At 60.7% G+C, this 43,736-nt stretch carries 35 protein-coding genes and 7 pseudogenes; 7 read left to right on the plus strand and 35 right to left on the minus strand.

What is annotated here, in order from left to right:
* A partial coding sequence (locus tag D3227_RS33200) for a helix-turn-helix domain-containing protein (RefSeq protein WP_147377747.1) occupies positions 1-314 on the minus strand: 314 nt, incomplete at its 3' end.
* Positions 315-442: 128 nt separating this feature from the next.
* Between D3227_RS33200 and D3227_RS43215 the strand changes: the two genes are divergently transcribed.
* Entirely contained in the window at positions 443-646 is a 204-nt protein-coding gene (locus tag D3227_RS43215; protein ID WP_245451995.1) for a hypothetical protein, read from the plus strand.
* A gap of 141 nt (positions 647-787) precedes the next feature.
* Positions 788-1,060, plus strand: a complete 273-nt coding sequence (locus D3227_RS43220; RefSeq protein WP_281035007.1) for a glycine cleavage T C-terminal barrel domain-containing protein — start codon at positions 788-790, stop codon at positions 1,058-1,060.
* A gap of 663 nt (positions 1,061-1,723) precedes the next feature.
* Here D3227_RS43220 and D3227_RS33210 read toward each other — a convergent pair.
* The 25 genes and pseudogenes from D3227_RS33210 to D3227_RS33345 form a co-directional block, all read right to left on the minus strand.
* Entirely contained in the window at positions 1,724-2,731 is a 1,008-nt protein-coding gene (locus D3227_RS33210) for a HoxN/HupN/NixA family nickel/cobalt transporter (protein ID WP_425374581.1), read from the minus strand.
* Positions 2,732-2,905: 174 nt separating this feature from the next.
* Positions 2,906-4,015: a hydrogenase nickel incorporation protein HypB gene (hypB, locus tag D3227_RS33215; RefSeq protein WP_120018392.1), complete on the minus strand. Its 1,110-nt coding sequence runs from the start codon at positions 4,013-4,015 to the stop codon at positions 2,906-2,908.
* Entirely contained in the window at positions 4,015-4,353 is a 339-nt protein-coding gene (locus tag D3227_RS33220; protein ID WP_120018393.1) for a hydrogenase maturation nickel metallochaperone HypA/HybF, read from the minus strand. Before D3227_RS33220 ends, hypB begins: the two co-directional genes overlap by 1 nt.
* Entirely contained in the window at positions 4,353-5,420 is a 1,068-nt protein-coding gene (gene hypE, locus D3227_RS33225; RefSeq protein ID WP_120018394.1) for a hydrogenase expression/formation protein HypE, read from the minus strand. Before hypE ends, D3227_RS33220 begins: the two co-directional genes overlap by 1 nt.
* A complete protein-coding gene (gene hypD, locus D3227_RS33230; RefSeq protein ID WP_120018395.1) occupies positions 5,417-6,574 on the minus strand; it encodes a hydrogenase formation protein HypD in 1,158 nt (385 codons plus the stop codon). Before hypD ends, hypE begins: the two co-directional genes overlap by 4 nt.
* Positions 6,571-7,263 (minus strand): D-sedoheptulose-7-phosphate isomerase, encoded by a 693-nt coding sequence (locus tag D3227_RS33235; RefSeq protein ID WP_120018425.1) that lies wholly within the window; start codon positions 7,261-7,263, stop codon positions 6,571-6,573. Before D3227_RS33235 ends, hypD begins: the two co-directional genes overlap by 4 nt.
* A 96-nt stretch (positions 7,264-7,359) precedes the next feature.
* A complete protein-coding gene (locus D3227_RS33240; protein ID WP_120018396.1) occupies positions 7,360-7,641 on the minus strand; it encodes a HypC/HybG/HupF family hydrogenase formation chaperone in 282 nt (93 codons plus the stop codon).
* A 2-nt stretch (positions 7,642-7,643) separates the two neighbouring features.
* Positions 7,644-10,070 carry a carbamoyltransferase HypF gene (gene hypF, locus D3227_RS33245; RefSeq protein WP_120018397.1) on the minus strand — a complete coding sequence of 809 codons (2,427 nt, stop codon included), beginning with the start codon at positions 10,068-10,070 and terminating at the stop codon, positions 7,644-7,646.
* Entirely contained in the window at positions 10,067-11,260 is a 1,194-nt protein-coding gene (locus D3227_RS33250) for an NHL repeat-containing protein (protein ID WP_245451996.1), read from the minus strand. The genes hypF and D3227_RS33250 overlap by 4 nt, the downstream gene beginning before the upstream one ends.
* Entirely contained in the window at positions 11,260-12,132 is an 873-nt protein-coding gene (locus D3227_RS33255) for a NifU family protein (protein WP_120018399.1), read from the minus strand. The genes D3227_RS33250 and D3227_RS33255 overlap by 1 nt, the downstream gene beginning before the upstream one ends.
* A gap of 1 nt (position 12,133) precedes the next feature.
* The gene (locus D3227_RS33260) at positions 12,134-12,358 is read right to left on the minus strand and encodes a hypothetical protein (protein WP_120018400.1); all 225 of its coding nucleotides are present in this window, start codon (positions 12,356-12,358) and stop codon (positions 12,134-12,136) included.
* A 9-nt stretch (positions 12,359-12,367) separates the two neighbouring features.
* Positions 12,368-12,580 carry a hypothetical protein gene (locus tag D3227_RS33265; RefSeq protein WP_095090111.1) on the minus strand — a complete coding sequence of 71 codons (213 nt, stop codon included), beginning with the start codon at positions 12,578-12,580 and terminating at the stop codon, positions 12,368-12,370.
* Between the two features lie 37 nt (positions 12,581-12,617).
* Positions 12,618-13,628: a hypothetical protein gene (locus D3227_RS33270; RefSeq protein WP_120018401.1), complete on the minus strand. Its 1,011-nt coding sequence runs from the start codon at positions 13,626-13,628 to the stop codon at positions 12,618-12,620.
* Between the two features lie 121 nt (positions 13,629-13,749).
* A complete protein-coding gene (locus D3227_RS33275) occupies positions 13,750-14,058 on the minus strand; it encodes a hypothetical protein (protein ID WP_120018402.1) in 309 nt (102 codons plus the stop codon).
* Positions 14,043-14,564: a hydrogenase maturation protease gene (locus tag D3227_RS33280; protein ID WP_245451997.1), complete on the minus strand. Its 522-nt coding sequence runs from the start codon at positions 14,562-14,564 to the stop codon at positions 14,043-14,045. The genes D3227_RS33275 and D3227_RS33280 overlap by 16 nt, the downstream gene beginning before the upstream one ends.
* The gene (locus D3227_RS33285) at positions 14,543-14,866 is read right to left on the minus strand and encodes a hypothetical protein (RefSeq protein ID WP_120018403.1); all 324 of its coding nucleotides are present in this window, start codon (positions 14,864-14,866) and stop codon (positions 14,543-14,545) included. The genes D3227_RS33280 and D3227_RS33285 overlap by 22 nt, the downstream gene beginning before the upstream one ends.
* 18 nt (positions 14,867-14,884) lie before the next feature.
* Positions 14,885-15,343, minus strand: a complete 459-nt coding sequence (locus D3227_RS33290) for a hypothetical protein (RefSeq protein WP_245451998.1) — start codon at positions 15,341-15,343, stop codon at positions 14,885-14,887.
* Entirely contained in the window at positions 15,297-16,895 is a 1,599-nt protein-coding gene (locus tag D3227_RS33295; protein ID WP_120018404.1) for a nickel-dependent hydrogenase large subunit, read from the minus strand. Before D3227_RS33295 ends, D3227_RS33290 begins: the two co-directional genes overlap by 47 nt.
* A 58-nt stretch (positions 16,896-16,953) precedes the next feature.
* The gene (locus D3227_RS33300) at positions 16,954-17,916 is read right to left on the minus strand and encodes an NADH-quinone oxidoreductase subunit B family protein (RefSeq protein ID WP_120018405.1); all 963 of its coding nucleotides are present in this window, start codon (positions 17,914-17,916) and stop codon (positions 16,954-16,956) included.
* 463 nt (positions 17,917-18,379) lie between these two features.
* Complete coding sequence (locus tag D3227_RS33310) at positions 18,380-19,693, minus strand: sigma-54 dependent transcriptional regulator (RefSeq protein WP_245451999.1); 1,314 nt, start codon at positions 19,691-19,693, stop codon at positions 18,380-18,382.
* 210 nt (positions 19,694-19,903) lie between these two features.
* Complete coding sequence (locus D3227_RS33315; RefSeq protein WP_120018408.1) at positions 19,904-20,146, minus strand: HAD family hydrolase; 243 nt, start codon at positions 20,144-20,146, stop codon at positions 19,904-19,906.
* Positions 20,147-20,481: 335 nt separating this feature from the next.
* Positions 20,482-21,330: pseudogene (locus tag D3227_RS33320) on the minus strand (IS110 family RNA-guided transposase); the annotation flags it as partial.
* A 1,210-nt stretch (positions 21,331-22,540) separates the two neighbouring features.
* Positions 22,541-23,415 (minus strand): annotated as a pseudogene (locus D3227_RS44505) (AAA family ATPase); the annotation flags it as partial.
* On the minus strand, positions 23,412-24,557 hold the full coding sequence (locus D3227_RS33340) for a metallophosphoesterase family protein (protein ID WP_120018412.1): 1,146 nt from the start codon (positions 24,555-24,557) through the stop codon (positions 23,412-23,414). The pseudogene D3227_RS44505 and the gene D3227_RS33340, both read right to left, overlap by 4 nt.
* A 13-nt stretch (positions 24,558-24,570) precedes the next feature.
* Positions 24,571-30,534, minus strand: a complete 5,964-nt coding sequence (locus D3227_RS33345) for a DUF3320 domain-containing protein (RefSeq protein WP_120018413.1) — start codon at positions 30,532-30,534, stop codon at positions 24,571-24,573.
* Between the two features lie 468 nt (positions 30,535-31,002).
* Here D3227_RS33345 and D3227_RS33350 point away from each other — a divergent pair, with 468 nt between their 5' ends.
* From D3227_RS33350 to D3227_RS33370, 3 genes are all read left to right on the plus strand, one after another.
* Positions 31,003-31,434: a hypothetical protein gene (locus D3227_RS33350; protein ID WP_147377749.1), complete on the plus strand. Its 432-nt coding sequence runs from the start codon at positions 31,003-31,005 to the stop codon at positions 31,432-31,434.
* Between the two features lie 543 nt (positions 31,435-31,977).
* Complete coding sequence (locus tag D3227_RS33355; RefSeq protein ID WP_120018415.1) at positions 31,978-32,436, plus strand: hypothetical protein; 459 nt, start codon at positions 31,978-31,980, stop codon at positions 32,434-32,436.
* A gap of 522 nt (positions 32,437-32,958) precedes the next feature.
* The gene (locus tag D3227_RS33370) at positions 32,959-33,138 is read left to right on the plus strand and encodes a cold-shock protein (RefSeq protein WP_120018418.1); all 180 of its coding nucleotides are present in this window, start codon (positions 32,959-32,961) and stop codon (positions 33,136-33,138) included.
* A 413-nt stretch (positions 33,139-33,551) separates the two neighbouring features.
* Here D3227_RS33370 and D3227_RS33375 read toward each other — a convergent pair whose 3' ends face one another.
* From D3227_RS33375 to hglS, 6 genes and pseudogenes are all read right to left on the minus strand, one after another.
* Positions 33,552-34,139, minus strand: coding sequence for a DUF309 domain-containing protein (locus D3227_RS33375; protein WP_245452001.1), 588 nt, complete (start codon positions 34,137-34,139; stop codon positions 33,552-33,554).
* 231 nt (positions 34,140-34,370) lie between these two features.
* Positions 34,371-35,637, minus strand: a pseudogene (locus tag D3227_RS33380) (NAD(P)/FAD-dependent oxidoreductase); the annotation flags it as partial.
* A 37-nt stretch (positions 35,638-35,674) separates the two neighbouring features.
* Positions 35,675-36,907, minus strand: coding sequence for a pyridoxal phosphate-dependent aminotransferase (locus D3227_RS33385; RefSeq protein ID WP_120018420.1), 1,233 nt, complete (start codon positions 36,905-36,907; stop codon positions 35,675-35,677).
* Between the two features lie 10 nt (positions 36,908-36,917).
* Entirely contained in the window at positions 36,918-38,453 is a 1,536-nt protein-coding gene (gene amaB / locus D3227_RS33390) for an L-piperidine-6-carboxylate dehydrogenase (RefSeq protein ID WP_120018421.1), read from the minus strand.
* Between the two features lie 21 nt (positions 38,454-38,474).
* Positions 38,475-39,891, minus strand: a pseudogene (locus D3227_RS33395) (FAD-binding oxidoreductase).
* A 9-nt stretch (positions 39,892-39,900) separates the two neighbouring features.
* Positions 39,901-41,301: a 2-oxoadipate dioxygenase/decarboxylase HglS gene (hglS, locus tag D3227_RS33400; protein WP_120018422.1), complete on the minus strand. Its 1,401-nt coding sequence runs from the start codon at positions 41,299-41,301 to the stop codon at positions 39,901-39,903.
* A gap of 108 nt (positions 41,302-41,409) precedes the next feature.
* On the opposite strand from hglS, the gene D3227_RS33405 reads away from it, so the two are divergent.
* Positions 41,410-42,312, plus strand: a complete 903-nt coding sequence (locus D3227_RS33405; RefSeq protein ID WP_120018423.1) for a LysR family transcriptional regulator — start codon at positions 41,410-41,412, stop codon at positions 42,310-42,312.
* Here the strand turns inward: D3227_RS33405 and D3227_RS33410 are convergent.
* The 3 genes and pseudogenes from D3227_RS33410 to D3227_RS33420 form a co-directional block, all read right to left on the minus strand.
* Positions 42,241-42,522, minus strand: coding sequence for a DEAD/DEAH box helicase family protein (locus tag D3227_RS33410; RefSeq protein WP_120018424.1), 282 nt, complete (start codon positions 42,520-42,522; stop codon positions 42,241-42,243). The genes D3227_RS33405 and D3227_RS33410 overlap by 72 nt on opposite strands.
* 80 nt (positions 42,523-42,602) lie before the next feature.
* A pseudogene (locus tag D3227_RS33415) lies at positions 42,603-42,758 on the minus strand (ISKra4 family transposase); the annotation flags it as partial.
* A 61-nt stretch (positions 42,759-42,819) separates the two neighbouring features.
* A pseudogene (locus tag D3227_RS33420) lies at positions 42,820-43,238 on the minus strand (DDE-type integrase/transposase/recombinase); the annotation flags it as partial.
* Between D3227_RS33420 and panB the strand changes: the two are divergent.
* Positions 43,219-43,736: pseudogene (gene panB / locus D3227_RS33425) on the plus strand (3-methyl-2-oxobutanoate hydroxymethyltransferase); the annotation flags it as partial. The pseudogenes D3227_RS33420 and panB overlap by 20 nt on opposite strands.

Below are 43,736 nucleotides of genomic sequence, written 5' to 3' on the forward strand. Positions count from 1 at the left end.
TCTGGCGGATCGAGCGTCAGCGCCACCACCTTGTCGACCAGCACAGACTGAAGCGGTGCAATGCCCGGTGGCCGCGTCTTGTCGCGCAGCAGACCGTCGACGCCTTCGTTCATGAAGCGCTCCTGCCAGCGCCACACGCAGGTCTTCGACTTGGCTGTCATCGTCATGATCGCGGCGGTCCCCAGGCCATCACCGCTCAACAGAATGATCCGCGCCCGCCAGACATGCTTCTGAGGCGAACTCCGTGCTGTGACGATCCCTTCAAGCCGAATTCTGTCCGAAGCCGTGATGTCGATGCTGATACCAGTGCGCATCTCGCAATGTCGCATGCCGAAGCGATCCGGGGAATCCCAAAAAGGACTCTTCTGTTCCGATCAATCCACTAGTCGAAGCTTTTAATCTTGTCAGGCACGAGCGCAAGTGGATGATTGCGGATTGCTTAATGGCGCGCACGCAGACAAGGAGAGCATGGGTTATCGCCAACCGGCTGACGTACATCGGAGAACTGGGCTGGGAGCTCCATATTCCCACTGAGATGGCTCAGCACGTTTTTGATGTCTTGTGGGAAGCCGGTGGCGAGCACGGGTTACATCCGGGCAGGCTATCACGCCCTGGAGCACCTCCGCTCCGAGCGAGCATACCGTGAGTACGAGCTTGACCTAACCCCGGTCGACACACTGCTCGAGGCCGGACTTGGGTTTACGATCACTGGTCAAAGGCCTGTGGTTTCCAAGGTAAGGCCGCCACAGAGGCCCAGAAGGCGGCAGGCACGCCGCGCAAGCCGCTTCTGTCGTTTAAGCTGCGGGATCCAAAGCCCCTACTCTTTCGCGAGGAGCTAATCCGCTACAATGGTGGCATTGTCGGCTACATCTCCTCTGCGGTCCGGAACTTTACCCTGGGGTCATCGATAGGACTCGGCTACGTCAACCAACCTGGTGGAGTCAGTCGCGAGTGGATCGACTCGGGAAGCTGGCAGATCGAAATAGACGGCGAGCTGTTCGACGCCGACGCATCCCTGCAGGCTTTCTTCGATCCCAAAGGCCTCAGGACGAAGATCTAGCCCCGCAGGCTGCAAGGTCCGAACGTACTCGGCCCTGTCCAGCCCCGTTCCTCCGCATTTCATCGCCCTCCGCCCGGATTAAAGCGCCAGGTGAACAAAATCCGATTTCAAAGGCGAAGTATTTCGAAATAATGTCCAACTTTTTGTGGCTGCTTATTAATGCGCCCAACGCCGACCGAAACCGCTCACTCCTTGATGCCCGCGATTGTCACGACCGACAGATTATATTAGCTTGACCGCGGCCAGCACGCGCGTTTGCGAAGGATCGAGAAGGTTCTCAGCGCGTGCGCAATGAGAAAGTACTGGAAAATGTCTTCAACAGTTCGTCTCGAGTTAGCCAAATTAGCTTTGAGGCTTTGGGCTCATTGTCCTTCATGATCCTGGATACTTCGATCCTGATGATACGTCGAGGCCTTGCGAGGCGTCGCGTGATGGTTCGGATGTGCGCGACGAGGACGCAGGCAGTCGCGCTCTCGTCAGAAGATCGGCGGGCGCTCTGGCCTCAACGCCGTGCTGACCCCAAATCGGCTTGGCTCGGGCGGCAAGACGCATGGAAGACCATGGAGGTCTTCCTGTGGCTCCAGGGCCTTCCCCGGCCATCCGCCGGCGCAATGCCTGCCTATATGCCGACGAACCTCACATCATGGATCAACTTGTTGCAAGTCATCGATCCAATCGGGCTTGCCGAACCGACAAGCTGTCATAGCCCTTCGCCTTGTATACCGCAGTGGATATCAGCCAACTGGCGAGGAAGATGCCGACAACCGTGAAACCGAAATTGGCGAGGTTGTCGTTCATCGCGCCGACGAAGCCCCAGATCCCACCTTCGAGGCCGACCTTGTCGGCAATCAGGCCAAGCGCCTCGATGCCGCCGATGAAGATCGCGACGACCACGGACGCCGCCGTGATGTTAAGATTGTACCACAGCTTGCGGATCGGATTCACGAAAGCCCAGCCATAGGCGCCGGTCATCAGGACGCTGTCGGTTGTGTCCATCAGCGACATCCCAGCGGTGAAGAGTGCTGGAAAGACAAGGATCGACCAGAACGACATTCCTTGCGCCGCCTGGGTTGCCGAAATGCCGAGCAGGCCGATTTCGGTGGCGGTGTCGAAGCCGAGGCCGAACAGGAAACCGATCGGATACATGTGCCATGAGCGCGAGAGGATGCCGAACAGCGGGCCGAAGATGCGGGCGATGAAGCCGCGACCGGCAAGCAACGCATCGAGGTCTTCGTCGACGACCTTTTCGCCGCGCCGCGCGCGAGAGAACGCCGCCCAGATGCCTCTCAGGATAAACAGGTTGGCAATGCCGATCACCAGCAGGAACAGCGCTGACACGCCGGTGCCGATGACGCCGCCTATGCTATGAAATTCGTCCAGCCTGGACTGCATCATTGTCGCTGCTGCGGCGATGGCGATGGAGGCCAGGATGACAATGCTCGAGTGCCCGAGCGAGAAGAAGAGGCCGACCGAGTAGGGCGCCTTGCCTTCCTGCGTCAGCTTGCGCACGACATTGTCAATCGCCGCGATATGGTCGGCGTCGAAGGCATGGCGCAGGCCAAACATATAGGCGAGCAGTGCGGTGCCGAGCAGCGCTGGCCGATCGGCAAAGGCGATCCACGCCCATACCCATGCCGTGATGTTGGCGGCGATGAGCAGGACGTAGGTCATCGCCGCCTTGGTCCTCACCCGAGTTGGCCGATCGTCGAAGGGATTGGGAAGTCCATGACCCGCCGGCGCATGTTGTGTCGGCGGCAAAGCGGATACGATCGTGTCCTTCATGGCTTCGTCCTCTCGATCCGATGATGTGGTGGCAAGCCTCGTGCCGAGGCATTGTGATATCGCTTAACCTGCAAGCCGCGCTTGAGCCGCCTCACCCTGCAGCCAGTCATACCAGCTGGCGAGCCCGTCGCCGGTTTTCGCCGAGACCTGGATCGCCCTGATCTGCGGATTGACCGTTTGCGCATTGGCGATGGCCGCCTCGACATTAAAATCGACATGCGGCAACAGGTCCGTCTTGTTGATGACCATGATCTCCGCCGCTCGAAACATATGCGGGTATTTCAGCGGCTTGTCGTCGCCTTCGGTCACCGACAGGATAACGACCTTGGCGCGCTCGCCCAGATCGAACATTGCCGGGCAGACGAGGTTGCCGACATTCTCGACCATGACCACAGAGCCGACTGCCGGCTTCAACTCGGCAAGGCCCTTGGCAATCATATCGGCTTCGAGATGGCAGCCGGCGCCGGTGTTGACCTGGACAGCGGCGGCACCGGCAGCGCGGATGCGCTCGCCGTCATTGGCAGTCGCCTGGTCGCCTTCGATGACCGAGATCGGCATCCTATCCTTAAGGTCGCGGATGGTGCGCTCGAGCAGCGTCGTCTTGCCGGAGCCGGGCGAGGAGACCAGATTCAGCGCCAGGATTTCGCGGCCGGCGAACCAACCCCGATTCTTCGCGGCGAGCATATCGTTCTTGGCAAGTATCTGCGCCTCAAGCTCGACCACCAGATTGTGGCCTTGGTTGTGGCCATGACCGTGGTCATGGTCACGGTCATGGCCATGATCATGCGATTGATCGTGATGGCCATCGGCGTGGTCGTGATGACCGTGGGAATGATCGTGACCGGCTTCATGCAATTCCGCATCGCCATGCGCATGATCGTGATGATGGTGATGCTCATGCACGTGGTCCGACCGGTGGTCGTGGCCATGCTCATGGCCGTGGCTATGCGCATGAGAGTGCCTGTGCGGATGTTCGTGATCATGGATGTGACCGTCGTCGTGGTCGTGGGGGTGAGTGTGGCTGTGCTCATGACCGTGGTCGTGCCGATGCTGCATGCCGTCGTCATGCGGACGGGCATGATCATGCGCGTTGCCCAGAGCCGTTTCCTTGCCGGTCTGGAGGTCGAGGATTCGCGTTTCGTCCTTCGAGCCGCAACCACAGGTTCCGCACATCAGGGAGCCTCCTCGATTTCCATTTCCCGGATTTTCAGCTCTTCACCCGCCAGCCGGTCGATGGCGCGGGAGCCGCAGGCGCAGGCCTGGTAGAGCGTGGTGGTGTCGAAGGCCCCGCCGCAACTCCGGCAACGCGCCCGCCCCGCTATCTTCTGGATGTCGAGACGCGCGCCATCGAGCAGCGTGCCCTTGGCGACGATGTCGAAACAGAACAGGATAGCGTCGGGCATCACGCCGGAGAATTGCCCGACGTCGAGCGTCACCCGTTTGACACGGCGGCCCTTCGCCGCTTTCTCGACGATTGAGACGATGTTGCGGGTGATGCCGAGCTCGTGCATCAGCAAATCCGCGGCAATTGTTCGCCGACCAGCATGTCGACGATGCGCCGGCCGCCGAATACCGTCTGCATGGTGACGCGCCCTGCCTCGCCGCGCACGGCATGGCCGATGATCGATGACCCCTGGCCCAGCGCATGGCCGGAGAGGGCGGCAAGTGCCGCCGCACTTTCCTCAGGTGGCACGACGACGACGATCTTGCCTTCGTTGGCGAGATAGAGCGGGTCGAGACCGAGGATCTCGCAGAAGCCGCGCACTTCCTCGCGTAGCGGCGTCAAAGCTTCGTCGATCTCGATCGACACACCGGAGGCGTTGGCGATCTCGTTGAGGACGGTGGCGACACCGCCGCGCGTCGCATCGCGGATGCAACGCGTGCCGGGTGCGGCTGCCAGCAGCACCTCGATCAACCCGTGCAAGGCCGCGCAATCGCTTTCGATCGAGGTTTCCAGCTCCATGTCGCCGCGTGCGCACAGGATCGCCGCGCCGTGGTCGCCGAGCAGCCCATTGACCAGGATGGCATCGCCCGGCGTCACGTGATCGATGCCGAGTTCGAGGCCTGGCCTGATCACACCGATGCCGGTGGTGGTGATGAAGATCTTGTCGCATGCGCCGCGCTGCACGACCTTGGTGTCGCCGGTAACGATGCTGACACCGGCCTCGCGCACGGCCTCGGCCATCGACAGCGCTATGCGGCGCAGCGTCTCGACCTGCATGCCTTCTTCGATGACGACGGCGCAGGACAAATAGAGCGGCTTTGCGCCGCCGACGGCGAGGTCGTTGACGGTGCCGTAGACGGCAAGCTTGCCGATGTCGCCGCCCGGAAAGAACAGCGGATCCACCACGAAAGAGTCTGTCGTGAAGGCGAGGCGGTCGCCATGAGTCGCCAGCATTGTCAGATCGAAACGGGCCTGGTCCTCCAGAACCTCGGGTGCCGCGCCGGCAAAGGCGCTGATGAACACGTCGTCGATCAGATCCTTCATCGCTTTGCCGCCGCCGCCATGGGCAAGCGTCACGGTCGGGATGAAAACGCCCCCCAGCACGCGCTTGGGTGGCGGTGGCCGCATGTTCATGACGCGGCCGCCACGCTGGCATCGGGCCGGGCCGCCGTGTGCTTCTTGACGCCGCCATACTGGTAGTAGGCGGCGCAAGCGCCTTCGGACGAAACCATCAGCGCGCCGAGCGGCATTTCCGGCGTGCAGGCAATGCCGAACACCTTGCACTGCCATGGCTTGATGACGCCCTTCAGCACCTCGCCGCATTGGCAGGATTTCGGGTCCGCGATCTTGACCCCGGGAATGGCGAATTTGCGCTCGGCATCGAAGCGGGCGTAGTCGTCGCGCACCTTGACGCCGGAATGGTCGATGGAGCCAAGCCCTCGCCATTCGAAGAATTCACGCAGTTCATAGACCTTGCCGACCGCGGCAAGTGCCGCGTTGTTGCCGGCCTCAGGCACGATGCGGGCATACTGGTTTTCGATCTCGGCGCGACCATCCTTGATCTGCTTCAGCACCATCCAGATCGACTGCAGCACGTCGAGCGGCTCGAAGCCGGCGACGACCATCGGCCGCTTGTAGAAGCAGGCGATGAATTCGTAGGGCGCGGTGCCGATGACCATCGAGACATGGCCTGGGCCGAGGAAGCCGTCGAGATGCAGGTCGGGGCTGTCGAGGATCGCCTTGATCGTCGGCACGATGGTGATGTGATTGCAGAACACCGAGAAGTTTTCGATGCCATCGGTTTCAGCTTGCAGCACGGTCAGCGCGGTGGACGGCATGGTGGTCTCGAAACCGAGGCCGAAGAACACAACCTCACGATCCGGGTTCTTCCTGGCCAGCGTCAGCGCATCCATCGGCGAATAGACCATGCGCACATCGGCGCCGTCGGCCTTGGCCTGCTGCAGGCTCTTCTTCGAACCCGGCACGCGCATGGCGTCGCCAAAGGTTGTGAAGATCACCTCGGGCCGTTCGGCGATCGATACGCAGTCGTCGACGCGGCCCATCGGCAAGACGCAGACCGGGCAGCCGGGCCCATGCACCAGTTCGATGGCGTCGGGCAGCATGCCTTCAAGCCCATAGCGGAAGATCGAATGTGTGTGACCGCCGCACACTTCCATGATGTTGATTGGACGCGTCCTAGCGATCTCGATCGTGGCGGCGAGCTTGTTGATTTCCTTGATCAGGATTTTTGCTTTTTCGCGGTCGCGGAATTCGTCGGTGTATTTCATTGGACGCTTCCTTTTCCGGCGGCGGAACCACGTTCGTCGGCGAGCAGCGTGTGCACGAGGTCCCACAGGATGTGGTAGGCAGCGACGTGGCATTCCTGGATGCTGTGGATCGAGGTCGACGGCACGACCAGCAGATGATCGAGGGTGCCGGATAATTTCATGCGGCCGCCGTCGCCACCGGCGAGACCGATCGTGTGAACGCCCATCTCCCTGGCCTTGGCGAAGGCCGACACCAGGTTCTGCGAATTGCCGCTGGTCGAAATGCCGATGACGGCGTCGCCCTTGCGGGCGTGCGCCAGCAGCTGGCGCACGAAGACATGGTCGAAACCGAGGTCGTTGCCGACGGCTGAGATCATGGCGAGGTCGGCGACGAGATTGGTGGCGGCGAGCGCCGGCCGGCCGGCGGTGACCGGATGGACGAACTCGACGGCGACATGCGAAGCGTCGCAGCTCGAGCCGCCATTGCCCATCGAAAAGAGTTGGCCATGGTTGCGGTAGACATCCGCCAGCGTGTGCGCGGCCGCGACCAGGATTTCGGCCTGGCCGCCGAAGAAGCGCTCATTGGTTTCGCGGGTGTCGCGCGCTTTCTCGGCAACGGAATGCAGCAAAGCCGCATTCATCTTTTCCGGGTCCTGCGCCTTGCCGTGCAGGAACGGATAGAGCCCCTTGAGTTCGCTTTCGCTGGACATTGTTGTGTTCTCCTCCAGCACGTCGCCCAAAAGTGCCGAGCGGTTTTGGGACAACGACGTGCATAAAAACAAAACTTGAAGCGCGCCGACGGCGGTCTAATGCACCGCCGACAGTCGCATCGATTCCATCTCGGCTTGTGCTTCACCGAGCTCGGTCAGGATCTTCAGGGTTTCGGCGGCCTCGTGCTCATCGATGCGGCTCATGGCGAAGCCGACATGGACCAGCACCCAGTCACCGACGCAGGCGTCGACCAAATGGGTGTCATTGACGATGCAGGCGATGTTGACCTGCCGCCTGACGCCGCTGACATCGACCGTTGCCAGCTTCTTCTGATGGTCGTCGATCTTGACGATCCGTCCTGGAATACCGAGGCACATGGTCAGCTCGCTTTCTGCCGGGCATGGCCGGCGTCGATGAGATGGGCGGCGGCGATGGCCGCCTGGCCGAAGGCGATGCTGCCGTCGTTGGCAGGCACCAGCGAATGCGTCAGCACCTTGAAACCCAACGCCTCGAGCCGGCCGACGACCTGCTCGAACACCACCTTGTTTTGGAAACAGCCGCCCGACAGCGCGACCGTGTCGAAGCGCGGCGGCGCATCGTCCTCGTCGCGTCGGGCGAGCTTCAGCGTCATGGCGGCGATCGATTTGGCCAGGCCCTTGTGGAAACGAGCCGAAATCACCGAGGCTGGCGTCTTCAGGATGAGGTCGCCAAGGACCGCATTCCACATGCCGAGCGGCTCGATATAGGGAAGCCCAGAGCCTTTCAGGTTTGGGATAGGTAAGGGATAGGCGAGATGATCTCCCTCTTCGCCGAGCGTCCGTGCCGAGACAATCGCCTCCAGCCGTGCCGCAGCCTCGCCTTCATAAGCCTGGCGGTCGAAGCACAGTTCGACAACGGCGGCAACCGCGTCGAACAAGCGGCCGCAGGAGGATGCCTTGGGCGAATTTAGCGACGCCTTGATCATGGCGTCGACAGTCGCCAGCGGCTTGACGGAAAGGGCCGCGAACACCGCAAGATCCTCAAAGTTCATCTTCAAGGCGGCAAAGCCCATTTCGGCCATCAGCTGGGCATAGAGGTTGCGCCATGGCTCGCGCACTGCCTGCGCGCCACCCGGCATGGCGACCGGTTTGAAGGTGCCCAGTCGCTCGAAGCGGCGATAGTCGGCCAGCAGGAACTCTCCGCCCCAGATGGCGCCGTCAGAGCCATAACCGAGTCCGTCGAGCACAATAGCGAGCACGGGCGCGGCATGGAGCGTACGGCCATTTTCGGCGAGGCAGGCGGCAGCGTGAGCGTGATGGTGCTGAATTTCCAGCAGTGGCAGGTTTTCAGCGGCAGCTGTCGCTCGCGCCAGTTTTGCCGAGAGATATTCCGGGTGCAGGTCCGCCGCCAGCGCCACCGGCCGATGGTCGAACAGATCACGGTAGAGCCCAAGGTTATTGCGGTAGTCGTCATACGTCAGCGCGTCTTCGAGATCTCCCTGGTGCTGCGACAACACCGCGTGTCCGTCTTTGACCAGACAGAAGGTCGATTTCAGTTCCGCACCATAGGCGAGGATTTCCGGCGCCTGTTCAAAACCATACGGCAGCGCGATCGAGGCCGGTGCATAGCCACGCGCGCGGCGCAGCACCCGCAGTTTTCCACCCATGCGGCGCACAACGGAATCGTCGATGCGATTTGCGATGTCGCGGTTGTGGATCAAAGCGTAGGCAGCGATTTCAGACAGTTTCTTTGCCGCTTCGGCATCGTCAATAACCTGCGGTTCGTCCGACAGGTTGCCGCTGGTCATGACGACCGGGCGGGTCATCCTGCGAAGCAGGAGCAGATGCAGTGGCGTCGACGGCAGCATGAAGCCGAGCGTGCCGAGACCTGGCGCGATTGCCTCCGGCAGTTTCTCCGGCCCGTCGGCGGCAAGCAGCACGATCGGCGCCTCGCGGCTTGTCAGCGCTGCAGCCTCCTCGTCGCTGACCGTGGCATAGCGTCTGATCACATCCACATCGCGCGCCATCAGCGCGAAGGGTTTTGCATCGCGACGCTTGCGCTCGCGCAGCATGGCGACAGCCTCCGGCCGGGTGGCGTCACAAGCCAGCTGGTAGCCGCCAAGTGCCTTGATGGCGACGATCTCGCCCTTCTGGATCAGGCCGAGTGCGGCATCAACGTCGTCGAGCATCGAATATTGTTCAAATGAGAGAGCGCGGCCGTCGAAACGGATCAGCCGGGCTTTCGGCCCGCAGACATGACAGGCCGTCGCCTCGGCGTGAAAGCGGCGGTCGGCGGGGTCGCGGTATTCCGTGCCACAAGCTTCGCAGAGCGGGAAGGGCGCCATGGTCGTCGTGGCGCGGTCATAGGGCACGGCGCGCACGATGCTCAGCCTTGGACCACAGTGGGTGCAGTTGGTGAAGGGGTAGCGGAAGCGGCTCAGGAACGGGTCGGTGATCTCGGCCGCGCATGCATCGCACATGGCGGCGTCGGGTGAGATTTCGGTGCGTGCCGCACCGACCACGCTGTCGACGATGACGAAACCCGGCTCGATTGTGCCACCGTAGCCACGCGTCTCGATTGCGGTGATTTCGGCCAACGGCGGCGGCGATGTTCGTAACTCGTCGATCAGCGCGGAAACGGCGGACACGGCGCCACGCAGGCGAATGAGCACACCCTCGCTGTCGTTGAGTACGTCGCCATCGAGACCGAGCTTGCGGGCGATCCGCCACACGGTCGGCCTGAAGCCGACGCCCTGGACGCGACCGCGCACCCTGATCTCGACCGTTTCGGCCGGATCGGTGCGCGGCACGCAAAGCAGCGTGTTCATGCGGCCACCTCCCACAACAGCACACGGTTGTTGCCGGTGTCGGCAACCGCTAGCGTTGTGCCTGACGCCGACAGCGCGAACGGCCAGCAGACGCTGTCGCGTGCGGCGAAACGCCAGCGATTGTCGCCCTTGTCGCAGAAGCCGGTTTGGGCGGCGAGGCCGGAAGCGGCGCGGTCCATCCCGAGATCATCAAGGGGATAGCCGACCAGACGGGAATTGGCGGTGTCGGCACAGAAAACGAGGCCGTTGTGAACGACCGTGCCGTAAGGCATGTTGAGCGAGCGATAGTCGGGATGGTAACCGGCACGGTTGTGGTCGTTGCCGTCGAAGCTCGATTGGCCCAGCACAAAGCTGCATGGCGCGCCGTCGGCATTGGGCATCGAGGTCCAGACCATGATGCGGTTGTTGCCGGCATCCGCCACCAGGATCCGGCTGTCATCGACAGCCACGCTGTGCGGCCACCGCATGCCGACCGCGGCGCCCGAGCCCGACGCGTTGTCGTCGCGCGTTACCATATCCGTCTGGCCCAGCACCAGATCAGCGGCTTGGCCGTTGCGTTGAGGAAGCGAGTTCCAGACCAGCACACGACGATTTCCGGTGTCTGCGACAAACAGCCGTCCGTCGGCGACAGTGACACCATAGCACCAGTTCAGCGTGTCGGCGGCCGGAACGGCATCGCCACGATTGGCAACGCCGCTCAAAAAATCCGCCTGCCCGAGCACCAGGTCCGCCGGTTGGTTCGAATGCTCGGGCAGAGTGCGCCAGATCAGCACACGGTGGTTCCATGCGTCGGCGACGGCGATGACCGTGCCGTCGGTCGAAATGCCGGTCGGCATGTTCAAGGTCGCCGCACCGACCACGCCGCGCGCGTTGCGGCCTTCGGAAAAGAAGTCGGGCTGGCCGATCAAAAGGTCGGCAGGTGCATTGTCTTGATCCGGCCCCTTGTTCCAGACCATCAAGCGATGATGGCCGGTGTCGGCAACGAAGAACGGTCCTCCGTGCGGCGCGAAGCAGACGCCCCGCGGCCCAAATAGCGTATGCGGTTTCGGCGCGACCGAGTCAGGCAGCCCGTTGGCATCCACTTGGTTGCCAAGTACGACGCGCGCGCCGGCTGGGTCGAGCATCGGTGGCAGTGCCATGCCAACTGGCGGCAGGGCTCGGCGATAGTCAGGCGAGAGCGAGATGCGCATCACGATGATAGCCTCACCTGGACGCGATTGCCGATAACGCGCACGGCGTGTGACTGCAGCGCCACTTCCGGAGCTGTCAGGCATTCGCCGCTGGAAAGGTCGTATTGGAAGCCGTGATGCGGGCAAGTGATGATGCCCTGTTCGACATCGCCGCCATCGAGCGGCATGCCGAGATGAGCACATGCATTCTGAAAGCAGGACACGATTGCATCCTGTCGCGACAGGATCACGTCCTGCCCGCCGACGACGAGGGTGCTTATGCCGCCGAGCGGGATTTCGTCGAGGCGGCAGACCAGGTGCCAGCCGCTGACGGCGCCGAGCGCGAACGGGCTGACGAAGCGGACGCTGTCATTGTCGGCCGCATTGCTCATGCTCTTGATCTGGATGATGTCGGTGATCTCCGGACAGGCCTCCTCGATGGCCTTTTTGACGCCGGCATGAAAGGTCAGGGCCGAAGCCGGGCATCCATCGCAGGCGCCGACAAAGCGCACCTCGATCGCCGGCGGCCTCACGCTGACCAGTTCGACATCGCCGCCATGCGAGGCGAGCATCGGGCGCACGCCATCAAGTGCTGCTTCCACCCGTTCGCTAAGGCTGGGTTTCAAGATGTTGTGACGGCGAAGCACGGCGTAGACGACCTCGTCGGTCACCGCTTGCTTCATGGCCGCGAGCGCGGCAGGCTCTTCTTTCAGCGCCTTCACCAGCCGGCGCAGCGCCTCGCCGTTCAGGTCTTCGATGGCGCGCCGGTAGGCTTCGACGGCGCTACGCTGGGTCTCGTCCCAAGTGGCGAAGATCGCCTCGACCCGCTGGATGTCGCCGGCAAGACCGGCGAGATCGTCGCGTTTAGTCGGGATGAGGTCGACGGCGTTCATCTCACCGATACCGCAGATCTTTGAAGAGATATGGCTGCAACGCACCCCCGATCAAGCCGGCGATCGCAGTCGCTGCGGCTACAGGCAGGCCGAGCTTGGCCTGCACTACGACCAGCACAGCTGTTGTGACGGCGCCTATCGCCGATTGGCGATAGACCTTGGACGGTTCGGAAAACAGTTTCCCGCGCAAAAGCAGGAGGATGGAGCTCTTGGCCATTTCCCACATGGCGCCGCCTCAGCCGACAAGAGCCAGGATGACGATACCAGCAAGCACGCCGGAGAATCCGCCAACCGGGCCATAGAAGGAGCCCAACATAGCGGCCAGCTCGTTGCCGAGAGCCTTGCCACCGGTCGCCACGCCGCCGATGGCTCCGCCGATACCCGAGGCCACGAGCCCTGTTGCAAGCGCCAATGCGACGCTGCCTATTGTGAGTACTACTGCCGTCACTTGCCATTCTCCTTTCGTATGCTTGATGAAATAGCCATCACCCGGTTTGCGCGTGTGCGCCGGTTCCGTTCGTGGGCGCCACGGCAAGCAATTCGCGGCCGATCTGGTCGCAGGCCTCGGCAACGATGCGAGATTTTTCTGCTTCGCCGCTACGGCTGAAAATAGTACGACATTCCTGGTAGTACTGTTGCGCGAGAAGCAGGTTAACTCGATTGCCACGTTCGGGATGCTCTGGATCGTCCGGCAGGTTCCATACACAGTTCGCCTTGTTGGCGATCGTATTGGCAAATTCGAGGGGCATCGTTTCACGCGATCGGACTTTCAGGGCCTCATCGTAAGCGTCAAGCGCGCGCAAATTATTTTCCAGCGTATGACTCGATGAAGCATATTGCAGTGCGTTGCCGAGATTGTTCTGCAGCATGGCGTACTCGGTCGGATGATCGATCAGATTGACAACCTTCAGGCCTTCCTCGAACGCCTGCACGGCCAGCGCCTCCCGCATTTTGGCTCTGGAGTCGGTGAACGGCATCGACAGGAAAGCCGTCGCCACATTGTTCTGCAGGATGGCAAATTCCTTGGGGAACCGCAGCTTGTCGAAGGTGCGCAAAGCACGCTGATAGGCCGAGATCGCGTCGGTGATGCGGGCCTTGTGCTGACCGGCGAGATTCTGGATGGCAAGACCAAGGTTCATCTCTGTCTCGGCCAGTTCCTCCGGACGTCCGAAATCGACGAAATGCGGGATGGCGGCCTCGAAAGCCTCGCGGGCCTGCTGCAGCGCCTGCGTGCCGCCTTCCGGCAGGACGAGAAGCGCCGTGCCCTTGCGCGCCATGATACGCGCGTCAAGCAGGCGCTGGTCCTCGGGGCAGAGCGCCAACGCGCGGTCGTAGAGAAAAACGGCGGCGGCGATCTGCTCGGGATTTTTCGGACGCTGCTGCAGCCCCATGGCGATTTCCATGAGCATTTCGGCTCGCTCCGAGGGACTTGCGCCCGCATCGTCCGCCACACTCAACGCTGCCCGCACTTCGTCGCCAACGCGATCGCCGTTCATTCTTGGGTTCCTCCACTGACCGCGTGAGATGCAGCTTACTTTATTGGCAAAAATGCTAATGCACTTTCCTCTACCTGTCTATATAAATTACTAATAGTAAACTTAGTATGCAGAATGCGTGCTAGCGAAACATTCGCCTGGCAATTAGCGCTACCTGCTCGGCATCCCAGTCGGCCTCAAGTTTGCAGTCGGCATCATCGCTGATCCCATGTTCACGAAAAAAATCGGGGGCGAAGACAACGCGATCCCCAGCTCCGTTGCGCCGCTTCAGCAAATAACCGCCCGCCGCCGGGTGACGCACAGGCAGCACAACCAGGTCGCTCTCTCGCCGCAGAAGGACCACGGTCTCCAGCCCCGCGAAGAAGCGCTCATAGACCTCGCAAGACAGATAGAGCCCGCCGCGCCTAAGCTCGATTAAGACACGGGACATGCTTGTTGCCCCGGTATAAGTGCTGCAACCAGGACTTCGATACGACCTACGACCTTTTCAGCCGAACCCGCCACCACGTCGGAAAGACCAATGCCAAGGTCCAGTTCAGACGCCTCGATCAGCAACACGGTCACATCCTGCGGAAACGCATCGCGAAAAATCTGCCGGCCGGCGTAGAGGGCGGCGTCCCAGCGGAAATCGTGCAGGTTCAGCCCCGGTGAATAGGCCCGCTCCAGTTCCACCCCCGGCACCTCGTGGATGGTTCCTGGTTCGACTCCGGATTTGGAAGCGTCAACAACGATCAAAGTCGTGCATCCCCGCGCAGCGAACATGACCGACATTCCATCTGTTCCGGCATCGAACAATTTGACGCCTAAGTGTTCTATTCCGCGCGCCTTCAGCCGGTCGATGACAACTGGGCCGACGCCATCGTCCCGCCTGTTAGGGTTGCCGCATCCGATGATTGCGATCATCTCGCCACCGTTCAGATCCGCCAGAGCCTGCATGACCATTCCGGTTCGACCGGAACAGCGAACTCAGGCAATTCGCAGAACTTGCGATGCACGAGATAGTACATACAGGTCTCGCAAGGTTGCTCGATGCCGCCATGCTCGATCGTTTCGAGCGTGAAGCCGCCGATCACCAGCTTGGATTCCAGACTTCCATCGGATTCTCGCAGACGGGCGATGATCTGCGCAATCTCTTCGTGGGTGTCACCTCTCGGGAAAACCTCGGTCTTGAGGCCGCCTGCCAGCATCGAGCGGATCTGCTCGAGGACCTCAGCATCCGTTGCTGCCGTTTGCGCCATGGCATCCTCCCCACAATGTCAGATGCGCCAGAGCCGGCACCACCAGTCCGCATCAACGGGCACGGCAAGCTCTGGCAAGTCACACCATTCGCGATGCACCAGATAGTACAGGCACTCCATGCAGCGCTGCCGATCCGGCCCATAGGGACGATTGAAGAAACCGCTGATAACCATCTTGGCTTCCAGGTCGTCGGGATTGAGAGCGCGCAGTTCGTCAAGGATAGCTGCGAACTCCTTTTCCGTTTCCGGAAAAGGTTCGGTCTGCGTCTTCAGCCCATTATCCATGAAATGGGCCATCGTTCGCAGCATAGCTTTTTGCTGCTCATTATTCATTTCACTCGCCTTGTCTGGAGCTTCGCCTGCGGGACGGTCGGCGATCCTGATAAGCGGGACGCCGAGATACCGACTGTTGAAGGAGAACTTTTTCCAATCAAGCCGTTCTGAAACGCGCGAGCTCTTCGCCAGTGCTGGCGTCATGGGCATGCACCGTGCACACCAGACAGGAATCATATGACCGGCAGACGTGACCCACTTCGACCGGATCGGTCGGGTCGGCGATCGTCGCCCCGATCAGAGCCTCCTCCATCGGCCCTCTGTTGCCGTCCTGCGAGCGCGGACCGACGTTCCACGTCGTCGGCGCTATGATCTGGTAGTTCTTGATCTTGCCGCCCTGCACCTCGATCCAGTGACACAGCGCCCCACGTATTGCTTCTGTCGCACCCCAGCCGCGACCATCCTTCTCCGTCGGCTTGATGTACCAGGGATCGTTGAGTTTGAATTCGCGCAATGCGTGCTCGGCCTGGCGATAAAGCGCCAATCCCTCATGCATCCGGGCAAAGTGGCGGAGCATGACGCTGGCGCCACCGAGTTTCTTGTACATATCAAGAACCAGTGGATCGTAATGCTGGAAGCTCTCGCCATGCCTGCCACCAGCAATCAATTGACGCGACAGTGGCCCTGCCTCGAGGCGACCGTCCTCGTTGTGTCTCACGGCGGTCGCCCAAGAGTATTTTCCGGCCATGTCGACGATGTTTTTTCGGGTCGGCTTGGTTGTACGGTCGAAGGGATGCACGCCGCCCGGTTCATCATACCAGGCGTGAAGCGTGTCTTCGCGGGTGAATTTCTGGTCCATCAGCTTGTGAGTGTCGGCGTGGCCGTCATAGACGCCGCTTTTCATGATTAACGCGGCGTTGCGGCCCTCGATTGTCGGCTTCTGATACTTGTCTTCGTGCGGCAGGTATCCCCAGCTGACATACTTCCCGACGCCGTTGCCGTATTTGTCGGCGCCGATGTCGAGGCTCATGCGCCAGAACATGCCGAGATCGGAATTGGCATGTTCTGGACGTTCATCGAGCCAGGCCATGAAATCATCGTAGGACTTTATTTCTTGGTAGCGTTCCAGCGTGCAGCCGAGCCACACGGCTTCGATCCAATTACGCTTGAAGTGCTCAAGAATACCCCAGGCGCGGGTGACATCCGTCAACGTGGGAGCACACATTACGCCACCTGGTACCATATAGCTCGAATGCGGCCATTGCCCGCCGAGCAGCGCATAAATCTCGACTGGTCGTCCCGAAATGGTCACGCCGATCTCAAAATTGGTGCCCGTGAAAGGTGCCCAGCGCTTGACGGCCTCCTCATAAAACTTGGACTTGGCGTAATTCTTGTTGGTGTAGTCGATCATAAACAGACCGTAGTGATGGCGGGGCAAACTCTGCAGACTTTCGACGATCTGACCGAGATTGCGCGCCAGAATAGCGTTCCGCGGAACTTCGGTCTTCCATGCTGTGTCGAGCGCCCAAGCGGCGCAGGTCAGATGCGACGCCCCGCAGATGCCGCAGGCTCGCGGTGTCACCACCAAGCCTGCCTGCGGATCCTTGTCGCGCAAAATAACTTCGAAGCCGCGAAAGAGTTCGGCCTGTGTCCAGGCGTTGACGACAACACCGTCCTTGATGTCGACACGGACGTCGAGATCACCCTCGACGCGGCCAACAGGTGAAATATCAAGTGTCTGTATAGCAGCGGACATGGTCGATGACCTTTCTGAAATGAAATATGATCGCTAGCGAATTTGGGACAAAACTGGCTCAGACGACGAAGATGTCCTCTTCAGCCCAGCGCGGAGATGCCGCCTTGGCCGCGGCGGTCAGCTTGACGTAACCAATCTTGTCGACGCCACTGGGCATGTCCTTGGGAACGCCCATGACCGTCTGGGTCTTGAAAACAGTGCCAGGGGCCAGATCGAAGAACGGGAATTCCGGCTCGGTGCAACCCATGCACGGCATCCCAGCGCGTGTCTTAGACGACTGCCGATTCCACAGAATTCGGTTGCAGGGTGAATGCGTCATCGGCCCGCGGCAGCCCAGATCATAGAACAGGCAGCCCTTGCGTTGGCCGAACTCGGTCGCCGAAACCTTGTAGGCGAAGTGCATGTTGCGCGTGCAACCTGTCTGTGTGAAGGACGTGAAGAAGGTTTTTGGCCGCTGGAACTCGTCGAGCGTCAGATCGCCAGTACGCCCGGTGGCCACCGCCACCACGATCTGGGTTATCCAGTCGGGATGGGCCGGGCAACCAGGAATGTTGATGACCGGAAGGCCAGCCTTGGATTTGTAATCCTTGCCGAGAAAGCCGCCATGGGCGCGCTTGAGGAATTGCAGCCCGTTGCTTTCGGACGGATTGGGGGCCGTCGCAGGGATACCGCCCCAAGTCGCACAGTCGCCAATCGCGACTGTGAAATTCGCCACCTTGGCGAGATCGGCAACCCAGTCCTTCATCGGCCGCCCGGCAAAGCGGTTCCATTCGCCCGTACCGTCTGGAGCGTTCACGACGGTGCCTTCGAAAACGAAAATATCGAGCGCTATCTGGCCGGAGGTTAGCGCCCTCAGCAGTTTCTTAAGGTTGTCGCCCAGCTCCATGCCCAGACATGGGTGCCAAAGCACATTGATGCCGAAATCCGTCACCAGATCGCAGGCGCTTGGCTCCTCGGCATTGAGGAACGACATCGTGTTGCCCGAACAGGCTCCGCCCTGGAGCCATAGAAGATTGGCCATAGTTCTGTCCTCCTGATCGACGCTGCATTTTGGCGCAGCCGTTCAAAAAGGAGAAAAGCAACCTTCGTGCCAATCTGTGAAAACGCAAAAAAGCCAGCAAACTCCGCCAACCAACATATTACGCTGCAGCAATGAGTCTGTGCTTTGCGCATACTTCATTTTCATGTGCAAAGAAGGTTACCTCTCTGCCAGGGCTTGCCGCGCCAGAAAGGCCCTCAGCCATGCCTGTTGCCGCAGACTGGGCAAGCGACCTCAAGCAGATAGCCGTACCAGATGCCTCGGCAGCGGCTGCACCAATGGCCGATGGTCTGCTCCTCGGGAGCGCCAAGAACTGTCGCCATCGGCCCAAGCCCTAGAATTTTGGCTGGCTTTTTTGCTCCGACTGGCGATACCCGCGATTGCGGAAACCGCAGTACGGCACCCACTGTAAGTCGAACCGTCGTCATCGCCAGCCATCGACCACCTAATTGTGGTTAAGATTATATCGCTTAATCTTGTTGGCAAGACCGACGCGTGACAGGCCGAGCTCATCGGCAGCACGGCTTTGGTTCCAGTGGTGACGTGCGAGCGCCCGGCGGACAATTTGCTTTTCGAGGCTTTCGACCTGATCCTTTAGCGTCACACCTTCCGGCTGGAAGATGCCTGCCCCATCACCTTTGGGCCGCGGCGCGGCGTTCAGCAATGAAGGCGACATATTTCGAGTCGTTAGATACTCGCCGTCCTTTGCCAGCGCCACCATACGACGGATTTCATTCTCGAGTTCGCGCACATTGCCGGGAAAGTCTCCATTGGAGAGTTTGTCGATGACGCTGGCGCTGATGCCAAGGATTTTTCGGCTGAGTGCGTCCGCGTGCTTGGCAGCGAAAAATTCCGCGAGCGGCGCGATGTCATCGGGCCGCTCACGCAGCGCCGGCACTTCGAACTCAAAACCTTTCAGTCGAAAATAGAGATCCTGCCGAAATTCGCCTCGCGCGACCAAATCATGAAGCGGACGGTTTGAAGCCGCGATGACGCGAACGTTGCAATGAAGGACCTTATCTGCACCCAGCGGCTTGACTTCTCCTTCCTGAAGGAAGCGCAGCAAGCTGACCTGGAACGAAGGTGACACTTCCGAAATCTCATCAAGGAACACCGTGCCCCCATCAGCAGCGCGAAACAGTCCGAGACGATCAGAGATTGCTCCGGTAAATGCGCCGCGCTTGTGGCCGAACAGCTCAGACTGCAACAATTCGTCCGACATTCCGCCGCAATTTTGCACAAGCAGCGGACTGGTTCGTCGCGTCGAATTGTAATGGACAGCGCGCGCAAGCAATTCCTTTCCAGTGCCGGTTTCGCCTTGAATGAGGATCGGCAGTTCCGTTGTGGCGGCTTGGCGTGCTAGGTCGCACATCTCAGCCATTTTCTCACTGACATAGACAAGCTTCTCGAAGCGTTGGCTTTCCGGCCGAAAGGGCGAGCCTTTGCGCTCGCCGAAGATGAGCGAGGCCCCAGAGATCTTGAACTCGCGCGAGAGAATCCGATGGCGGCGAGCCAGTTCGCGAGTCTCCAGTGCTCGCTCTACGACCAGACCAAGCTGCACGGCGTCGAGTGGAGTGAGAAGGAATTGGTAGATCGCCGCTCGCGCCAGCGCCTGCATGGACACGCGGTGCGAATCTGGGGTTACGTACACGCGCACAATGTCAGGATGAGAGACGCGCAGCTGGGTTAGAAAGTCAAGCCCGCTCGTGTCGTCACCACCGTCTTCCGCAATCGCCAAGTCAACCTGGATACTGCTCATCGCCGTAAGCGCCTCGGCAGGGGAACTTGCAAGGACAACCCGATAGGCATAGCGCTCCGAAAGCACCTCGCATGGCGACCTCCATTCGCTTCCGGGTCGCGCTAGAATGACGATCGTGCCTGGCTGATCCATGAAAGATGGTTTCCACTGTGCGTATCTTGTTAGCAGCGGGACACATAGACATCAATCGCGAGTTTAGGCCATCAGGCGTCAAGTGCTTTTCGAAAAGCGAGGTCGGCCGACTGCCCAGATCGCTTCAATGGCGGCTGCAAGATCGCCGAGATCGGCGATAATCAGATCGGCTTCGGCGGCCTCGTCGGGGCTTCTCATATAGCCGTTGAGAAGGAAGACGACCGGCAGGCTAGCGTTGTGCGCTGCATCGATGTCGATGGCGCTGTCGCCCACCATGACGGCATCGCGGGGCTCCCCGCCAAGCCGGGCGAGTGCGTACAAAAGAGCATGTCAGGCGCGGGCTTGGGTACCAATGCCGCATTTGCGCCGAGAGACCGGTAATTTCTTCTGTGGTTGCCGCCTGTGATGCAAGAAGTTTCTGATCCTATGGGTGGTGATCGAGCGCGGTCTTCTGTAAGGCCTTTGAATGCGGCGCTTTCAGAAGCCGCTGGCCGGTATGGTGATCTGCGGATCGGGTCCATATCTCTGGGACGAGCTTGCAGGCTCGGACAAATTATCTGGTTTTCCCGATCCAGATCTGTTCGATCATTTTGCCCATTCGGGACGTCGCCTTCTTGTCTCCCCGTTGCCGGCGTCAGCCTTGCGCAGCCTGTTGATCAAGCTACTGTGGCTGCTGCCGGAACCCGGTAATCCTCCTGCTTTGTCAGCATGGCCCAAATTGTCCGGGCCATCTTGTTAGCAAGCGCGATCGCAACCAGCATCCGTGGTTTGCGCGCCATCATCTGCGCCAGCCAGGAACCTTCCGGGATCGATTTACGACCCAGCCAGTTCAGACGGGACATTGCGCCGATAATCAACAATCTACGCAGATCAGCTTGCCCTGCCTTGGAAATGCGCCCGAGCCGCTCTTTGCCCCCGGAGGAGAATTGACGCGGAACCAGGCCGAGCCAGGCAGCGAAGTCGCGCCCGCACTTGAAGCTCGTCATTGGCGGGGCAAAGGCTTCGAATGCCAAGGCGGTCAAGGGACCAACGCCGGGCATGGTCTGCAGTCGCCGCGCTGTGTCAGCCTCAGCCGCTAGCGCCTTGATCTTGTCAGTCTTGGCATTGATGCGGACCGTTTTCTCGGCAATCTGCTCCAGCAAGTCGCGGCATTCTTCTCGCAACAGGGCAGGTAAGTCGCTGTTTGGTGCATCCAGGATCTCTTCGATCCGCTTGATCTGACGAATTCCCTGCGGAACAACATGGCCGTATTCATAGAGGCAGGCCCTCAGTGCGTTGATCAGTTCGGTGCGCTGATGGACCAGTCGCTCTCGAGCGCGAAACAAAATTGCCCGGCCTTGCTGATCCGCTGATTTCGGTTCGACAAAACGCATGGTCGGTCGGCTGGCCGCCTCCACGATCGCTTCAGCATCCGTTGCATCGTTTTTCTGCCGCTTCAAGAACGGCTTCACGTAATGTGGTGCAATAAGCTTCACGTCATGGCCGAACCTGATCATCTCGCGAGCCAGTGAGATCGTGAGCGCCGTCGCGCAGGGGCGCAGCGCGCATCTCAGCCGCTTCGCGCAGAGTTTGTCGTGCGGTGGCCTCGGTAAGGAGCAAGCGCTCCTTTTCCTCGCGCGCTGCGTCAGGTCCCAATATGACCTCGAGGCTGGTCAGTTCCGCCTGGATGGTCACGTAAGCAGCCTCTGCGGCCATGACAGCCTCGTCGGCGTGGCTGCGCAGGGGCAGGGCCTCGCGCACGTTGTTGCGTGTTGTCGCCACACGCTGCTGGGCTGCTGCATGATTTTGCCGGATCTGTTGCGAATCGACTTTAAGTTCGAGGTTCCCGGCCGCGAGGGCACTCAGTCGGGCAAGCTCCTCGTGCAATTGCTGTATCCCCTTGGGCGCGAGATCGCCAAGCCGCTGACGCGCCAAGCCCAGTTCGGCAGCCTTGTCGCGCGCTTCAACCAGGCGCTGGCGTGCCGTCCTGAGGCTGTCGACACCAAGGGACGCAAGCAGGCTGTGGTGCTTCGCTTCGGCTTCTTCGATGGTCCGGTTGGCTTGCTGGGGTCGAATTGAGCGCAGGGTCAAAGCTCCGATGCCGGCAATGTCTATGCGCACGGTGCCAGCAAAGCTTTGGTCTACTGCATGGAGCAAAGGCTTGGCATCGATGGTCACCAAATCGGCGGCGCCGTCCCGGTATTCCATGCGTAGCGTCGGCAGGGTTCCCAGTTGAGCTGCACGAAGGCCGGCAATGTCGATTTCGAGCGCTTGGAGCTGCTCGACAGCCTGTTCCGGCACCGCCAGCATCGCCAGCGTTGCCTCTCCATCTTCGATTTGGATTCTGTCGACTTCGGCTTGTTTCAGCCGGTTGTGCAGGCTGGCCAGTTGTTCGGCTGCGTCGCGCGCCAAGAGGGTCGCATCCAGCCGCGCGAGCAGATCGCGAGCTTCGCGCTCTTCCTGTTCGGCTACTTGAACTTCGGCCATCACTTGTTCGTTTTCGACTATGGCAGAAGCGCGCCGCTCGAGAACCTCACTGCGGCGAAGCTGCGCAATCGTCGACTGCTCGCGCAAATCCGCGGCTCGTTTGAGCGCGGTCCGAAAACTATCGAGGGCCTGCTTCGCCGCGTCGTGGTGAATTGCGGCCAGGGCAGCTTCCGCTTCAGCAGCCTTCAGGGCTTCGCTATGCGATTTGGCAGCCTCGACCGCGGCTTCGGCGGCCGAGATACCCTCCCGCCGGGTAGCGCCTTCTTCAGGGTTTTCAAGCTCAGACAGACGCGCCAACGCCATGCGCCGCTTGTCGAGCGCATCGCGCAGACCCGCAACTTCGGCGGCCGAGATACCCTCCCGCCGGGTAGCGCCTTCTTCAGGGTTTTCAAGCTCAGACAGACGCGCCAACGCCATGCGCCGCTTGTCGAGCGCATCGCGCAGACCCGCAACTTCGGCGCTGAGGCGCAGTTCTTCTTTCAGCAGTTTGTCACGCTCATCGAGCGCCGCCGCGTAGAGACCGCCGCTCTTGGGACGCAGCGTTGACGTAACCAGGCTATAGAGTTCTTCTTCGCATGCGGCGGCGATTTCCGCCATGCGTCGCCCGCCGGTCAGGGCTTCAACTTCCCCCTGAACCGAGGATAGTAGGCTTTCGCGCACGCGTTTGTCGCCATCCTCCTCGCTTTTGCTGCGCCTTTCGATGCCGGTGACTCCTTGGCGAACCCAGAGCAATCCTGCCGGTCCTGCGGTTCCGCCATGGATTAGTTTGCCGATAAACGCTTCGGCCTCATCCGCTTGAGCCAACAGTCGGCCCCGCTCGAGGTCGGTAACGATGGCCAGCTTGCCTCCAAAAACTGCTTGGTAAGCCGATAGCGTCCTTCTGAAGTGGTGATGTCGGCCTCCACCACCGGATTGCCACCACTATAAGGCCGTAGCAGTCTTACGCCTTCGGCCGTCCCCGTATGAGGCTGGAAAAAGAGTGCATGGAGTGCTTCGAAGAAAGTTGATTTGCCGTATTCATTGACTGCGCAAAGCACGTTGACGCCGTCGCCTATGTTCTCGATGGCGACGCCTTGCCCAGCGAACCGTTTGACGTTGTGCAGCCGAAGGGCTGTAAGTTTCATGATCCCATCGCCTCGCAATAGCTAAACAGCCGAACCAGTGCTTGTCGCGAAATGTCGCGTTCGACAGTCGACCGCCTTTCGTCGGTGCTTTCATCCAACAGTACCTGCGCTGCCTCGCGAAGGGCGCCGGAGCGACCGATCCGATCCAAATCGCCGCTTTCGCAGTCGGTCGCGAGCCCGTCCCCTTGCAGCTCCAGATAGGCGTAGTCGGGCGCGACTGCCGCGACCGCCGCTTCGAGGGCGGTTCGTCCGCTTACCCGTTTTCGGCCAGACGCGACAATTCGCAGCAAGGTCTGACGCCGCAAGTGTGCCGGTGGTAGCATTGCTTCAAACGGTGGTAGCATTGCTTCAAATGCCGCCGCGCTGTCGTCGCCCGACAGCAAATTCAGCGGAGCGGTTTTCCAGGAAAAGCTGGCTGTCTCGACAGCCACGATCTCGGGCATGGCACTTGGCCCGGCAATGGAAACGACAAGGGCCTGGCCGGGTGTATCATGCTTGAAACGGTCAGGTTCGGGCGCACCGCTATAGCGGCTGCGCTCATTGATGGTGACAGGCCCGTGCCAGTCGCCAAGTGCCAGATAATCGAGGCCAGCCTTGTTCGCCCGATCTGGGGCAATGACGTCGGACGTTGCTGAATCTTCGGAAAAGTTCTGAATGGGGCCATGAGCAAGTCCGACCCGGATGACGCCCTGCGGTGTCGCGGCGTTGTTCATCCACTCGGTAAGGTCGCGACCGGGTCTGCGGGTCGTGCACGGTGCGGGCAGCAGCGCCACGTCCGCAGCAATGGTCAGGATTTCGGGCCGGGTGGCCAGTATGACATTGTCCGGCACAACGCTGCCCGCAGCGCTCCACAATTGATCAGCTAACAGTGAATCGTGGTTGCCAGGGAGCAATATCCAGCGCAAGGGCGCGCTCCGGCTCATCTCGGCAAGGGCCTGCCGCAACATCGCTGGTGTAGGCGTTTCGGTGTCGAACGTATCGCCGGCCAGCAATATGGTGGATGCACCATGGACCCGTGCCTGTTCTGCGAGCCGGCTGATCGCGCTATGGCGCGCTTCACGGAGCCGCCCGCGCAGATCCTCCGGCATGTTGCCGAACCGCTTGCCGATATGAAGATCGGAGCTGTGGATGAAACGAAACATGGAGTCTCCGAGACTATGTCGGTGCCAGGTAGCGCCGGGCGCGATCGATGGCCTCATCCAGCCGGGAGCGTGATATCGCCGCAAGTCGCTCGACGCCGAGCATACGTGCAAGGTCGAGAGCGGGATCCGACTGTTCCAGAATGTCTTTGTTCGCGACGACGACAGCGGCTAGCTCGGCCATTGGAATGTCGGCAATGGATCGGCGGGCATGGGCGTCAAACGGCATGCGATAATCAAACAGATCGACCACCGTCCCCTTCTTCCATAGGAAGCTGCCGCTGGATTCTTCAGTTCTATCAAAATCGCGCAGATGCAGGTCGATCCGCTCCCGAATCTTGTTGCCCGTTCTGAGCCAGCCATGCGCCCGTGCGATGCGCTGCGCAAGGACGTCTTCTCCCAGCGGGCCTTCCTGTTCGATCACTGCGTCGACCATGGTCCGCAAAGTGCCTCGGTAGGCGAAGTCGTAAAAATGATCCGGGCTGGTAGCGAATGCTGATAGGTCTGTGAGGCGATAACGGTTGTCCGTCGGTATGGAATCATGCGTCGAATTCGCGGCAGCAGGCAAAATTGCTCCAGATGCTGATGGGTGCTCTACCGTCGCGACGGGAGCGGCGACAAGTTCTGGCTCTGATATTAGCGACAAGTTTTCAGTTTCGCCGATCGATGCAAACTCTTCGGCTGGCAATGGGTCTATGGGGTCGACCTTATGTCCCATGTCCCATTGGATCACCGCTTCACTTTCCTGTTGTTCAGCTTGCTTGCGACGGCTTTCCTCGAGCAGCGCGGCCAGGCTGGCATGAAGCCTCTCGGTGCAACCTTCGAGATCAAACCACCAATCGGTTGACCATACCCGGACAATGTTCCACCCGAGGCCTCGCAGGACCTGCTCTCGGACCTTGTCTCGATCTCGCGCCGTGGCAGAACTGTGATAGGCAGCGCCGTCACACTCGACCCCAGCCAGATAGGCTCCGGCAAGATCGGGATGCCGGATCCCTATATCCACTCGAAAGCCAGAAATGCCAACTTGTGGAACGATCGTCCATCCGCGCTTCTCAAGCTCGGCGGCTACAGCCTCCTCGAAAGGGGATTCCAAAGCCCCGACCGATCCGCGTTCCTGCGCTGGCAATGCCACGGCGCCGCGCTCGGCAAAATCGAGGAAGGTTTTGAGATGCTGTACACCGATTGCCTTGGTCCGGTTGGGGTCGATCTGGTCGGCGGTAAAACCTGAAAATACTATCAGTTCCTGCCGCGCACGCGTCACCGCGACGTTCAGCCGGCGTTCGCCGCCGTCCCGATTTAGCGCGCCGAAATCCATGGAGCGCTTGCCGGCGTTATCTTGCGAGAAAGTGATCGAAAACAGGATTATGTCACGCTCGTCGCCCTGGACATTTTCCAGATTCTTGACGATGGCGGGTTCAATACGATCGTCGGCAAAGAACCATTCAAGCTCCGGCTCCATCTGTCGCGCCTTGTCGAAAAAGTCGAGGATGAGCGACTGCTGTTGCGCGTTGAAGGTGATGACTCCGAGCGTGGGTCGGTCCTTTTCCGGAAGGGCCAGCCAACGCCGCATCCTGCTGACCGCCTCGTCGGTGACCGCCTGGGCTTCGATGCGGTTGGTGCGACTTTTTCCTCGGTCGTAGATGCCGGTCGTGATTTTTCGCAGCTGCACTGCCCGATCTTCCACCGTTGGGGAAGGGAAGGTGATGAGCCTATTCTGATAGTAGTGATGGTTGGCGAAGGCGATCAGCGACTCATTGCGGCTGCGGTAATGCCAGCGCAGATCACGCACCGGGATGCCGGCCGCTTTGGCTTCGTCGAGAATGCTCTCAAGATCCTTTTCGTGCTCGACGACTTCCTCGTTCTCCTCGTTGCGGCCAAAGAAATTGGTGGGCGGCAACTGCTTGGGATCGCCTACGATTATGGTTTGATGGGCCCGCGCGATGGCACCGACGGCGTCCCAGGTGGTGATCTGCGATGCTTCGTCGAAAATGACTACGTCGAACAACGCCTGGTCGGGAGGTAGGTATTGAGCGATTGAAAGAGGCGACATCAGCATGCAGGGCGCGAGCTTGGCAAAGCTCGACGGCATAGCACCGATCATCTCGCGGATTGACCTGCTGGGCCGCTGCAATTCCATCTGATGGCGCAACAGGCCCAACTCGGAATTGCGAGGGACGCTTTGCACAGCCGGCAAACCATGAGCGATGGCGCTGATGACGCGAAGGCTTGCTTGAGCACGGACAAGATCGTCGATTTCCCGGAAATCGTCGATGGCGTGCTCGTGCTGGAAGCGCCGGAACTCTCGCAGCACCGGTTCGGCATCCAGCGTGGCCGGCAGCCACCAGCGCACGTAGCCTAGGCGGAACGCGGATTGAGCTTCGGTTGGTCGCACTAGACCCGCCTCGATATCGTCGACCAACGCTCCCAGATTCTGACTGACAGCTCTGCGACGTATGCCGCACCACGAAGTCCAGTCTCGGAGAAGATGACGGGCATTGAGCAAATCTCCCATCGCGGTCGTCATTTCGGTCAGCGGGTTATCATGTCCTGCCCACGAAGGCGTCTTTCCAGCAGGGATCGCAAATTGGGTCCTCGCAGCCTCGAATGCTGTAGCAGCCGCAAGGAAGCGAGCTGCCCCATGGCGCATCGTACTATCTGCTGCACCGCTTCGCAGGCTCGGGGCGGTTGCTTGGAGGAGCGCTCTGAGATCCTCCGTGCCGAGGCCGGGCAGGCGTAGCGTCTGTCGAAGCCTTTCGGCGATCGAGAGTATCTGATCGATACTACGGGTGTCGGTATCAAGTGCAGCAAATCCGACCGGCTTGCCAGATAGGATGTTGGCTTCGACAGTGGCGCGGCTGTCCTGCATCACGCGCAGCAGTGGCAAGTCCCGCTGAGGATCGGCCACGCCCTCTGTGACATAGCCTTGAAGCAGCTTCTGGACTTTGCGTTTGCCCAACTGACTGTTTGGCCAAAAGGCAGAAGCAGCCTGTTGCCATTGCTGCTCTATGTTCTCTATTCGTATGCGCGCAACAGCAGCCTCGTCATAGTGTGCCGACAGGTCCTTGCGAGACTTGCGATAGTCCCTGATTGCATCATCGAGAGTCGCGAGGGCTCCCCGCAACTGGGCGAAATCTCGATCAAAGACAATGCTGAGGTCATAGCCGGCACTGTCCTGGAGTGCCCCTGCTAGTTTTCGCAGCGCTTCGAGCTCTGCTGTTGACGCATCGCCTTTGGCGCGCAGGCCGATGCTCACCAGGAAGGCGTCGAGTGCGGTGGCTAGAACCTCGGACGCACTCTTGAGGGTCTTTGCCCCTTCGAGCACGTTATCCTGCCAGCCCGACGTCCACTCGGTTCCATCTATGAGACGCAAGACCGGTCGCATCTCCACTGACTGAAATGCGAGACCTGTTTCGGCGGCAATACGCTCCAGCGCCAGCCGGCTTGCCTCGTCATGGCCATCGCGCGAAGGCCACGATAATCCCGGAGCATGCCGTTGCTTGTTCTTGAGAGCGATGCCAAGCGCCAGATAGGGCGTGAGACCATTGATATGGCGCCGATGCAGCGCTTCGACATAGGTATTCAGTTCGTCGCGACGGACGCGAAGCCGCTCATTGATCGCAATCCACTCCGCTGCGTCCACGCGCACGCCGCTTTCCCAGTTGATCCTGAGCTGGTTGAGAAAGTTGCGTCGGTCTGCCTTACTGGAATGGAGTTCGAGACAATGCGCGCCCAGGCCATGTTCGCGCAGGCGGCGATACACCACATCGAGCGCCGCCGTCTTCTCGGCCACAAACAGCACGGTTTTGCCAACTGAAAGACAGTTGGCAATCATGTTGGCGATGGTCTGGCTCTTGCCAGTGCCGGGAGGACCGATGATGACAAAGTCGCGGCCCTCAGCGGCGGCAAGGCTTGCCGCGGTCTGTGAAGAGTCGGCCGGCAGCAGCGAAACGATATCGGACGGGGCATAGTGCCGGTCGAGTTCGCGCTCGTCCCGGAATGATGCGCCACTGCCCTCGAACGCTATCTCCGGCGTATCGATCAGGTGGCGTACTACGCGGTTTTCGCGCAGAGCATCGGTACGCTCGACCAGATCTTTCCACATCAGGAATTTGGCGAAGGAGAAGGTTGAGAGCGCCGTCTCGTCCACTACCTCCATGCCGGGGACGTCGCGCACTGCCTGACGCATAAGACTTAGCAGACGGGGCACATCAACGCCGCTTTCGTCTTCGGGCAGCTCCCCGGAGAACTGAGGCAGTTTGAGCTCGAAGTCGCGCTCAAGAAACTGCAACAAGGTTGCGTTGAACCGCGGCTCATCTTCATGAAAGCGCAAGGTAAAACGCGATGTTGCGCTGCGGCGCTCGATTTTGACCGGCACGAGCAACAATGGCGCGCGATAGCTGCGCTCGTCCTCCGGCTTTTTCTTCCAGCGCAGGAAGCCGACCGCCAGGAAAAGCGTATTCGCACCGCCCTCGGCAAAGTCGTTGCGAACTTGGCGGTAAAGATCGATCAGTCGGGATTCCAATTGGTGTCCATCGAGCGTCGATGGGAGCTCGTCGCGCAGGAGCGCTTCTGCTGCAAAACCGCGCTGCAGGTCACGTCCATGGACTTCGCGATAGAGGGCAGCATCACGCTCGCCCAATGGATTCTGTTCGGGCAGCGATATGAGCCTGATCGAAGCGCCTGCCATCAGGCGATCCTCTAGATAGCCGACGTCAGTACAAAGAAACGGAATTGTCTTCTTGGAGTCCGGAAAATTGAGCAGGCGGTTCCGCAGTGTCAAATCAAGGAGCTTTTTCTGCCAGCGGTCGATCCGCCCGGCAGCTGTCGTCGGCTTCACCTCGACGATGTCGGCAGGCAGGGCTGTCACGGCCGGTGCCGCTGGCAGCGGCAGCGCGATTTCGGTTGCCACTTCGGTATCCACGCTGCGACGCATCGGTTCGTGCGAGGCAAGTGGTGTAATGCCGCCGCTACGCGAGCGGCGGATATCGATGGCGGCGACAAAGGTGCCTACCTGCGTTTCGTCGAGCCGTTGTTCGATTGCTCGTTGCGCAGCCTCCAGCGTCATCGCCGGCCGATGCGTTACACCGGTCGTCTCAAACACGATCAGTTCGCGCGATGCCAGCGCCTTGCGGATCTCCATGGCATCGGTCTCGATTGCGTTGGCGAGCGTCTTTTGTGTCATCCAGGCGCCGACGGCAGCGTGGCCCTGGAACATAAGGACGACTGGGTGCAGGCCCGTCGCCTCCAGGGCAGAGGCGAACAACAGACTGGCATCGAGACAGGTAGCCAGCCTCTCCGCCGTAATTGCTGAGGGACGTCGGATTTTTTGGCCTCGGCTTTCGAAGCTTGCAGGAGGCTCTGCATAATGCAGGGATAGACCGGCAACGGCCGAATAAATTGCGGCCGCCAGCATGAATGCGCGTTGCGGATTGCCGCTTTGATAGCCATCGAGGCTGGAGGCATGACCATGCGCTGCGAGCCGCTCCGCTGCGGAACGTAGCAGTCCTGCGATCGTCGGGTCGTTCGGCATGACGAATGCAGGTAGCAATTGCGCCATATCGATGACGCCACCCCATTCGTCGCGAGCAAGCAGGCGCACCGCAACGCGCTGCTCGGCCAGCACTGCGCCTCCTGAGGTGAGCCGCAGCGTTATCTCCCCGCGCTCAGCCTCATTGAGACCGGCTAGATAGCTGGCATCGAGATCGATTTTTCGGTCGCTTAAGGGAAGCCGGTCGCCGGCAACGATCCGATCAATCGTCCAACTTTTGGCGCGCAAAAATGGTGGGTTCGATGTCAGGTCGAGAGTGCATTTTTCGAAACCCTGCTGGGTCGGGTTGTTGAGCGCGATAGACCGGATCACCGGAATAGCATTTTGGAACGACGCATATGTAAAGCTGGCGGCGATGTCCGCCACGACTTCTATTACGGGCGCGGCTGATATACCGGCGGCATCGCCAGTGTCTGAACTCGTTTCCATACCCCATCCCCTTTTTCACTTACGATAGAACTTTGCGGCCAGAATTTGAAAGTAAATTCTCGCTATTGTCGCCGCTTAGTTCTTCTGCAGCATAAATCTCTGAAATTCGAACCGCCTTGGTCAGTTCGACAGTTGTCGACCTGCAGGAATTGTGATCCTTGCCGCCGGGACAGCACGCTATTGCGTGGTGAGGCAGCTGCTCGTGCTTCACGTTTCGTTGAGCCGCGCTGGTCGTTCGTTTGAGGCCGGACTGCGCCCGTTCGTCCGGACAACGCAACTGGTGGGCTTTGGTCCGGCTCCTTTCAGGACCACAGGTGGTCGCCCCTTTTGGCTCGAAGCAAACAATCGCAGGTGAAGCCGCGCATGACAGCTTTGCGCCTCCTTCCAGTCGGCCAACGCGACAGCAGCTCAACCCGAGAGCGGCCGGTCCCTCAGCTGGTTCAAGGCTTGAGGGTTGAAGTCGCCTGTTTGACTGCGAGTTCTGCCGCCTTTGCAGCGTCCCGCGACATCCTGATGAAGTCGGAATGGGATTCCCATCGCATAACCGGCGAGATCGGCGTTCCGAGCCAGATGTCGTACCAGTACGGATTCGATCCGGAGACACGCGGTGCTCGGGTGATCTCTGCTGACAAGCTCGACAGGCTGCGCGGCTTCGCAACTGAAGCCGAGGCCGACCGCAGGGACCGGGGCTTCCCGGCTTTCCTGCCTCGCGCCGAGCATCTGTGGCTGGTGTTCGGAGTGGGCGTGGAATTGCTGCTTGAGACGGCGTGGCTGCGGCGCGCCGCCTGGCATTGTGGGGTCGCCATGCCAATGACAACGCCGCGCATCGGACGACGCAGCTTTCGGACGACGACGAGTTGCGTGTCGACAGGCTCCGGTTCCGGGCATGGAGGCTGCTGACGAAAGCCGACGCTATGCAGATCGCCGACGTCGACGAGTATCTCGCAGAACGCGTCGGACACGAACATGCCGGTTGGCGCATCCAGCCGACGGCGCAGATGGTCCAGCGCGCCCGCGAACTGCACGAGAGGAGAATATCTCAATGCTGCGTAAGCGAGTTCCTACCGCGCATGGCGGCCTCGGCATGCGCCGCCGTCGTGCCGAGAAGACCGCGATCCCGATAACTGGGGAGCGGGCGAGTCCGAAGAAGTGGCCTAACGCCGTGAGATGGTACATCGGTGATGACGGGCCAAAGAGCAATGGGTCCCGGGTTTCGCGGTACGCGGCAAACTCTAAGAGGGCTGGGTCTTGGAAGGGGCGCCCGAGGAAGAAGCGCAGAAGCAGTCGTTCGGTATCCGACACTGGGGCAGCGACCAGGAAGGGCCGATGCGCTCAGAGACATGTCTGATAGAGAGGACTGTTGACACGTCACCCCGGGTATCGTATGTCGCTGCCCATTCCAATAAGAGACATCACTGCTGTGATGTCAGATAGGCAAGCAACATGTCAACCGAATGGCCGAAACGAATCCGCAGCAGGGCTGCGAAGTTAAAGAATGGGAATGCGCTCCTGGCCCTCGCCGAGGAATCGCCGATCCTCTCGGAGATGCGGCGCCGCATCATGAATGGCGAGAAGCCCGTAACAGCGCTGTCCGGCGAGATGGTCGAGCGCTTCGGTCAGGAAGATGCCGAGCATCACGGACTCCGCCAGCTCGCTGGGGAAGCGACTGCGTTCATGGTCGAAAGCATGCTTGGTGCGGTCCGTTCGTCCGGATCGAGAAAGATCCTCGACGACCAAGTTTTCACGTCAGGCACGCCTTTCCGGATTCCCCGACAGACCAGAGAGACCGTTCTTGCCGAGCCGCTGGCGACCGAGCTTCTGGTCCGGCACCTGACCGATGCCGCACTCGCCGACCTGGCGGCCATCCTCGCCGCCGAACAGGAACGCCGCCTGACGACCTAGCGGTCAGCCAGCAGCTTCCTGACTTTAGCGAGGCGGGTCCGGCAATCCTGACCCGCCAGCGCCAGCCGCTCGAGATACAAAGCAACGTACCGCTGAGTCTCCCCGACCTCCGTCGCCACGGGTTCCGGCATGCAGTCGAACAGCGAACGGGGGACATCGGATTTGCGTTCGACGATCCTCGTGACGACCTTCGGCTCCGGGTCGTCACACACCATGTCGTGAGAGAAAAATCTATCGAGCTGGGATGACGTGTCGCTACGCGCGGTTGACTGTCGGCGGAACCTGCGAGCATTGGGCGGCGCCTAAGTCGGCGTCATAGTCGCCGAGATGGAACTGGAGCGCGTTAAGTATGCGCTCGCAAGCCTCGACGACCTTCTTACGGTCCTTGATGGGATTGCTATGGAAGAGCTCGTTCCGGGTTTCCTTGATGACCCGTAACGTGTCGTCGAACACGGTCTTGTCGAGGTTGAATCGCAGCTCCGCGTTGGCGCAAAACATGCCCCGCATCGGTGGTTCAATAGCATCAAGGGTTTTGGATTCATTCAGCCCGACAATGGTGGTCAGGACGTTTTCGTCCACATCTCCGCTGTGGAGCGCGCGGGTCTCGGCACCCTCGTCGATGGCCAGAAGATCAATTTTGAGATCGAGCAGGACCGCCGCACCGGCAAGTCCTCTGCCGGCAATCTGAGCAAAGCAGGCTGATTTTCTCGTAGTCACGGATGTACTGGCGGCTGCGCCAAGAGCGCACGAAGGATGATAGATCCGAAGGCCGGGGCAGCAGATTCTGCAAGTCTTCAAAACGATCACGTGAAATCAGTTTGTTTGGCAATAGAAGGCGGGATATCTTCCCGCCTTTTGGATATGGGATGGATTATAGGATGCTGATGGCGATCCGGCGAGACTGGACAGGCCGGTACGCCCGAGCTTATTGCTTGCTTGGCTCTACAGCGCGGCCACGGTGGTCCACCGCCGTGTCGTTGAAACGTCACCGCAGCTGACCCATATCACATCGCATCGGATGCCTCCTCCCATCGCGTCCGACGCGTTCCCCTCTGGAGGTTTTGAACCTTCATACTTGGCCGGGCTTAACAGTCCGGCCTTTTCTATTCGTCACGTCACCACGTGGAGGCACGTTCTGACAGGTCGTCTGTCGAACCTTGGCCAAGAATGAAATCAAACACGGGTTGAGGCTGACCGAGCGCAGTCGCCTGCAGGTTTGCGGGCATGCCTGCCACGGCTCTGGCTTGTTCGGCAAGCGCTGCGGGCAACATGCCGAGAGCGCGCGCGAAGGTTTGATCCGTTGTGTCCATCAGCAGGTGAAGGAGTCCAGCGGCACGCCCGGCATGACGCACTGCCGCGGCATGCTTGCCCTCCCGGATCTTCACGCCGGCCGCCGATAACAGGATCAATCCCTTGAAGAGCATCCGGAGCGGATCGCCTCGATCCGCGACCTGCCAAAGACCTTCCCAGGCCTCATGGGCTTCCCAGTAATAGCCGTGATTGAACAGGTCGAGACCCCATAGGAACATGTCTGACTCAAGCGACGCTTTTGCAGGGACCGGCACGGCTTCGCTGTGGTAGCTGTGTCCTGCGGGATCGCGCACGGGATGCGGTTGCTTGCCCGGCAGATACGCATAGGATGGAAAGCGCCTTTCCGGCAGGCAGCGCGGGCGCAACATCGAACCAATAGCCATCAAATACATATAGCACGGCCGAGACCTGAACTGACGTCAGTTCCAACGCATCAGGAATGACACTTGGCAATAGCCGCCAGCAAGAAGCCCCATATGCTCTGCCTCGGCCGAACGACGCACACTGCGAACAACGATCAGTTCGTGATCTCATCGCGCACGCCCATCCCACGTCGCGGGTTCGTTCTTCGGCCAATTGAGACGTTCAATGCCTGTGCGGGGCATGGGCCCCTTGCCACAAGAATGGGCGATTTGCGCGCCGGCCTCGTAATACGCTTCCCTGAGGCCAAGTGAGGAGATTTCTCGCAGTTCAGATTGCGGCAAGGCCAGTTCAGTCTCGGTCTTTTCGCCAAGGATCAGCAGTGCCAGCTCTCGACCGAACACCGTGCCGGGCGAAATACCGCGGCCGTTGTAGCCTGAGAAACCGATGACGTTTTGGGCGAACTTGTGGAATCTCGGCATTGCATTCGCCGTCATGCCGATCTGTCCGTACCACTCGTACTCGAACTCCGCATCGCGAAGCTGCGGATAGAGTTTCGACAGGGCACGGCGCGCCCAAGCCTTGTGGATGGCAGTGCCGGTGTTGCGTAGCGCGCCGACGCTGCCGAACACCAGCCGCCCCGCTTTATCCAGCCTGAACGAAGAGAGGATCGTGTTGGTGTCCCACGCGCCTTCTCGTCCTGGCAGGATGGACTGTAACAGCTCGGCCCCGAGCGGCTTGGTCGCCAGGTTGAAGTAAGGTAGATGCACCTGCTCGTTGCGGACGCTTGTCCATGGTCCGGTGCTGTAGGCGTCAGTGGCGACCACCACCCATTCGGCCTCGACCGCGCCATTCGTGGTACGCACTGTCCATCGACCGTTCTTTTTGCCAGCTGCCACAACTGGACTGGAAGTGCAGATTATCGCCCCGGCGCGAAGGCAGGCCTGGGCGAGGCCACGCGCGTATGCGAGCGGCTGGAGTGTACCGGCACGTCGATCGAGCAGTGAAGCCGCATAGGCCCGGGCGCCTTGCCTCTTTTCCGTTTCGTCGGCGTCGAGTACCTCCACCGGCGCACCTCTTCTTTGCCACTGTGCCTCGCGCTCCCGAATCTCCATCAACCCGGCTTGGCCTACCGCGCAGTGGAGCGTGCCGTTTCGTTCCAATTCACAGTCGATGCGATGTCTATCTATCGATGAGGTCCATGACCATTGCCGGACCCTCACCGAGCAGCCGCAGCAGCCGCTCGCCGTGAATGGACCCGAGCTTGGCGGTAAGGTCGTCCGGCATCAGCCATAGGCCGGCATTGATCAACCCGACATTGCGCCCGGCGCCGCCGAAACCGATCTCGCGGCCTTCCAGCAGAACGACCTGGCGTCCGGCTTCTGCCAAGTGCAGCGCGCACGACATGCCGGTATACCCACCACCGACGACAACCACATCGGCGGCAATCTGCCGGTCGAGGGCTGCCATTATAGGAGCCTGCGGCGCGGTCGCCTCCCAGAGGCCGTGAGAGCGGGGGTCATTCAGCATCGAACGGTTCCGAGTGCATTCTTGCCAGATTGGTCGCCTAGGCGAGTCGCGCGCATGCTGCGGAAATGCGCAGGATTGCTTCTCTCAACTCGGCTTCCGATGTCGCATAGGAAATACGGAAGAAAGGCGACAGGCCGAAAGCAGCGCCTGGGACAACCGCGACACTGGCCTCCTCAAGCAGGTAGTTGCAGAAATCATTGTCAGTTTTGATCCGCTTGCCGGCGGGCGTCGATTTGCCGATCAGGCCTGCACAACTGGCAAAGGTGTAGAAGGCCCCCTCCGGATTGCGACAGTCGATGCCTTCGATCGCGTTCAATCCGTCAACAGTGAGATCGCGGCGGCGACGAAAACTCTCGGTTCTTTCCTTCAGGAAGTGCTGAGGGCCGGACAGGGCCTCGGCAGCGGCAGCCTGGCTGACAGATAACGGGCAAGAGGTCGATTGGCTCTGCACCACCGCCATCGCCTTGACCAGCTCTCGCGACCCGCCGGCGTAGCCGATCCGCCACCCGGTCATGGCATAGGCCTTTGAAACGCCGTTTACGGTCAGCGACCGCGCCTTCAGGCGCGGTTCCAGTGCCACCGGGGTGACGAAACGAAAACCGTCATAGACAATATGCTCGTACACATCGTCGACCAGTAGGTGGACATGCGGATGCCGAAGGAGCACCTCGATCAGAGGTCGATAGTCGGCCTCGCTATAGGCGGCGCCGGACGGATTGGAGGGTGAATTCAGGAGCAGCCATTTTGTCCTCGGCGTAATCGCTGCCTCGAGCTGACTTGCCGTCAGCCTGAACCCAGCCTCCGCTTCACAAGGGACGAAGACGGGGCTGCCCTCGGCGATGGCGACGATATCGGCATAGGAAGTCCATGCTGGCGTCGGGATGATGACCTCATCGCTGCAGTTCACCGTCGCCATCATCGCATTGAACAGTATCTGCTTGGCACCGGCAGCCACCGTGATCTCGTCTACTGCATAGTCGAGGCCGTTCTCACGGCGGAATTTTTCCCGGATCGCCCGCTTGAGTTCCGGCGTGCCATCGAGCGCGGTGTATTTGGTGTCGCCGCGTTGGATGGCACTGCAGGCCGCCTGCTTCACATTGTCGGGCGTGTCGAAATCCGGCTCACCCGCTCCCAGGATGATCATCGGCGCTCCGTCGCGCTTCATGGCCTGAGCGCGGGCGCCGATCTTCAGGATCGGCGAAACGCCGATCGTCGATAGACGCGAGGCAGGTACGAAGCCGGCCTCATCGATCCTTGTGCTGACGGTCATTGGTTGATCCTCAGTCGATGTCGAACGACACGCCCTGCGCCAGCGGCAGCGCCTTGGAATAGTTCACCGTGTTGGTGGCGCGGCGCATATAGGCCTTCCAGGCGTCCGAACCGCTCTCGCGGCCGCCGCCGGTCTCCTTCTCGCCGCCGAAGGCGCCGCCGATCTCTGCGCCCGATGTGCCGATGTTGACGTTGGCGATGCCGCAATCCGAACCATCGACGCCGAGGAAGCGCTCGGACTCCTGCAGGTCGCGCGTAAAGATCGACGACGACAGTCCGGCGCCGACCGCATTGTGTTCGTCGAGCACGGTGTCGAAGTCTGAATATTTCATCACATAGAGGATCGGCGCGAAGGTCTCTTCCGTCACCGGCGAGACTTGGCTTTGCATCTCGACCAGCGCCGGGTGCACGTAATAGGCATCGGGGTGGCCGTTCTCGACGCGCGTGCCGCCGCTCACCTTGCCGCCATGCGCGGTGGCTTCCTTCAGCGCCTTCTGCATTGCCTCGAACGCTGCCTTGTCGATCAGCGGGCCGACCAGCGACGAGGTCTCCAGCGGATTGCCGACCGAAACGCTCTGATAGGCTTTCTTCAGGCGCGGCAGCAGGGCGTCGTAGACGCTGTCATGCACGAACAGGCGCCGCAGGGTTGTGCAGCGTTGGCCGGCCGTGCCCATGGCGCCGAAGGCTATGGCGCGCAGCGCCATGTCGAGGTCGGCGGTCGGGCAGACGATGCCGGCATTGTTGCCGCCGAGTTCCAGCACCGCGCGAGCAAAGCGCTTGGCCAGCCGCGGACCGACGTCGCGGCCCATGCGGGTCGAGCCGGTGGCCGACACCAGCGGCACCTTGGGATGGTCGACCAGGATCTCGCCGACGGCGCGGTCGCCGATCAGCACCGGTGCCAGGCCCTGCGGCGCATCCGCGCCGAAACGCTTTGCCGCGCGCGCAAAAATCGCTTCGCAGGCAAGCGCGGTCAGCGGTGTCTTTTCCGACGGCTTCCACACCACGGCATCGCCGCAGACCAGCGCCAGGGCGGCGTTCCACGACCACACCGCAACCGGGAAGTTGAAGGCGGAAATGACGCCGACAACGCCGAGCGGATGCCAGGTTTCCATCATGCGATGGCCAGGGCGTTCAGTAGCGATGGTGAGCCCGTACAATTGCCGCGACAGGCCGACGGCGAAATCGCAGATGTCGATCATCTCCTGCACTTCGCCCAGTCCCTCGGATGGGATTTTGCCAACCTCGATCGACACCAGCCGGCCGAGCTCGGCCTTGTGCGCGCGCAGTTCCTCTCCGAGCAGCCGCACCAGCTCGCCGCGTTTCGGACCCGGCACCAACCGCCAGGAATGGAACGCCTTGTGCGCCCCATCGATCACCTTGGCCGCGTCGGCCGGCGAGATCGTCTTCAACGCTGCGATCTGCTCGCCCGTCACCGGGCTGCGCACCATGAGATCGCCGCCGACAAGCGCCTCCTTGGCCACGCCCAGTTTCGCCAAAAGCTCGGCCGTTTCCTCGGCTACATCCACCGACTTAACTGTAATGTTCATCCGACGAACTCCTGTTCCTGATTATCCAAAACACACCGAGCCGAGGCTGCCTGGCGACGTCAGTCGCTTCAGGCCCGCGGCAAGGTCCTTGCTCTTTTGTGGGGTATAGCGATCGTAATAGGCCTGGTTCTTGCGGCCGACGCCGTGCTCGGCACTGAAACTGCCGCCGAACCGGTCGACAGCGACCGAATAGACCCAGTCACGCAGCCGCTGTTCGAAGGCGGCATCGACCTGACTTGCATCGCAAGCCACCAGATTGAAATGCACGCCGCCTTCGCCGATATGGCCAAAGTCGAAAATGTCGACACCGGCAAATTGCCGAGGCAGCTCGGCCTTCATCCACTCACAGAACGCCAGAACGTCGGCTCTGCGAAACGACAGGTCGAAAGCTACAAGCCGACCGGCATGCTTCACGCCTTCCGACAGGGCGTGCCGTAGCGCCCACATCTCATGCGCGGGACCAACGAAGGCGTCGGCCAACAGCGCATCGTCGCCTTGCAGGATATCGGCAAGCACGCTTTCCAGGACCGCGTCGATCGGCTGCTCGCCGTCGCGCGGCGCCCAGCTTCGGGAAATCTCGGCCAGGATCACATAGTCGGGAATTTGACCGTTCTGGAACGGATTTCGCAGCGGCGCAACATGGGCGAGAGCAGCGCCAATCGCGTTTTTCGACATGCCTTCGAAGGCGGAAAGACACGATCCGAGGCGCTCCTCGATCGTCCGCAGTAGGGGCATGACGGCGACACTGCCGCTCGGCACCAGATAGGTTGTCGCGACCTGTTTTGGCAGTCGCTCGAGATTAAGTTCGCATTCGGTGACGATGCCAAATGCACCGGAGGTTCCGACGAAAAGCTGCTTCCAGTCGACGCCGGTATTGTTCTTGCGTGAAGGTCGTTCTGGCCGACGAGGCCGGTACGGTTGTCGATCTAATGTCTGGATTACTGCCCCCGAGGCGCGGATCAGCGCCAAGGTCGACCGGAAAGAAAAGCCCACTTGGCTCAAGCCGGGCATTGACCTCGGACAGCAAAAACGCGGCATCGACACGCCAAGCGTGTTCTTACGCACATCGCCATACCGGAGAAAGCGCGTGCCGCCGGTATTGGTCGCCAGCACGCAACGATCGATTGTCGATGTCGAGATCGAAAAGGCGCGTCATTCGGTCGAGGCTGAGCACGACTTGCGATCCGGTGGCATCCGGCGTCGAGCCCGACACCAGCCCTGTGTTGCCCGATTGCGGCACGAGCGCGATACGCTCCCGGACGCAATAGGCAACGCAGGCGGACATTTCCGCTGTAGTGCCAGGGCGCAGCACCAGTGCCGCATGACCGTGATCGTAGCGCGCACCGATCTCGTAGGCTGTCATGCCGGCCCGATCCATGACGACGCCATTTTCGCCAAGGATCTCCACCAATGCGGATTTGTGTCTTTCGTCGATCATCCAGGGCGCCTATTCCGCAGCCCGGAGGCCGCCGAGCGCTTGGCGACAGGTCTCGATCGACGCCTGTTCGATGGCGGCGTAGTGCTCGAACTCGCTCAGCACGCCAACACCGAGATCGCTTTCAAAGCGCTTCTGGTTGGGACTGGCGACAAATTCCTGGATTGCCCCGTCGCCAAGATTCGACTGGAAGATGCCGGCGGCGCTGACAGGCAGGAAATCCTCGTAGACGATTGGGTCGAAACGGAAGAAACCTTCCGCGACAAGGTGCTTGAAGTCGTCAGTCATGACACTGCCGGCATGCCGCCCGCGCTCCGTCAGGGAGTATCTGAAGTATCCCAGATTCGCGGCCCGGATGCTTTCCCATGTATCGGGGAACGCCTCGAATGTCTGTGAAAGTGTTTGTGCGTAGTCGGCCGCGTTCGACCCGTCGGCACCCGGTCGGATGATTGCGCGCGTGGCCTCCAGCAGACTGTCGTAAAGGACGCGCCCCTTGGGTGTCAGCGCTATGCCGCGCTGCTCGATCTCGCCGAAGCGCGCGGTATGCGAGCCTGCCACCCAGGCCCCGTCGCCCGACTTGAACGACACCACCTCATCCAGTGCCTTGAACGAAGTCTGCCTGAGCAGGATCGGGCAAAGCCGAGATGGAGGGCCCTCCACGATTGCCTTCGGCGCTATGCCATGCGCCGGCATGCCAACCTGAACGGCATCGATATCGAGCGTGCGCGGCGTGAGATGATTGATATGCGGCCCTCTGAACGAGACCACATCCGCGATCAAGCGATGCGCCTGATGCAGGCTGTTGTACATGTCGAGACTGACGCAGGCCTGATCGTGCCACCGGAAAGTTTCGAGGATTTCGGCGACAAAACGATCCGCATCGTCTTCGTGCAGGCCACCTTGCCGTTCGGCCTTCTCGGTGAGCGCCACCGCTGTGCCCGTGAAAATCCTGCGCTCGGACAGGATGCGCTCGGCCTCGGCACGCAAGGTCTCGTCGTCGATGAGGTCGATCCTGAGCAGCGAAGTGAAGACGCGGAACGGATTGCGGCTCAGCGCCTCGGCTCCGACGGGGCGGAAGGCGGTGGAGTGAACCGGCACACCAGCCGGGCTCAGGTCATAGTACCCTACCGGGACCATGCCCATCACGGCGAACACGCGCCGCATCATCGAGAGTTCGGCCGGCGTTCCGAGCCGGATCGCGCCATGCCGTTCCTCCGAAATTCGGTCGAGTGAGTCCATCGCTTCGAGGCGAAGCCGAAGCGCGGGATCAGACCTCAGGGTCTCGTCATTGACCGAAGCGACCAGGTCCATCAGCGTGCCGTAGGCGGGGACCTCGGTCCTGTACATGGCCGACATCGCGGCCGAAAAGGCTGAACGGATGTGATCGGGTGTAATAAACCCACGGTTGTCCATGACGCGCGACCTCGCTTAAAAAAGGGCAGATCATTCCTGAAAAAGCTGATACGGGATTTCATGCTGCAAAGATCGCGACAGTTTCGACTAGGTTGATGCGAGTTACGCATGACACTCAACAGGCGACTGATACCGGATCTGGTGGCGATCCAGGCATTTGAGTGTGCCGCGCGGCACGCCAGCTTCACGCGTGCAGCGGGTGAATTGAACCTGACGCAGAGCGCGGTCAGCCGGCAAGTCAAGGATCTCGAGAACCATCTCGGCACGCTGCTGTTTGAGCGGATCCGCCAACGGGTGGTGCTTTCCGAGGATGGGCAGCGCTTCTTGCCGGAGGCGCGAAAACTTTTGCAGCAGACTGAAGAGACGATGCTGCGGGCAATGTCCTCGGCGGAGGCCAGAGTAAGTCTCAGCATCGCAACCTTGCCGACATTCGGCAGCCGCTGGCTCAGCCCGCGCCTGCCTGATTTCCTCAGCCAACACCCGGGGACGATCCTGAATGTCGGTTCCAGATCGGCGCCGTTCGATTTCGAGGAGGAGAATTTCGACCTCGCAATCCACTATGGGCAGCCGGTCTGGGCCCGCGGCACCTGCACTTATCTGTGCAGCGAATCCATCGTACCGGTTGCAAGCGCGGCGCTGTCGCCTTCTGCGGAGAAGAAGGTCCCGGCTGACCTTCTTGGTGAATCCTTGCTCCATCTGGCCACACGCCCCAAGCTGTGGTCGCAGTGGTTCGAACGGGCCGGCCTGGCGGCGGAATTGGCTTACCGGGGACACCGTTTCGATCAGTTTTCGATGATCATAGAAGCCGTGATAGGCGGGATGGGCTACGCGCTTCTGCCGCGCTATCTGATCGAGCGGGAACTGATGTCCGGCGAACTCGCCGTGATCCTCGACGTGCCAATGACGACCGAGAACAGCTACTACGTCGTCGTGCCGGAATCAAAAAAGACGAATCCGCTGGTGCAGGATCTTACCGCATGGCTGCTCGGACAAGTGACCAATGCGATGTAACGGTGGTGTTGTTCCTCTTGTTCTGGCGATCTGCTCGCGTATGGCGTCCGTCGGCACCACCACCAGCAGTCGCTCGAAGCGCTGATGGGTATTGAGTGCGAGCATGGTCTCAGTCTTGCCGGTGCCGGGCTTCAGTTCAAGTGCCAGCTCCGGAGCGCGAAAATTCGTGGCCTTCGACAGATAGGCTTCCCGCTCCTTGATGACCTTCATCAGGGAACTGGAGGTTCACGCCGCTGTTGAAGAAGGAATTATCGCTCCGAAATTGGTGAGCATGAGGATTTGTGGGGCGGTCATGCGGCGCCGGTTTCTCTGTGCTCGTGATTGTCGTTGGCCATGCCGGGATACCATTGCCGGAAGGTCGAGCGGAGGGAACCGTCTAGGGTCTGCGTGCGGGTTTGCAGCAGAAGATGCGCGCCAATCCTGCTCCACTGCATCTGCTGTTTCTGGTTGTGTTGCAAACTTTCGCGGGCATGGCTTAAGGGCCGAAGCATGGGAAAATAGCCTTGATTATGCGGCGAGGATGTCGAACTGCTCGGCCAGCGACGGATCTGGATTGAAGGCGTACCTTGCCTGTCGTTTGCGCATCATGTGGACCATTTCGATGCCGGACAGGATGATGTTGGCCGTCGCTGGAGATTTGAAGCCGAGCATCGGTCGCACGCGGCGCTTGATGCGCCGATGGTGCTGCTCGATGTGATTGTTCTTTTCCGGATTGCGATCGGCTTCAACCAGCGCCGCGAGCGGTCCTGCAATCGGCTTGTCGCATCGCAGGAAACTATCGCCTCGTGGTTGGTCTGGCTGCCGTCGATGACGACGCGATCGGGCCGGCCGTGGCGTTCCAGCGCCTTGCTGAAGAAGCGCTTGGCCGCAGCCAGGTCACGGTGCTCGCTGAACCAGAACTCGACCGTGTCGCCGACGCTGATGATCCTGCACGGCAAGGCGGTGCGGCGTGGCCTTAAGCGTGCGCTCATGGTCGTCGAAATGCCGTTCGGCTCCTATGAGGAAGATCCTGAACAGGCTTTCCGAAACGCAGCCCGTGTGATGACCGAGACCGGTTGTGCGGCCGTCAAGATCGAGGGCGGCGAGGCAATGGCGGAGACGATCCATTTCCTCGCCGCGCGTGGCATACCGGTCATGGCCCATGCCGGCCTGACCCCGCAGGCGGTCAATACTTTCGGCGGCTATCGTGTGCAGGGCAGGAGCGAGGACGGTGAGCGCATCCGGCGCGATGCCCAGGCAGCGGCGAAGGCCGGTGCTTTTTCGGTCGTGCTGGAAAAGGTGCCTCAGCCACTCGCCTGGCGGATCACCAACGAGGTGGCGGTTCCGACGATCGGAATCGGGCCTCGCCAGCGTGCGACGGGCAGATCCTGGTGGTCGACGACATGCTTGCCTGTTCGGCGACTTCCGCCCGAAATTCGTCAAGC

Origin of the sequence: Mesorhizobium waimense (genome assembly GCF_003601975.1) — a bacterium.
GTDB lineage: Bacteria > Pseudomonadota > Alphaproteobacteria > Rhizobiales > Rhizobiaceae > Mesorhizobium > Mesorhizobium waimense.

Coding starts and splice junctions, on each gene's coding strand:
- D3227_RS43215 (WP_245451995.1), top strand. CDS start 443: ATGGCGCGCACGCAGACAAGGAGAGCATGGGTTATCGCCAACCGGCTG.
- D3227_RS33210 (WP_425374581.1), bottom strand. CDS start 2,731: ATGACCTACGTCCTGCTCATCGCCGCCAACATCACGGCATGGGTATGG.
- hypB (WP_120018392.1), bottom strand. CDS start 4,015: ATGTGCGGAACCTGTGGTTGCGGCTCGAAGGACGAAACGCGAATCCTC.
- D3227_RS33220 (WP_120018393.1), bottom strand. CDS start 4,353: ATGCACGAGCTCGGCATCACCCGCAACATCGTCTCAATCGTCGAGAAA.
- hypE (WP_120018394.1), bottom strand. CDS start 5,420: ATGAACATGCGGCCACCGCCACCCAAGCGCGTGCTGGGGGGCGTTTTC.
- hypD (WP_120018395.1), bottom strand. CDS start 6,574: ATGAAATACACCGACGAATTCCGCGACCGCGAAAAAGCAAAAATCCTG.
- D3227_RS33235 (WP_120018425.1), bottom strand. CDS start 7,263: ATGTCCAGCGAAAGCGAACTCAAGGGGCTCTATCCGTTCCTGCACGGC.
- D3227_RS33240 (WP_120018396.1), bottom strand. CDS start 7,641: ATGTGCCTCGGTATTCCAGGACGGATCGTCAAGATCGACGACCATCAG.
- hypF (WP_120018397.1), bottom strand. CDS start 10,070: ATGAACACGCTGCTTTGCGTGCCGCGCACCGATCCGGCCGAAACGGTC.
- D3227_RS33250 (WP_245451996.1), bottom strand. CDS start 11,260: ATGCGCATCTCGCTCTCGCCTGACTATCGCCGAGCCCTGCCGCCAGTT.
- D3227_RS33255 (WP_120018399.1), bottom strand. CDS start 12,132: ATGAACGCCGTCGACCTCATCCCGACTAAACGCGACGATCTCGCCGGT.
- D3227_RS33260 (WP_120018400.1), bottom strand. CDS start 12,358: ATGTGGGAAATGGCCAAGAGCTCCATCCTCCTGCTTTTGCGCGGGAAA.
- D3227_RS33270 (WP_120018401.1), bottom strand. CDS start 13,628: ATGAACGGCGATCGCGTTGGCGACGAAGTGCGGGCAGCGTTGAGTGTG.
- D3227_RS33275 (WP_120018402.1), bottom strand. CDS start 14,058: ATGTCCCGTGTCTTAATCGAGCTTAGGCGCGGCGGGCTCTATCTGTCT.
- D3227_RS33280 (WP_245451997.1), bottom strand. CDS start 14,564: ATGCAGGCTCTGGCGGATCTGAACGGTGGCGAGATGATCGCAATCATC.
- D3227_RS33285 (WP_120018403.1), bottom strand. CDS start 14,866: ATGGCGCAAACGGCAGCAACGGATGCTGAGGTCCTCGAGCAGATCCGC.
- D3227_RS33290 (WP_245451998.1), bottom strand. CDS start 15,343: ATGACGCCAGCACTGGCGAAGAGCTCGCGCGTTTCAGAACGGCTTGAT.
- D3227_RS33295 (WP_120018404.1), bottom strand. CDS start 16,895: ATGTCCGCTGCTATACAGACACTTGATATTTCACCTGTTGGCCGCGTC.
- D3227_RS33300 (WP_120018405.1), bottom strand. CDS start 17,916: ATGGCCAATCTTCTATGGCTCCAGGGCGGAGCCTGTTCGGGCAACACG.
- D3227_RS33310 (WP_245451999.1), bottom strand. CDS start 19,693: ATGAGCAGTATCCAGGTTGACTTGGCGATTGCGGAAGACGGTGGTGAC.
- D3227_RS33340 (WP_120018412.1), bottom strand. CDS start 24,557: ATGTTTCGTTTCATCCACAGCTCCGATCTTCATATCGGCAAGCGGTTC.
- D3227_RS33345 (WP_120018413.1), bottom strand. CDS start 30,534: ATGGAAACGAGTTCAGACACTGGCGATGCCGCCGGTATATCAGCCGCG.
- D3227_RS33355 (WP_120018415.1), top strand. CDS start 31,978: ATGTCAACCGAATGGCCGAAACGAATCCGCAGCAGGGCTGCGAAGTTA.
- D3227_RS33375 (WP_245452001.1), bottom strand. CDS start 34,139: ATGTATTTGATGGCTATTGGTTCGATGTTGCGCCCGCGCTGCCTGCCG.
- D3227_RS33385 (WP_120018420.1), bottom strand. CDS start 36,907: ATGACCGTCAGCACAAGGATCGATGAGGCCGGCTTCGTACCTGCCTCG.
- amaB (WP_120018421.1), bottom strand. CDS start 38,453: ATGAACATTACAGTTAAGTCGGTGGATGTAGCCGAGGAAACGGCCGAG.
- hglS (WP_120018422.1), bottom strand. CDS start 41,301: ATGGACAACCGTGGGTTTATTACACCCGATCACATCCGTTCAGCCTTT.
- D3227_RS33405 (WP_120018423.1), top strand. CDS start 41,410: ATGACACTCAACAGGCGACTGATACCGGATCTGGTGGCGATCCAGGCA.
- D3227_RS33410 (WP_120018424.1), bottom strand. CDS start 42,522: ATGAAGGTCATCAAGGAGCGGGAAGCCTATCTGTCGAAGGCCACGAAT.